A 55793-nucleotide genomic window follows, 5' to 3' on the forward strand; every position below is an offset into this window, starting at 1 on the left:
AATAACAAAAAGCAGGATTATTGCACCCAGATGGGCGATACTGCTGACAAAATCGGTGTATGTGACAAGACCGAGAACACTCGGACCTACGATTAGTCCGACAAGTATCTCTCCAATTACTGCAGACTGGTTTATTCGGGATGCCAGAAGATAACCTGCAAGTGCTACAAAAAGAAGCAGGCTCATCTGAAACTCAATTGAAGACATTACTCCTTCCGGAATCATAAATTACTCTCCTGGTTTTCTCTGACGGCGTTCAAGACAATTACGGATAATTTCAGTGCCATTTCTGATTTTATTCAAATGGTCTTCTGCCTTGTTCTCTTCATCATAGAGTTCATCAAGGGCAGTGGTTGAATCCTCGATCAGTTGCAATTGTTCGAAAATTCTCAAACGAGCTGATTCCAGGTATTTTTCGTTTCGTATTGCATCATCTTCAGCCTTGCTTCTCCTGACCAGATGTTGTACAGCATGTGCCAGCTCAGTAAACAGGGGTTTTGGATCGCCACCTTTCTGAAGATAAAAGTCCGCTCCGTTGTTTAAGGCTTCGATGACCACTTCTTCTCTCCCTTTTCCGGTAAAAATGATGAATGGAATAGAGGGTTTTTCAGCCCTGACCAGTTTTAAAAGTTCGATGCCGTCAATACCAGGCATGTCATAATCTGATATTATTGCATCAAAGGGTTCGTTTTTTAGTTTATTAAGGCCTTCTTCAGCAGAATCTGCAATATCTACATCCAGCCCTGCTTCTTCTCGTAAATATATCTGAGTAAGAGTAAGCAGAGCCATTTCATCATCAATATATAATATTCTGGTCATTTTTTTGCATATGGTCCGGAGGAAAATTATTCCCTCAAAATATGTCCTGTTCTGATGGGACAACTTTCTCTTTTCTTCTATAAAAGATTGTCAGAATAAAAAATTTCAGTATAAAGCATTTCCATAGGCCACTCCTGCAACTTCATCATATGCCTTCTCAAGAAGCCGTTTGTAATAGTGAGTGTCAAATCCCTGCATCTCCCATGAAGGGTCAACCAGAAGCTTTTTTTCGTCCCTGACCAGGTATGCTGCATCCATTCCTGGTTTAAGATCTACACCACAGGCACGATACCGGTCCAGGACTGCCTGGGCGATGCACCGTTTTTTGTATTGTTCCCTTCCAATCCGGCGGGTAATTATGAGTTCCTGCATATCCACATTTTTCAGGTTGCTGGTATAATCCGAATATATATCTTCGAAATTTTCTTTTACTTCGTGAAACTGTGAAAAATCGGTGCATGTTGCCAGTTCTTCAATGAGTTCTTTTTGCATCTGTGCAACATAAGGAGGAACATTTCGCCTATTTGAGGAAAGGCCCTTGATTTTAACATCTCCGGTTTTTAATCTTCCAAAGTAGGAAGTAAAAGATCCACTTCCGTCTGCCTGGTGGAGAAATGCCACCCAGTCGTATTGTTCACATTCGGTTAGGATACCGGTATGCTCCTCTATTTTTTGCTTTATGGTTTCTATCGGTCCACCCTGGATGAAAAGACAGTCAATAATGGCATGAAGGACTTCTCCCTGGTGAAGCTGAGTCAGCGTGATACATTCTTTAAGGAGCCTGGTTGCAGTACGCGTGATCTCTTCATGTACTTCTATTCTTCCGAACCGTGCATTTTTATACCCGGTATAGCCGAAACAGGTGACCAGCATCCATTTCAGCACTCCGTCCATGCCAGCATACGAGGGGTCTGTCTTTTTTCTGGCTTTTGTCTCATGACGTAAGGTGAGAATGGGTTTTAAAACCAAAGGGAGAAATCCGGGAGTTTCTTTGTTTCCGAGTGTTTCCGGAGAGAGGTTTTCTTTTACGATAATGGACGGATAAAAGGATGTGAAATCTATCTGGGTAACATCTGCATATACCCCCGGCCTTGGCTGAAGCATGTATCCGCCCCGGTAATCAAGTCGCATGGAAGTAATATCCCTGCAAGCTTCAGCATCACTTTTCCGGAACGGAACTGCATAACCCCGTTTTAATGCTTCATAGACTTCATAGGTTGATATCAGAGTTCCCGGAGTCAGTCGTGATGCAAGATTGGGGGAAAGCCCACTAAGCCGTGCAGCAAGGAATATCCCCTGAATACTTCCTTCCCGGTGCATGAAACTCTGCCGACTGTCAATAATTATCCTGCCCTCCGGGATCTTTGCACCAAGTCGGTGTTCCATCCTCCCATAACTGTAATAGGATCTGGCCGATACTGTGTGAAATCTGCCAGTTCTGCTAAGCGAGTTGAAAAGACCGAGTTCTTTTGCCTTTGTATCCAGGATACCCGACCATGTATCATAGTCCGAAAAGAGAATGAGATCAGGATCGCGATCCTGGATAACAGTAAAGAAGTCTTCGAGAAGTGTTCTTTCAGGTCCGTCAAGCCCCTGGGTCCGGGTACCTTCGGTAATGGTGATGCGTCCGGGATGAGATTCACGGTGAGGGTTTTCACTACAGGAGATCTCTACAATTGCAAGGTCAAGGTCATGGTCCGGAGAAAACCGGTCAACGTCTGTCCATCCCCCCGGAATCATCTCTGTCCTGGCACAGAGCATTTGTTCCGGGCGGATGTCGACATTAAAAAGCCGTGCCTGATACTGTGTCTGTTCTTCAATTTTGAGGGCAACATCCCGTCCTGCCTGGACACGAAAACCTTCCTCCGTCCCATAGATAGTCCTGATGGTTTCAGGCGTGACCTCATACGCTGATTCAAGACCATCAAGTAACTGGTAATACTGGTGCGGATCAGGGAGTGAAAAGAAAAACTCTGGTGAAAGCCGGTGATGAGTACAGATGATCTGGTTCTCCTGTATTTCCCAGGTGTCCACTCCATCCTTTGTCCGGCAGATATCCAGGATAAATCTTCGTTCTTTAAGAGTCATCATACCCCCAGCGTCAGTTGTTTTGATTGTCTGGTGTGGGCCGGCGATTCATCCGGAAATATCTGTCGAATCTGAAAGATCCGGTGGAAAAACGGCTCCAATGCATAGATGTACCTGTCCGGACAGGTTGAAATGAGCAAAACTCCTGAGTTTTTTATCGCGTATTCTCTGCACCGGTGTCCGATGACTGGCAGCAGGTCTGCCCGTTCTTCAAATAATGATCGGTCATGCTCAAAGATGATAAATGACTGAAATGCTTCGTCGAGAATTGTCAGTATCTGGAATGCGGTAAGAGCTCTTCTGACGACAAACCTCTCTGATAATTGAAATATTCCCGGAAGGATGAGCGGGTAATTTCCGCACATGTACAGGACAAGACTCTTGTCTTTTGAAAGACGTGCTTCGAGCGCCTGTGTCAGATCCTCTGGTGGAGCGATCAATAATGAGAATGTCCCTGGTGAGGGAGTTACTTGTGAGGGAAGAGGAGCTGACATGTCATAGCAGGATGTCAGCATCTCTCATATAATTCTACAGCTAACAGGGTGAAAGTGAAAAATCACATATAAATGTTCATAAATCTGAATTATTTTGGTGTTTCTGCTTTTCAAAGACGGTATTTCTGGCACGAATGAGTTCGGCAATACTCCATGTCTGGCAGATAGTTCCGGCAGATTTATATGGCTGGTCTCCGTCAAAAAGCTCCGGAAGCATACCTGCACCGTCGGTATACAGATAATGCCAGAGTGGGAGCAGTGTTCGTGATGCATGGTATGGTGTTTCACCGTACTGCATAAGTGCATCAACATAAAAGCCGCACATCCAGGGCCAGACCATTCCGTTATGGTATGATTTATCTCCTGCGTATGTTCCATGATACCCAGAAGATCCAGGTGTCAGGGTTCTAAGGCCATACGGGGTCAGCAATTCTGTTCTGATTCGTTCAAGTGCAAGTCGCCCTTCATCAAATGGAACCAGGCCAAGAGCAAGGGCGATTATCTGATTAGGTCTGATCCGGTCGTCCTGTGGATCAATGACATCATACAGACAGCCGGTTTTTTCATTCCAGAATGAATTGAAGGACTTTCTAACCTGTTTCGGAGAGACTGGAACCCCTATTTCAAGGTATTCACAAAGTTCCAGGGACAGAATCCACAGGGCATTTATTTCAACCGGTTTTCCTTCACGGGGAGTCGAAGGAGTATCCATCCATGTTGAACAGGATGTTGTGGAAATAAGGTCTCTGTCAAGGCTTGTTACCTCAGTCTCCGGGTAGGATGAGATCAGATCCTCAAGGTCAGGGATGATGTCATCAACAAATGGTGAGTCCTGATGGGTCTGCAGGTAGTGAAACAGTGCCCAGAATAACCAGAGTGTTGCATCAGCAGAATTGTATAAATCCGGAATCCTGTTTGGGATGAGTCCGCCCTTCCGGTGCCGAAGGTACATCTTGAAGATGTTTTCCGCTTCCCGGTACCGGTCAAAGGCCAGAAGAACTCCGGGAAGACTGATGAATGTGTCTCTTCCCCATGACTCTGTAAACCAGGGGTATCCGGCGATTATCTCCTCATTCCTGATACCAAGGCATGATGCACGGTAGAGAAGGTCGGTTTCAATCTTAGGAAATGGTATGGGAAGTGGCCGGGGCGTTTTTGCCGGATAAACATTCAGTTCAATGGCATCATCTTTGATGGTTCCGGAATAAAAACCCGGAGATAAAAGGTTTTCATATCCCTTGTATCCTCTTTCCTCATCTGTCGGATATCTCGCATTAAGATATGTCTGTGGATCCCGGATAAAAGAGAGAGTGCATGAAAACTGGTGTCCGTTTCCAATAAACCCTCCGGATGAGTCTTCAAAAAGAACCGGTGGGTTTAACGTGAGTTCATGAACGCTTCTGGATGTTAACAGGGGACGTATCTTAAAATCCGCGGTCCCATCCACGTCCCACCTGATAGTAAGACCCCGGTCAAGTGAGATGGTTTTTGTGATTGTGGCATCTTTTATGGCAAATTCCTGGACAACGGGGTATAGTCCTCCGGACTGGATATGTCGTGTTATGTTATCCGGAGAGCTGTTTCCCCACCAGCCGGGAAGAAGTGAAACACCATTGATAATCTCATGGAGTGATGAAAGAATAATTGAATCATTGTCGATTAAAAGGCCATGATATCTGCGAGAATTTCCGGCAAAGGAGGAAGTACAGATCCTTCTTCCTTCGGTCATGAGAAACTCCCTGCCTGATGCTATCCTGGTATTTTGCAGTTCTCTTCCGTACCGGATATGATGAGGAATTATGGTAAGTTCTTCAGGTAGTGCAGGACAGTCCATGATAGGTATTCACTAAAATTACGGTTGTTTTGGGTTATGAACCTGATGATAGATGGCAGCCGTTTTATCCGCTGCAACCTCCCAGGTGAAATCCTTCTCAATTCGTTTTCTTCCGGCAAGACCGAATTTTTTTCTCATGTCCGGATCTTTTAGGAGAATACACAGGTGTTTTGCGATGTCTTCCGGAGAATGTGGATTTACATGAAACCCGTTTTGTTCATCACCATGTATTGTAACCTGCTCATAAAAACCGCTTGTTCCAAGGACACCTGCTACTACCGGTTTTGCCATGGCCATGGCTTCAGTGCATACAATGCCAAAAGCTTCATATTTAGATGGAAAAACAGCACAGTCACAGGCTGCATAATGCATTTTTAGATCCTGTTCGGACACATGCTGACAGGTAAAAATAATAGAATCCGAAAGTCCAAGTTCTTCTGTCATGGACCTGAGCCGGTTTTCCAGTTCACCAACCCCCAGGACAACCAGTTTTACATCCGGAATTTCTCTCGCAATCTCCGGCATAGCCCGGATTAGATTCTCAATCCCCTTAACCGGTGTTAACCTGCCCACGTACAGGATCATCGGACTGTCATGGACTCCTGTCTGACTCCGAAACTCAGAAATGCTATCAACTGTAAAAAGGTCCGGGGAAAAAGAGTCCGGGTCCACCCCGTTGTGTACAACATGAATTTTTTCCTCCTGGAATCCGAGTTTTACCAGGGCATTTTTCATGGCATGTGATACGGTGATTATTGCATCCGCTTTTTCGGCTGCCATCCTTTCGATGTCTGTAATTATCTGTGAAGGGTTTTCCATCCTTCCCTGTTCATGGGAATGAAAGTGGAAAATGAATGGAATATCCAGATTTTCCCTGATGATCAGTCCGGCAGTTGCGCTGGCCCAGTCGTGAGATACTACCAGTTGAAATGAGTGTTTTTTGGCCTGATGAAAAGTCCGGATATAATGATATGCTCCGAGCTGGTTGTACTGAATTGTTTCCATGAAAAACTGCTGGTCTGGAAAATTCCAGGATTCCACACCAGAGGGAACCAGATATGGAATAATATCATTGGTTTTTAAGACGTCAGGGCGATAGACCGGTATTCCGTTCCAGAGGTCTGATAATGGAAGATTCCCCGTGTTCCGGGAAAGAACTGCCGGACGAACATGTCTTCTGCTGAGTCTTCCTGTCATTTCCCTTGCATATGTTCCAAGTCCTCCCCAGAAAACCGGTGGAAATTCATCAATACAGAATATTATGTTCAAATCATCGCCTCCCGGTACACATACATCATATGGTCTTTTATTGAATCCCAGAAGAACCGTTTATCAACCTGGATATACCCTCCCCTGGCCATTCTGATTCTGTCATTTTGATTATCCAGGTAATAATTCACTCCCCATGCAATACCCTCCGGGGTGGTGTCGACAACAAGGCCGGTTACTCCGTGCTCGACATTTTCTGCAAGTCCGCCAACCCTGCTCACAACAACCGGACGGTTTGCACTCCATGCTTCCAGGAGAATAATCCCAAACGGTTCATTCCTGCTTGGGATTACGATGATATCACTAGCATGAAGAAGACGAACATATTCAGAATCTGTTATAAATCCTGGAAACTGCACCGGCCATCCCCGGGTCCGATCCATCAGCCAGTCCCGCATTCCTCCGTCTCCGGCAAGAATGAAAGCTGCATTCCAGTGTTTTTCCCTGATAAGGGGTATTGCATCGACAAGAATGTCCGGCCCTTTCTGATAGGCCATTCTGCCGATATAGGAAATGAGAGGAGTTGAGTAATGCAGCCCGAATTTTTCTTTTATCGAGCCGGGATCAATACTGACATCGAACTGCTCTTTTACAACCCCATTTGGAATGACATGAACTTTTGCAGGATCTACTTTATAGAGATCAATGACTTCACTTCGGAGTGTCCAGGAAACCATGGTACATCTTCGTGCAATCAGGCCAGCATACCATTCTTTGCTACAAATTTCGTGATATTCCCACCAGTCACCGTGAACGTTTCCGTTTCTGCCAAATTCAGTGGAGTGATAGGAAAAAACCGTTGGCCTGTGTTGCAGGAGATGAAGTGCTTCGGTTACATGCCAGTCGTGAAAATGTATTACATCAAAAGGCGGGCTGTCAAACTGGTAAAAACGATCAACAAGTCCTCTTGAAAGGTTGGCACAATAATCAATGATATTGGTACCGGAGGGGCGAAACACGTGGTAATAGACCCCGTTCATCTCGAAGTCCTCGTCCCCCCGGGTAAAAAAATGTACTTCATGGTCTTTTGCAAGAGCCTGGGCGAGATAGGTTGATGCGTTTGAAAGACCTCCGACCCGGTCTCCATGGAGGTTTTCCCAGCAGAAAATGGCTATCTTGTATCGTTCTCCTGTCAAAATATGCACCTGTGGTTTCTTTTATTGAGTTTAGCGAATCCTGCAGAAAATCCGGCAGTATTACGAAGAATAACTAAATAATCTGCGGATTTTTTGAAAATATTTGTGGGACACCACCGGAAGGGAAACGAATAAAAAACCATATTGAAAAAATGGATGAACCATCATTAAAATACTTGTCTGAAAACCGGGATCATGTAAGATATTTGTTATTGTAAGTTGGTTCTATCAAACACTTATCACCGCATACACAGGTTACATCTTTCAGTTCCTTAAGAAAATTGGATGGAATTACATGATATTGTCATTCCCCGCGCGAAATTGCAGTTCATAAAGATACGGATCGATGTTCGAAGGGCGGTAACTAATGATCATTCGTAATATCAGGAAGAATTGAAACGGTCAATAATTTAAAAATTAAGGGAATACAGAATATATCTCTTCTCTACTCTTTATTCTATAAAATTTGATGATATTATCAGATATTTTAAGTCCAATGCGATATTTACCAACTCTGACACGATAACATTCAGGGTATCCTTTCATCGGAGTGATATCAAGGCCACATTCCCAAATACTATCTGATTCGGGTATATCCTCAAAAATTATTTTCGCTATTTTATCTTTATGTGTGGTGGGGACATTTACAAGATCTTTGATGCAGGCTTTCTTGTATTTGCATTCAACCATTATTTTGTCCGGTGATGGTTGATTTATAGAATTTTATTGCGCTTTCCCGATCCAATTCCTCATCGTCTTCTACTTCATTCATGAGATGAGATAATCCATAATTCTCTATTATGGTTTCAATTTTTTGAAAAGTGGCAATATCCAGAATAACCCCTACTGGCTTACCATCTTCTGTTGTTATCGATTGGTGATGAATATCAAGCATTTGTTATTGTATGGGATTGTGTTTCTCAAAAGCTTATTTGTTGAGAATTTGTTTTGAGCCCGGGACATAATGTAAGGTTGACGATGTAAAAAAGGATATAATAATTATGAGCGAATTTACAGCCCTCATTAACGGTGAGATCTCACTATCTTAACCCTGCCCATAACTCAAATCTCCGGGTATCGGCTGCAAGTATTAATTCCTGGCGGGTTTTTGCCTGTTCAATGGACCGGGCCAGTGGTTCATCTTTTATCTCATACCTGCACCATGAAGCAAAATCTCCTTTCTGGTGATGAAATGATATTGAATCTGCAGGAACAATCTGGAGCATCTCTGCAAACTGGTCAAGATCAAATGCAACATGTCCGGTATACCCGACCGGACTGGAGAAATAAAAAGCATCATCAACCGAAAGCGAGCGAAGAGGAAATAAAAACTTTTTCTTTTCCATGGTATTTACCTCACGCTCTTCAAAATCAGCCAGTGCATCCATGTATGTTATAAATGCCTCATGTTCCGGCTGGTGGCTGAAATAATTATGGACTTCTCCGCATGAGCCATATTTGCAGGACATATAATAGAAATGGTCACTTATCTGGAAGCATCTCCATAGGTGCTTGTTTTCACAGAATGATTCTGCCCGCTGAACTGCCCTGAAGGCATTTTTTTGTTTTCTGTTCTCTATCCAGGCACTCCCGTCTTTCTCTGCATCTGCCCAGGAAATCGGATAAGGAATAGAAAATTCGTGTTGGACGGGGAATGAAAGAATCTCAGATGGCTTTATCATCTTTACATCTGAATTTCTCATTTCAGGTCCCAGGTGTCTTAAAAATTCCAGGATACCTGATTCTACCCAGTAATGTTCTCCGAGGGTTTCATAATCAATAAAAACCGGGATAAAATCGCCGGGTGTTTTTGATATCCAGGAAGCATACCGGTCGGCTGTAAGGGGCCACTCAGCCCAGTCACGGCAGGTAAACCGGAATGCAATGTCATCAGAGAGTTTAAAATTTCTCATAATGACCGGAAGACCGGCACACTGATACAGATGGTTGGGACTTCTCCACTCCAGAATATGGTCCACTCCTTCGGTAAGACAGGCTTTATATCCCAGTTCCCGGACAGTTGCAGCAATCCGGTTGTCAAGAATGAATTCGGTATTTTCAAAAACCACCGGTTCAACGTGGAACACATCTTTTATGAGTTCCCGGTGAAGGTTGACCTGGTTGCAAAATTCATCCATTGTCCAGAAAAGGCTGGCCATACTGTGAAAATAAGTCTGCCCAATCATCTCGACGTTTTTATGACTGGCTGCCTGAACAAAAAGATCAAGAATGTCCGGTGCCCATCGCTCCATCTGTTCAATGAGTACTCCGGAAATTGAGAAAGCACATGCGAATCCTTCATCAAGCTTTTCAAGAATGATGGAGGTGGCTGGTCCGTAACACTTATTGGATACCCGAAGCAGGATTTCTTTATTTGCTCCATCAAAATAGCGCTCCATGAGGTCTTCCTGGTTATTCTTCGATCCGGGCACAAATGCCTTTTTCAGGCGATATGGTTGATGTATTTCAAACCCGAGACAAAAACGTTGGTTCATGTGATCACCAAAAAAAAGTAAAAGTCTTGTCTGATTGATAAACAAGGAATTTTAAGCTGAACCATATTGTTACTATTCCTGCTACCATTATAAATTATTAGTACCATTTTTTTTGGTTATTTCATGTTTAGGGCAGGGCCGTAATCTGATGGAAAAGAATAAACCTGATGCCAGAAGATGGTAAAACAATGAATGGAGCAATAATGCAGGTGCTCATGGATCCTGTAGTGATAATTTTTGTCCTCTGCACAATAGTTGCAGTGTTAGGCAAATTTTTCAGGTCATGGGTTATCTCATGTGTATTGCTCCTGTTATCTGGGCTACTCATAATTATTGTTGTTGTAACGATTGGCCAGCTAGCCGGACTCGAGGACCAAATTCGGTATCTAATTACTGCTCAGTACTCATTTTTCTCTTCAATCTCTCTCTCGCTTCGTGATATTGTTCTGACCGTTATCATTATCTTTGCATTCCAACTGGCCCTGGCCCTGCATGTCACGAAGGTTGACGTAGAATTCCAGAAAAGGTTCTACTGGCTTCCGAGAAAACACTGTTGTCACTATGAAATGGAATATACTCTTGATGACCTTGGGAAAAAAATAGGCAGAAAATAAAAATGAAAGTGAGGATCTGATCCTTTTTATTCCGGTTTTTTCCCTGCAGCAATCAGGTTATATGCAAGGTATGGAATATTGTCTTCAATGAAGGATTCCACTTTTTTTGCTATCATAAATAAGGGGCCTGCCAGGTTGAAATGAGCAAAAGAACACCTGAATATCTCAATGTCTTCAAATCCTGCCATCTGAAGAAGGTCATACATCTCTTTTGCACTATAATAATGTTCAGCAAATGAGCCGACCCCGACCCTCCTGATTTTCATTTTCGCACCAATGGTATAGAGTGCCGGAAGACCTGATGTAAAAATATTTCTTCCAAGTGTACAAACAGCAAGTCTTCCTCCAGGAACTAAAACCCTGAAACAGTCCTGCATGGTAAGGTCAGGATTCTGGAGATAGGAAAATGCAAGGAGACTGGATATGGAATCAAATGAAGATGATTCGAACGGTAAAAATTCTCCATTTCCTACGACATATGAGAGGTCCGGATACCGGTCCCGTGCCTTTCGAATCATTCCAAAGCTGATATCAATGCCGGTAGCGGTGCGGTTTTTCTCTTCTCTTAAGTACCGCTCAAGAAAAAGTCCGGTTCCGCATCCGATATCCAGGAGATGTCCGTTAGTATTTATTTTTCCAAGGACAGCTTCGGATATATGATCATAGTAGATCTTCCCCCGTTCCCGGTGGTCGTATCGCTGGTCATAAACATCGGCGATATCATCGTAGTGTGACTGGACACGGGTCTCTACCGATGCTTTCATTCCGGTTATGGAAACACCTCCGCTACAATGGTTGCAACAAGGGCATTAACCTGGACATATTCATTGCCTGCATGGGTGAGTCGTGCATCGGCATCGGCCAGAAGTGTAATTATCTCCGGATCATGATATTCCCGCTCCACTACCTGAAGCAGGGTACTGATAACTTCTTTTCCTGATAGGCCCTGTGATATCATGAGGGACTGGATTGTTTTTTGTGCTGCTCCGACATCCTTGGCTTTCATGGCATGAAATGCAGTGGAAGTCTCTTCCTGTAATTCTGTCATGCTGAGGGTATCCGGATTAAAAGGTGTTTTTGTCTCTACCCTGACCTGAAGATACATGATTGCTTTTCGTAAATCACCTGCAGAGGCAGCAACAATAAGACCGATTTCATCAGAAGATACCCTGTCCTGTTCTGGTATGTCTTCCTGTATCTGATTTAGAGTATCCCTTATTATCTCCCGGGAGACCGGGGAAAAAAAGAGAGGAAGGCACCTTGATTTTATTGGGGGGATAAGGGATGAAACCTGTGTTGTGGTGAAGATAAACCGGCATGTTGCACTATACCGCTCCATGGTTCTGCGGAGAGCATGCTGCACATCATGGGATAAGGCCTGGGCATCTTCAAATAACATAACTTTGAATTCTGCGTCTATCGGACGAATCGATGCGTATGATGAGATGATATGTTTGAAATTGGACAGAAATGATTCATCAGAACGGTAGAGCTGAAAAAACCGTTCGTCTGATTCCAGGGCTGATTTTCCACGTTCCATGAAATCAGCAGTTCGGAAGAGTGTAACGTTATCCTGCCACCGTTCCCCGTAAAGTTCTCGTAATGTTGTTTCAACAGCTACTGATTTACCGGTACCGGGAGGACCACAGACAACGAGATGGGGCAATGTCTTTGTTTCTGCACATCGTTTAAGAACTTCAGAGACCCTCTCCTGTCCATGAATCTGGTCAAAGCTGACCGGACGGTACTTCTCAATCCAGAACATCCTGTAACTTCCTCCGTATATATTCCAGTGCATCCCTGATAAATTCGGTTCCGGTATAATTGCTGAGTATGTCCGGGATCTCTTCTTCGGTTATTTCCTTACAAAACCGGGTGATATGAGGTATTGCCCGTGTTACTTCATCGATAACCGGAAGGGTACAGGTCCGGGTGGTCCGGGAGAGGGGATTGAGGTCAATGGCAATGACTGTTTTTCCCATTTTAATCAGTGCCTCAGCCCGGTCTCCATCTTCAAGGGGCACCAGGATTACATCTGCTGAATACATTCCGTCGTGATGACAAAGACCACGGTCATGATCAAGAGGAATGAACCTGGAGACTTCTCCGGAAAGGACTTTTACTCCGTGTTTTTCAAGGAGACGGGTAATTGAGTCAATTCGCTCTTCAGTCCGGTGAAAGAGGTTTACTTCAACTATTGATCCTGAGGCCTGTTGTAATGCTGCAATTGCTTCTGCTGCAAGAGCGGCAGTGTTGCCATTTACCGATATCACCGGATGCCTGGCAGAGAGGAGAAGGGCTGCAGCTATTTTTTCTGCCCGGAGCGCCGAGGGTGTTGAAGCCTCTCCAAGCAGGTAATCAAATGCTTCTCCTCTTCCATGGGCGGTGAGGCCTTCAAGTGAGACGATTCCTGTTTTTGCACAGGTTGCAAGGTGTTCCCTGGTAACAAGAGAACGATATCGGGGGTGAGTTTTTGGAATCATGACAGATATTCTCCGTGTAATATTCTGGGTCCTCCGGGGGAGAGGGAAAGGCGGTATACATTGCCAAATCCGGACAGGATCTTTTCAGCATCTCTTCCGGTGGCAAACACGCCGTTCCCGAGCATTGTCATACTTGCAGGAATGCCATGTGCATCACATTTGAGAAGGATGTTTCGTACATCTTCAGTAATAAGTCCGGTCCCTTCGGCAAATTTCCGTGCAACGGTCATAAATTCATCAAGAGTTTTGGGTATTGTGGTGGGGTATGCTCGTTTAAATTTTTCTATCTGTTCCGGTGAACTGAGAACAGATGAGGTTTTTATCGGGCTGATGGTTATTGCAAATATTGATCTTGTATCCATTGTCCGGTATATTTCACCATCAGGTCCGGGTGTGACCCGGACAACAAACCCCCCTCCCTGACACCCAGATACATCTCCAAGGCCTGATCGTTCCATGACCTCAAGCCGGTGTGCGAGTCGTGCACATTCATGCTCATTCATTCCGAACTGAAATAACCGGTTTAATGCATGAGTTGCTCCAAGAAGAGCCGCAGCAGACATCCCGTATCCACATCCGATGGGAAGATGGCAGCAGGTGGTTATCGATGCCGAAACATCAAGAGCATCCAGAAGATTCATGATGATATTGGATGATTCAGCAATTTTGTTGGGCATTCCGGTTCTGTCAGTCTGATAAACGTCCACAGATGAGACCGGGTTTCTTGATGCGGTAACTTTTACCCCTTCTGAAATAACAAGTCCGGCGCCACAACTACCTGACTCATCAGGATTTTCAGATATGACCGGAAGAAAATATCCGGAAATCTGGCCAGGACAAAATGCCACGACATGCGATGATCCCATGGTTATAGGTGTTTTGTAACAATTCTCTGGAATATTTGCCGGGCAATATCCTGTTTTAAACCGCTTATCCGGGTCTCTCCGGAATAATCAAGGAGTGTGTAATTACCCTCTTCAGTGCCCAGGTTCTCCGGAGTATTTGCAAGGACCATGGTGACACCTTTTTTTAGAAGTGCCTGTGCATCAGTAATAGAATCTTCTCCCAGTTTGAATCCGACAATGACCGGAATGGTCCCGAGAACACTGTCAAGAATCTTCGGAAGTGGTTTAAACCTGATTGTAACTTCCTGTCCGCTTAGAATTTTTCCTGGAACCTTTTCCGGAGCAAAATCTGAAATCGCTGCGGCACTGATATAAATGTCGGGCTTTTTTTCCTTGACGACTGATTGTACCGCCTGTTCCATGGATGCAGCGGTAGTGATCCGGATATTTTCACAGAATGGTACATAATCACGATGGATAATGGTAACATCTGCTCCTAATCTGAATGCTTCGAGGGCAAGTTCCTGGCCCATGATACCAGATGATCGTGAGGTGAGAACCCGGATATCATCAACCGGCTCTTCACATCTGCCACTGGTGATGAGGACCTTTTTTCCTGATAACGGACTTTGGGAAAGAATACGTTCACACCAGAGTACTATTTCATCCTGGGCTACAATTTTTGCTTTTCCTTCTTCAATCTTTGGTCCGATAACTATGATTCCGGCATCTATGAGTGCATTCAGATTTTTTACGACCATCTGGTGACGAAACATTGCATGGTGCATGGCAGGGACAAGTGCTACCGGCATGTTTCTTCCAAGAGCTGTCGTTGCAAAGGTGGTTACCGGTGTATCGTCGATACCACAGGCTATTTTTGATATGGTATTTGCCGTACAGGGGGCGATTAACAGGAGGTCGGAAAACCCTTCGTCCCCACAGTATTCTACATGTTCAACATGACCGGATATCCGGGTAATGGTATCTCTGCCGCTTGCGTAGGTCAGGGCATCAGGGTGGAGTATTGAGCAGGCAGCCTGGCTCATAACCGGCTGAACAATCGCCCCTTTTCTCCGGAGTGCATGGACCAGCTTAACGGTTTCAACCGCTGCAATACTACCGGTTACTCCGAGGACTATAGTTTTTCCAGATAGATAACTCATGAAATTACCACATCAGTGACGGTATGTGTCTTTTTTGGGCCTATTTTTTTTATAATCCGGTGGGTGCACGACCCTTGCCTGTCTGAATCAGATAATATTTGTTTTATTTCGCCGGTGATATCTCCGATTCCGTGAACATGCAGCACCGTTCCGGATACTACATGTTTTAAGGCTAAAGAAAGAAAATCAGTGGCATTGTAATGGCCCATGTGTATCCGGTCATAGATACCTTTCATGTTTTCTCTGCAGTCTCCTTCTGATATCCTAATGTGAGATTCCAGGTTGTTTTCAATACAATTTGTACGGAGGTACCTGACTGATTCAGGATTGAGTTCAATTGCATGGACCTCTGCACCGGCTTTTGCAAGAGGAAGGGTAAAGTATCCGATTCCGGCAAACATGTCACATACCTGTTCACCTTTTGAAACCATATGTGACACCCGGATTTTTTCTTCCCGGTTGCCCTGAGAGAACATTATTCGGGAAGGGTCCAGCCGGTAGATTATCCCAGCTTCCTTGAAGGTAACCTCTCCTGTTTCACCATAGAGAGGTTCGATGTCCGGGATCCGCATCTTACCGGTATGTCCTTTGTACCAGATGATTCCCCTAGGATTATATGTGATGATAACCTCGTCAATCAGGTCCGGACCTGGTTTTGGTCCATGAAAGGCGATGATATCTCCGATCCTTTGGTATCCCCTTTTTTTCCGTTTTCTATCCGGGAGGATGTGAGTAAAAGGATATCCGTCCTGGACTGGAATAAAGGCTGTATCATTCAGAACATAGGGTTTTCTGGTCGTATCTACCCAGTGTTCTGATAGAATGGATTTTATTTCTTTCGTGGGAACAGCCCGGACATTCATGATCGGCAGGAATTATGCTGATTATACGACAAGGACTTTGTCTTCATCACGGATGATATGAACACGTTCTCCGGAATTGATAGTACGCCATGAAAGAACCGGAACCTCTTCTGTTTTCCCTGATTCTTCCTCCATCAGGCCAAGCGTTTCCCCATCCTGGTATACAACCAGCATCGGAATGCCGTCCCTGACTGACCCGATATATCTTGATTCGGTGGAGACCGGAACAGTCCGGGGAATACCTGAAGCAAGATCAAGGTAACTGATAGTCTTACCTTCAGCCCCGAGAATCTCTCCATAGGTGCCTCTTATGAAAATGATGTCTCCTTTGGTATACCGGGGCAGCCGCACTGCATAAGTAATCCGGAAAAGTTTTTTACCTTCTTTCTCTCCGACAAGAGTTGGATGCAGGGAATATCGTCCTCCCATCTTTCTGGTAATATCACGTGATATCTGCTCACCAAGGGTCTGGGTGCCTACGATGATATCCAGTCCTTCTCTTCCCTCTTCCATCCGGGTGACAAATGAAAGGCGTTCTCCCTGAAGTTGTAACTCCTCTTCTGCAAGATAGGCGATCCGTTTTGCCCGTTCCTGCTCTTCAGGTGTGGCTTTTCTTCCTTCAGCCCTGAGCTGTACAACACCCTGCCAGTAATTACCATGGTACCTGCTGCATCGGTCACAGGAGTCAAACTGCCAGAGTATTTCAACCATACAAGCGGTTTCAACTTTTTCTTTATATAGTTCTCCGGTCACGGATATGTGCGCAAATGATCTGTTTTTACTATTTTCTTCGAGTCTGATATCCAACTGAGGTTTTCTGATATCCTCATGGAGATGAACTGCAGACAATGCTGCATCATATTCAAGGTCTTCGCGTGAGCGTTCGCAATCATTCCATCCGTTTTTATCACGCATGGAATTACAATTCGGACATCTTACAAGAATTACCCGCCCATCACACCGGAACCATTCCATCTTTCCTGCGCGGCATTTTCCACAAATATCTCCTTCAGGAGAAGGGCCGCCACATTTAGGGCAGATTGCTTGTTGTAAATCCATGAAAATTCATCTTCTTATAGTCTGATTATGGTTGCATAAGGGATTCCTTCTACAAATTTGCAGGATTCCCTGTCTATTGCACCATGTTCGATAGCAAGAGTGATACATCGCTCTCCAAACATGGTAATATTATCTGAAGTATCTAAGGCTCGTCTTATCTCTTCTTCACTCGCCGGAGTATCACCAAAAAAAGCACTGGTAATGGATATTGAAACCGGCCCTTCATTCAGCGTCTTTCCAACAAGTTCACGGTCACATATTCCGACAACTTCCCGGTTTTCAGCCGACCGGTGAATACGAAGTAACATTCAGTATTAATCGGGTTATAGTGGGAGAAATACTTTTCAGATACTTTATATGGTAATATCTATCCCATAGAATTTCTTCGGGCTTTCCACATGAATCCGGTACACATCTTCTTCGGTAATATGTCCCTGCTCAAGGTATCGGTTGGTAAACCGGGGGACTGATTTTGGACCGATTACAGCACCGGGTCTGGAATTTTCATCCATATAATCACTTTCAAGGGTGAATGTTCTCTTTTGCCTGCAAAGTTCTGGTATTTGTTCCTGTTTTGCGATAATAGATGCAGAAAGCGGAGTATCAGGGCTGGCAAAATGCTTGATGACACGGCAGGGGTTCAACCCGGCTTTTTGTGCCATGGTAATCATATCCTCACAGGGTCCGGTTTCAGCATGGACCTGGATGGCACAGGATTCATCCGCTGCAAGCGTAAATCCATGGGTAAGCACCTGGTTGGATAGTGCCAAAATTTTTTCAGATACTTCGTAATGGGGACGGCCACTTTTAAGTCCTATGGCCCTTCCTTCCTGGACATATTGTGCCGCCAGCGTGAGACCGCCAGCCATTATGTCAGCGGCCTCTTCCGGGGTCATCCTTTCTGAAAGAACGGTTATTTCTGCCGGATGAACTCCGAGGAGGACAAAGGTTACAACACCGGTATCTTCGGTGATTTCTCTTGCAATCTCAAGGGTTTCATCAAATACTCCCCTAAAATCATCACCGGTAGTCGGATGAACACCTAGCGACCATGAAGGTTTTGTAACCAGACAGATATGTGTCCCGCCTGCCCGTTTAAACTCCTTTATTGCCTCAATCCCTTTTCCATTCCGGGGATCGATATGGATATGATCATCAAGGATTGGAAATTTCTGCGTCTTCATCCATCCACTCGATTCTCATCATGGGATATTCTCCTTCACGGGCAATACAGGCATGACAACTTGCCTGGTTTACCCGGACGGTAAGTTCGACATCAAACATCAGTCCGGAAAGTTCACTATATCCGAAGGAATTAGGAATCATGAGTTCTCTGTCCAGTCTGACAGATACATCTGTCATATATGGCTGCTGAATGTGCGCATTCTCTATTGCCTTCTCAAGTGACGATGCAGATTCGCGGGAGATTGGAGCCCCGACCCATTGATGATATAATGCTCCCAGTTTTATTCCTGCCTCAAAGGCTGCCCGTTCCCGGTCAGTAATCATACATTCTCATGAGGGACATAGCTCTATATAAGGTTCCTCAGTTCTGCCTGGTAATGAAAATATAGAAATTCATATGGTTAACTATCATGGCATCCAATCTGTACGCATGGCGATACATCCAATAGAATTTCGTTATGGAACCGAAGAAATGAAAGAGGTTTTCAGCGAAAACCATCGGTTCAATTCCATAATAAACGCAGAGATAGCACTTGCAAAAGCCGAAAGCACGGTCGGGATGATACCACAGGAAGATGCAGACATGATAGAGGCACATGCAAAGGCTGCATCACTTGAGCGTTCAAAAGAGATTGAAAACGAGATTCACCATGATATGATGGCAGTTGTCCGTGCGGTATCTGAAGTATGTGGTCCGGCCGGAAGATGGATTCACTACGGGGCAACATCAAATGATATCCTTGATACTGCAACCGGACTTCAAATCCGGGATGCACTGGATATTCTTGATGCAAAACTGAAATGCATTCTTCAGGTGTTGTTAAACCGTGCGGATAAAACAAAATATCTGGTCTGTATTGGGAGAACTCACGGGCAGCATGGGGTCCCTACAACGTATGGTCTTCGTTTTGCCATCTGGGCAAGTGAAATTGGAAGACATATTGAAAGACTTTCCCAGATGAGACCCCGGGTTTGTGTGGGACAGCTGACTGGTGCTGTGGGGACACAGGCCGCACTTGGAGAAAAGGGGATTGAGATACAGGAACATATGATGAAATATCTTGATCTCTCATCCGTAGATGTATCAAACCAGATAATCCAGCGTGACCGGTATGCAGAATATTTTTGTTTCCTTGCAAATCTGGCAACAACCCTTGATAAGATAGGAGTTGAAATCCGGTCTTTGCAGCGGACAGAAATCGGAGAAGTGGAAGAGGCATTTGGTTCAAAGCAGGTAGGTTCCTCTACGATGCCACATAAGAGAAACCCGATCAAAAGTGAACAGGTCTGCGGTCTTGCACGGATTGTCAGGTCAGCAGTTGAACCGGCGTTTCAGAACAATACCCTGTGGGATGAGCGGGATCTAACGAACTCTTCTCCGGAGCGTATTCTGTTTCCCGAAGCAACGATTCTTACAGATCATATTTTAAAAGTCATGACATCAGTGCTTGATGGGTTAAACCTGAGAGAAGACAGGATAAAACAAAACCTTTCCATGCTCCATGGTATCAACATGGCAGAATCTGTCATGATAGAACTGACCCGGAAAGGAATGGCCAGGCAGGATGCCCATGAAATCATCAGGGAAAAAAGTATGGAAGCTCTCTCGGCCGGACAGTCCCTTGCATCACTTCTTGCAAAAACCCCTGAAATAACGAAATATATCAAACCCGCTGACATTGAAAAACTGCTCTCTCCGGAAGAATATATTGGAACATCAGTCCGGCAGGTCGAACGGGTAATAAAAAAATTATCCGTTTTTATCTAAAAATCAGTTAAATATTCCGGTATAAATGGAACCATACCGTTCAAATTTAAAGTCGGTCCGGGTGATTGGCTCAGTGGAAAAAATCCATTCTCCTTTTGGTTCAAGGTAATCAATTGATGCGTAAGCATTTCCAATCTGCTTCCCGTCAGCATTGAAGAGGTTAAATGTGATGATTATGACATCAATGGTCTTGTCATCAAGGTTTTTTATCTCACCTTTGATATATGCCTTATCCCGGGAAACCCGGTCTATATAGGTCTTCCTGATTGAGAGATTTACCTGGGTGTCTTCAGATGTTTCCACATAGCCGTAGGGCCGTGAGATATAACAGGTTCTGCCTCCGGAGTCTTCTTTTTCGATGGTATTCTGTATCCGGTAGTTTACTGAATCATATATCGGAAAACTTTTTCCTGCATCTTCAATCGAAAAAACCTGGTCTGATACCACCGTACTTGTGCCAATATACATAAGGATGAGAAAAAGGGCTATTATAAAACAAAAAATAACTCCTTTCTCGGAGATGAATTTCATATCTGTCCACCAATTCTCAATTTTTTATATTCATGCACCATACTACATCAACCATTTATGAAATAAATGTCTCATAGGTTTACTATGCCAATAAGACTACCGATATATATTGTAGTTCTCCAATGAGTATAGGTATCTAATTCAGGCAGAATTTCAACACCAGAAAATTGAGAATTAATAGGATAGTAATGTACCCTAATCGCATTGAACAGAATATCATTTAATCAGGGAAAATTTTCGGTTTATTCATGAAACTTATCACTATACCAATAGTAATCATTATACTTTTCTGCATTTTCGCAGTTTTCACTCCAGTGCTTCTCCTCCAGGCAAGTGAGCCGGTTCTCTCCCCTGAAATCCGGGTTTCCGGAGCAGAGGTATTAGCAGAGATTTCGTCCTTTTTGGGTAGATATGACTCCGCGATAGAACTCTATGACTATCTAATTGGTTTGAATCCGGATTCTGCGCAATATTATGGAAAAAAGGGACATCTCCTTCAGATTACCGGAAGACCTGAAGAGGCATTATCTGCTCTTGACGGGGCAATTGCCCGTGACAAGGAAAATCCTGATTACCTTCTCAAAAAAGCAAGACTGACCCGCTCATTAAAACAGACAGACGTGTCTGGAGAAACATATGCCCGTATAGATCAGATCTCTCCAAAAAATGCACAGGAGTTTGTGCTGAGTGGAGATGCTGCTCTTGACCGGGGTATGTATCTGCGGGCATATGAAAATTATTCGCGTGCTGTGAGTGCAAATCCAACTGATGGTGCAACCTGGGAAAAATTTGGTGATGTAATTTTTACCCTTCTGACCATCTATACCGGCGGATTAGATGCAGATGAGAAATTTAAAGAAAAAGATCTCTATACAGAAGGTGTTCAGAGTTATGAAAATGCCATCCGTCTGAATCCTTCAAAAGAAAATGAAATCCGATTAAAATTGGAGAAGAGATCAGATTCTTATATGCCCCACTCCATTGCAGAACTTGAATCACGCTATACCAGGTATCGGTATCTGGGATAATTTTTTTACTCTATATGAATAGCAATAAATTTTTTCGGTGTTTAATTCCAGGCATTATTATTCTGCTTTTTTATATGGGATGTCCGGCATCCGCCGAATCCGGGAAATCATTTGATGAATGGAAAGAGATCCTTGCAATCGGAGATGACATCGATCCTCTTGTCGGGGCAGAACTAAAACTTACCGTGAATCCTTCCCGGTATTATCAGATTACTGGAGATGAAATCGTTCTGAATGGATCTCTTACCGGAGTATTTGGTCCTTTTCAGGACACGCCTATTATCATTGAGGAATGGAATAAAACCGGATCACGAACTGAACACGAGGTTATCACAGATAATTACGGTTATTTTTATCTCAATACCATATTAGAAGAAGATGGATTGCACCAGTTTCAGGCAAATCTTACTTCCTCCTCTGAAATCTTAAAAGAACCCCTCAAAAGTGAAAAACTTGAGATTGTGTCTAATCCCTGTCCTGATGGATTTTGTCTATTTACCGATGATGTCAGCAAAAACACATCTGATTTTGAACAGGTAATTTCCGGTGAACCTGATAACACGACTGGATCTGTATCGCTGTCTGTTTTTCCTTCCTTTTTTTATCCAGGGGAACCGGTTTTGTTATCCGGAAAGGTACTTGATGGTACAGACATACCTGTTCCATATTCTCGGGTTCTTCTTCACTTGAATAGTGCCGGAGATGATATCTCTACAGAAGGTGTTATTGAAGGGTTTACAAGCAGGTCAGGTTTGGTCACATTTAACCTATCAGTTCCTGGACCGTATCCCATATCCTGTGTTCTGGAATATTCTGGGAATAATAAGGGTTCATCACTATGGTCAAATTACGTGACTCTAACCCCGACAATATCAGGGATTAACCCTCCGGTAAAAACAATCTCTGATGAAGAAGGACTTGAACTTTCAATTAAGGACACCACTATTCCTTCTCTTCAGAATATGACTTTGTATGGATGGTATAAAAATAATGATGAATCTGACCGGAAACTTCAGGTTCTTGAACTGGTCTGGTATAATTTTGGTGGAAAATTCTGGGATAATTATCAGAATAGTAGTGATATCCTGACAAATCAAAACGGCAAATTTGAATGTCAGATCCCTGCACCTGAGACAACCGGAATGTATCTCCTTAGTGTAAGAAAACCCGGTAATACGACCCGGAGTCCTTTGTATTCAGATGTTCAGGTGATTACTGTTATATCTTCCGAGTCTGCTGAAGAGGCGGTTTATTCTGAAGAATTTCCTGTTCTCCACATTACAAGTGACCAGTCTTATATTTATGAGAACGAAACTCTGAATCTCTCTCTTCGTTTTTATTATCCGGATAATACTCCTGTGCCAGGCACTCCTCTTAATCTGCTATTTTCAAACAATGGTATTGACTGGACACCGCTACCCGTTGATAATGTCATGACCGGTCCGGATGGTACAGCACCGATTCTTCTGAATCCTGACCGGGCGGGATACTGGTATTTCCGCGCCATTGCAGAAGATGACTCTCTAAATCTTATCAGTTCGGAGACTTTGGTAATTCCGGTTCTTCCCTTTTCCGGAACCTGAAAACAATTTTTTGAAAAAAAAGGGAGATTAAACCAGTCCGAAAACATGGAGAATCATAAGAAGAATTGCTCCTGGTATTCCGGCAATTGCGCATACAAGAACTGATAGCCACCCTATTTCTATCTGTTCAAATCCGAGTGCCGGAAAGATATTCAAAACCTTCACAACTCCGAGTAATAATAACCCTACAATTGAATTTACAATCAGTTTCACGATATTATTCAGTAAATGCCAGAGGACTATAAGCACAATAAGGCATACAATGATAAGAAAAATTGTAACTATCATCCCATACTTTCTCCAGATATTAGCATATTAACCTTTCAGAACCAAATAGGATAAGTAAATATTTCCAGGATGACTCTGACAATTGATGAATTACTGATCCTAATTCATGAATTGAGTCAGGATATGCTGGTAGGAGTCTGATAGGTGTGAATGCAATCCGGTTTTTCCGGATATATGATATCGGAAAAGAAATTGATATAACCCGTTTAGAGACTGCTCTCGCCAGAAGTTATTATACTGCCAGGGCTAATTTTCAGCGGATTAAACCGAAATCCATCATGATTGAGGATCCTCCGCTTTTTTTGCGTATGCATCCGGCAGAAGTGACGATTGGAGGTATACGATATGATCTCCAGGCTTCAGCCCGTATTTTTGACATCGGTGCAATAAGTCTTTGTTTTGTTCATGAATTTGATGAGAATGCCTATAATAAAAGTCTTGAAGAAATTGGGTTAATATTTGCCAATGATGAGGCAATTACGGACGTATTCACTTCATATCTTGCCAATCTGAAAGAAATACTCAGTCCATATATCTCTGATATCTCAATTGATGCCTCGTTTTTTGAAGATTATTTTATTTATTTTACCGATAACCTCCAGAGTACTCCTGACCCCGCAGTACTGCTTATGGGAGAAGACACGAAGTTTTCCTCCCAGATGCGGGAAGAGGTGCTAAAAAACAGTATGAGTTATTCCGTGGATGACATCATTTATCTCTCATGGGGGGCAGCATTTATAAAAAATTCAGAAATTCCAACTGATTTATTTGATTTAATAGAATATGCAAATGTTCAGGTGCTCGAGTTACGGTATTACGACCAGGTGTTATCACGCAAAATGGAGAAAATGTATGATGATATAGAACTTGCTGATAAATCTACCTGGTTTTCCCGAATACGCCTGTATCATCAGATCATGGCAGATCTTATGGAAATTCATGCAGACGTATCTGAAATTACTGAAAAAGTAAATAATCTCATAAAAGTTACCGAAGATGTATATTATGCCCGTGTTTATGCAACTGCATTAAAGGTTCTCAGAAGTCCGCTCTGGAGTGATAGTGTTAATCGGAAGATACTGGTTATTCATGAAAATTACTCGATGCTTTCGGATGAAGTCCGCATACAACATTCGAATTTCCTGGAATGGATAATAATTATATTAATTACACTTGAGTTTGTTCTTGCAATCTGGCAAAGTATCAGGTAAGACAGAGATGATTCAAAAGGAGGCGATCCGATCTGAACTCCGGGAAAGAAGATGGAGTATTCCTGAAGAAGAACGAGAAAAAATGAGCAGGAAGATCTGTTCTTCTTTATCTGGTGTCATAACTCCGTGTGAGTCCGTTCTTGTATATTGTGCAAAAATTCCGGAAGTTGAAACATGCTGGTTTATTGATAATCTTCTTTCTCAAAATCGGGATGTTATTGTTCCAATTATAGAAAAAGAGACGATCAGTCTTCGTCTTTCATATATAAAATCACGAGACGTTCTGCTTCCTGGAACTTTTAACGTTCCAGAACCGATTGGGAATGAAATTCCTGCATCTGCAAAGGATATCACCTGCGCAATTATTCCCATGCTTGGATATGACCGGACAGGGGGGAGAATCGGGTATGGAGCCGGGTATTATGATCGGTTTTTATCAGACAATCCATATATAAAAAAGATAGGAATTGCATATTCTGCACAGGAAGTTCCCTCAATACCGGTACAGCCACATGATATCAGAATGGATGTTATTGTCACTGAAACGTCTGTAATCCGGTGTAATGGTGGACAATTATGACAGTAAAATCTGGAATCCGGCTTGAGGTCCGGCGTGCAGCTGAAGAAGATGCTGGGAAAGGTCTTGCACGGATTCATCCTGCAGTAATGCGTGCCCTTGGTATTGTAAATGGAGAATTTATTGAGATACTTGGGGCAAAAAGGGCAGTTGCTACTGCCTGGAGTTCACAGAGTACCACTCATGGCAGAAATGACATTGCAATCGATGGAGAGATTCGCAGTAATGCCGGTAGTGGAATCGATGAACGTGTTATTGTCCGGCGTGTTACGGTGCATGATGTCCGGAAAGTTGTTCTGCAACCGGTAACAAGCATCTCTCTTAATAATCCCGAGATTCTCCTGGCAAAAAAACTCCGGGGCAGACCGGTTATTGAAGGTCAGACCGTACGAATTGATCTTATTGGTAACACTGTTACTTTCGTTGTTGCTATGATTGAACCCAGGGGAACCGGGGTTGTAACATTTACTACTGAAGTGGTCCTACACGATACTCCTTATAAAACTGAAGAAAAAAAGAAAGAAGAGTTATTAATTCAGTATGAAGATATCGGAGGTTTATCCCGGGAGATAAGCCTGATTAGAGAGATGGTTGAGATACCTCTTCGATATCCCCGTATTTTTGAGCATCTTGGTATTGATTCACCAAAAGGTGTGCTGCTTTACGGGCCTCCGGGAACCGGGAAAACTTTGCTCGCCCGTGCGGTTGCCAGTGAAGTGGAGGCACATTTCATTCCTCTTTCAGGCCCCGAGGTAATGAGCAGGTATTATGGAGATTCGGAGAAGAAGATCCGGGAAATTTTTGAAGAGGCCCGTCAGAAAGCTCCCTCGATAATTTTTATCGATGAAATAGATTCAATTGCAACCAAACGCCAGGATACTACCGGGGAAGTAGAGCGGCGTGTCACTGCCCAGATTCTGACCATGATGGACGGTCTTGCAAGCAGAGGCCAGGTTGTAGTTATTGCCGCAACCAATATGCCTGATTCCATCGATCCTGCTCTTCGCCGGGGCGGCCGCTTTGACCGCGAGATAGAGATTGGCATACCTGACCGGGCCGGAAGACTGGAAATTTATCATGTGCATACCAGGACTATGCCTCTTGCCGATGATGTGGATCTGGAAAATTATGCCGAGACAAGTTATGGGTTTGTCGGAGCCGACATAGCGCTTCATTGTAAGGAAGCTGCCATGCATGCACTTCGGGGTATCATGGGTTGGATGAAAGAGGATCAGGAGGTTCCTGCTGAACTGATTGATTCGCTCATGATAACCAATTCCGATTTCATGGAATCCAGGAAAGGGATTGAACCTTCTGCAATGCGTGAGCTTTATGTTGAAATCCCTGAGGTTCCCTGGGAAATGGTGGAAGGTCTTGATAAAGAAAAGCATGAGATCGAAAAGATTATCGAGTGGCCTGTTCACCGGCGGGATGCATTTGAAAAATTAAAGATCAAACCTCCCAAAGGAATTTTACTATTTGGTCCTCCGGGGACGGGAAAAACATTAATTGCGCGTGCGGTAGCGGCAAAGTCAAGGATGAATTTCATCTCAGTGAAAGGTCCGGAACTGCTCTCCAAGTGGGTTGGAGAATCTGAAAAGCAGGTAAGAGAGGCATTTCGAAAGGCGCGACAATCAGCTCCATCAATAATATTTTTTGATGAAATTGATGCTCTTGTTCAGAAAAGAGGTCAGGAGCATGCCAGTTCACGTGTCGGAGAGAGTGTACTATCCCAGATACTCACGGAAATGGATGGAGTTGAAGATCTTTCCGGTGTTGTCATCATTGCTGCGACAAATCGTCCTGACCTTCTTGATCCTGCCCTGCTCAGACCCGGACGACTTGAAAAGCATATTTATATCAGACCTCCTTGTGTAGAAGGGCGAAGTGCCATACTCCGGTTATATCTTAAGGATCTCTCTTCTCTTCTGGACCCGGAAATTGATTATGATGCTCTTGCCAGGGAAATGAAATATTTTGTAGGTGCAGATATCAATGCGTTTGTCCGGGAGGTAAAGATGAACCTCCTTGATGACCTGTTTACAAAAACCAAAAAGACAAGTGATGTTCCGGTTATTACTACCGATTCGCTGCGTGAGGTACTGAGTAATATGCAAGGAACACTGGATAACCGAAATCTTGAACAATTTGAGGCTGGAGCCTGGGCACTTTTGTATCCAAGGACGAGGCAGCAGATCCTTTATCGTTCAGCATATATTCTGCATCAGGTGGAACGTGCCGGATTAACTCAGGAATTATCACCTGAACTTCTGGAAAAAGCCGCAGAACTCAGAGATTTAACATTCTGGCAGGAAAAGGATTTTGAGAGGATTGAAGAACTGATAAGAAAAGTCGAAGAAAACCTTCATCCATAACTGATTTTAACCGAATAAAAAAATAGCTGAGGAACTTGATAAGTGATAAACCCCAAGGAATAAAGGAGAATAACATATATGAATGATACCCCCCCCGAAGATTTTCACAATATGGAAGATTTACTTCGAAAAATCCTCTCACAGGCCTTTGGACAGGGACAGATTAAACCTGGTGTAATCGGCGTGAATATTATCATGGCCGGAAACATTCCGCCCGGGTTTCCCTTTCCGGGAAGTTCAAACTCAGGTAATGATGTCCGGCACCCCCCCATTGAAGTTGTGGAGTGGGACGAGCGGGTTTTTGTTACCTGTGAATTAAAAGGACTGGTGGATGAACACGTAAATGTAGCGATCGCAGAAAATACTCTCCATATTATCGGATTTAATGGACAAATCAGATACCGGAGTTCTGCTCCATTGCCTCCGGTTGTTGAATCATCATGCACAAGAAGTTTTCAAAATGGAGTTCTTGAACTCGTGTACATGGTCAGAAATCCTGATTCTCCCGATGCAGTTCTTCAGGTGCAGGCAGGAGAACCGGTTCAGGAAAGTGAACAAACATCAAATGAAGATACGAGTTAATCTTATCCGTATCCGGTTATTTCATATTTCCAATCAGAAGAGGAGAGGCGGCATTCCTTTCCATGCGTTACCATTTCTTCAACCATTTTTTTAAGCATAGCTGGAAAAACCGCTCCGACCCGGGTCTGAACCGGTTTTCCTCCACAAAAGAACATAAACGTCGGTGTTGCCATAACACCATATCGTTCTCCGATGTACTGATATCTGACCAGGTTTAGTGTGATGAAATCAACTTCAGTACCGAAATCTTTTGCAAGTTCTTCAACATGAGGTTGTATTCTGATACAATGACTACATGAAGGACTGTAAAACATTACAAAAACCGGTTTATTACTATGTTCTACTCTATTTTCCCATTCTTTATCTTCAATATCCAAAAGATAATCCGACGTCATAGAGATTCATAACTTGATAATGGTATATATATCTTCATTCGTTCAGAGTTCCCATGATATGATATGAAATCACGTGATCTTTATCATGCTCTTATATCATCAGATTCTGAACATAATCCCCATCGTCTTGAAGCATTTTTTGATGCGGTCTATGCTATTGCACTCACTATCCTGGTACTGGGTATTTCTCTTCCCGAACACAGCCAGTCGCTAACAATATTTCAGATATTTAATCTGATGATTCCACAATTATATCATTTCGCTCTTGCCTTCTTTATATTGGCAGCCTTCTGGATTGCTCATCACCGGTTTTTTATTTTCATAAAAAAGGTAAATCCGATGTTTATCCGTATCACCTTTGTCACCTTATTTATCACCTGTCTTCTTCCCTTTACCTCAACCCTTGCAGGTGACTATCATACCGATCCTACCTCTGTAGTGTTTTTCTATTCCAATCTTTTGATTCTGGGGTTATTATTCCTAGTGCAATGGTTATATGCTAAAAAAGCCGGTTTAACTATACACGTTCCGGATGATATGTCACGGTACATTATTGTAAAATTGTTATTTGTACCAATTATTGCAGGTATAGCAATTATCGTTGCTTTTTACAGCACTGTGTTAAGTTCACTCTGTTTTCTTTTGATAGTGCTTAAAAATATTTTCATGTTGCCTTTTTTGCCTAAAGAGACTGAAATAACAGGAAATTCACCGGAAGATATCTCTGAAGATGAGATTTCTATCCGGCTTGAAAAAGATCCGGGTTTATCTCAACTTCTTACTGAGGTATCTCATGAGATGGATCTTACCCGGGAAGATCTGCTCCTGAAGATTTTACAGAGATGGAAAGACGAAACAGAAGTAAATGTTGGAGAAAAGGGAAAATTGTGCCAACTTTGATTTCATGATTCTAAACTTTTTTCATCATCAATCATGCCGTTATTAAATAGAACGAAGTATAACGTGTATTCCATGGCTGATGAATCGTATCGAGAAACTGAAATAGACGGACAGATGGTCAAATGGGATCCGGACCAGATACGAAAAATCCAGGAACATCCCTGTTATAGTGAAAAAGCCAGTCACACATTTGGAAGAGCCCATCTCCCCGTTGCTCCAAAATGCAATATTCAATGCAATTACTGTATAAGAAAATTTGACTGTGTCAATGAGAGCCGTCCTGGTGTTACAAGTGTAATATTAAATCCGCAGGAAGCTCTAGAGAAGGTCAGAGATATAATCAGTCAGTATCATTTTATAAAAGTTATCGGTATTGCAGGCCCCGGAGATCCTCTTGATAATGAAGAAACATTTGAGACGTTCCGGCTGGTTCATGAAGAATATCCTCATCTTATTCTTTGTGTCAGTACAAATGGTCTCCTTCTGCCTGACAAAATCGATCTCCTGGAAAAATACGGAGTCACCAATATCACCGTGACTATGAATGCAATTGATCCGGATATTGCTGCTAAAATATATCAGTACATTGACTTTAACGGCCGCAGATATTATTCAGGCCATGAAATGGGTGAGATACTGGTGTCACGACAACTTGATGGCATAAAAAAAGCAGTCGAGAAAAAGATGCTTATCAAGGTCAATACCGTATATATTCCTGGAATTAATGATTCACATATTCCTGAAATTGCAAAAAAAATCAGTGAAATGGGAGTTTTCATTCATAATATCATACCACTCATTGCCCAGGCAAAATTTGCACATATTACTCCTCCGACAATGGAAGAGAAACTGGCTATGCAGGAAAGATGTAAGCCGTATGTCCGGCAGATGTCACACTGTCAGCGGTGCAGATCTGATGCAATTGGGTGTTTAGGAAAAGATATTAATTCCTGTATGGGTAGAAAACCCTGATCTGATTTGCCGGAAACAGATCATTTTTTAACCAGGCCTTCCAATATTGCGTACCCCCGACAACCTGTGGCGGGAGGAAACGGCATGAAAAAACTCCTCCCTGTACTCTTTATCCTACTTTTGGTTATTGCATGTAGTGGTGAAGAGAATGAGTCCGTAGATACTATTACGATAGATGACCTGCTCAAGGAAAATGATTTCATCCTTGCAGAGGACTCGGGCAATATTACTGCACTCCAATTCAGGTCATTAATTTTCTTTAATGACAAGCAATACCCTGAAGCAATCAATGCCTCTGAACAATGCCTGAAAGTTGATCCGACATGCAGTCTTTGTTGGCATATCATTGGAAGTTCGTGGGGATTTTTGAACCAGCCTGAAAAAGCTGCTGAAGCATTTCAAAAAGTCGTTGCATTAGATCCGGATGATCCTATCCAGTATAATATTCAGGGTGTTGCGTTATCAAGGACTGGTGATACAACCGGTGCAGTTCATGCATTAGAGAAAGCCATCCAGATTGATCCCCGGTATGCTGCTGCCTGGAACAATCTGGGTGTCACCTATTTTGGTATGGATGATATCGGAAAAGCACTTGAAGCGTTTGATCGTGCCATTGCTTTGAAACCGGATGAACCGGAGTTTTATTCTAACAAGGGATACGCCCTTCTTAAAAAACATGATTACAGTGGGGCCCTCTCCTCAGCAAAAACTGCCAGGAATATTGATATGACCTGTGTTCCTGCCTGGTTTGTTTCAGGTGAAGCCCAGTTTAATCAAGGAAATTTTAAAGATGCTTTTTACTCTTTTGATGGTGGTTTTAATGCCCAATCAAATAGTGAATTATGGTATTATCAAGGCTCTAAAAACACCCAGATAACAAGTGATCTGCAGGCAATGGATGCATATTATAGTGCTGTTGCGAGTAATGTCAGATTTACCGGTTTATGGGACCGGACAACTGTCATTCAATACAAAATTAAACGGTATCAGGATACTCTTGATCTCTATGATCAGATATTAGCCATTACTCCTGATTATCCAGCAGGATGGAAGAACAAGGGTTTTTGCGCGATAAAATTAAGCAGGTTTGAAAGTGCAAAGGATGCATATGAGCGTGCAATGGAATCATTTCCAAATGATCCAGATGTACTCTCCGGATATGGATATGCCTGTGGTATTCTTGGTGATTACCTGAAAGCAATGAATAATATTAATAAGGCAATTGAACTGGAACCTGCTTCAGCTTCCGCCTACCTTTATAAAGGATTGACATATTCGTATTATGGTCAGCGGGAAGATGCAATATCTGCCTATAAGAAAGGATTGGAATACAATCCACACGATGCCGAACTCTTTGAAGCATTATCTGATGTTCAGTTTAAAAATGGTGATACTCTGGGTGGAATAATAAACTCAGTACGTGCAATTATCGGATTTTAAGACTGTTATGCATGATACTGACCGATATCTGCATCTGCAATTCCAAGTTCCTTATCAACAGATACAATTATCCTGTTTAGAAGTCTTTTCACATCTGTATACATCTCTTTGTCAACCGGTCCTCCGGCCTGATGCCACATGACTTTTTGCCTGAGAAGATCTGTTAAAGTTTCAACCTCTGTTCCCTTGAATTGGTCCGGAAGAATGAATTCGGTAAAATAGTCCTGAACTCCGGGCCATGCCTGTTCAGGTGGAAGAGAAAATTTCACCACCAGATGGCTGATATTTACCAGAAAACCTCTTCCAAATTTACTTCCCGGTTTGTTTGGAACCATGGATAATAATCAGAAATAATGAATTAAGGATTTATCTATTCAGTATTGAATGGATACCTGCTTTCATGAGGATTGAATACGCAGGTAACATCCGTGGATTTACCATGAGGGCTGCAGCAAGCCTGGATGGTCTGTCCATATCTCCTTTAGAGACAATGAGATTCCTAATTTTTTCATGAGACAGAGTGCTGATTAGTTGTTCCATCTCTACAGGAGATATTTGTCTACGGATATTGAATAATGAAAATCCTTTCCGAATTTCATGACCAAAATCTTTTTTCCAGGCCTTCTCATATCGTGCCATCATTGGTATAGTGTAATTATCCTGCTCAATGGTTTTAATAGCAACATCAGCAGCATGTCTTGCTGATCTGCAACCAGTGTAAACTCCACCCCCTGAAGTAGGTTTAGCCATTGCTGCTGCATCTCCGCAGATCAAAATGCGTTCATCATATGTTCTGGATTTTAGTCCAAGTGGTATTGTCCCGCTTACAAAGTGAGTACATCTGTCCTGGTACGGATGGATGAAAGAAAAAAACCTGCTTCTGACATCTTTAATTCCACAAAGGCCCACTCGTGCATGATCTGAATCAAGTGGAATTATCCAAGCGAAAAAATCCGGAGATGCATTGGGAAAAATATGTACCTGTTCCCTGATGACTTCCATATTGACATCACATTGAAGGCCGGAGAGATAAACCGGGGCACCGGGGATTCCAAGGGCTCTTGATATTACACTTCGGGGACCATCTGCGGCAATGAGCATAGAATATGAGATATCTTCCTTTCCATTGAGTCCGGAAACGGTTATGGTATGTTGTGTGCGCGAGATGTTTTTTGCGATGGTTTTTAATTGTATTTCTGCTCCGGCATCTGCACTATTCATTGCCATTTCACGGTCCAGGATACCACGGTCTACGACATAGGCCATGGTTTTGCCGGCATCAAAAGAACAATGTGCATTTCCTGCTCTGATATCTGCTCCGGAGACGGTGTTCATGACTGAAGTGGAAGAGACTTCACATTCCTCAAATGCGTGATTTGACAAAAGACCTGCACACTGGACCGGATACCCGATATGTGCCTGCTCTTCCAGAAGAAGCGTTGAGAGCCCGGATTTTGCACAGATCCTGGCTGCTGTGGAGCCGGTAGGCCCTGCTCCGACTACAACTACGTCATACTTCCGCTCCATCATCCGGTATGTACTCTTCCGGCCGGCCTATCAACCCACCGGAGTCATACATTTGTGTTCATGATTCCAATGGTGTAGGCAGATGGAATCAGAACCTGAATTCAAATATAAACAATGTATCATAATTCGCAATGATGTGAAGATGAGTTGTGGGAAACGTTGTGCCCAGGCAGGACATGCTGCAATCGGGGCGTATGAGAAAAGTTCTCCGACCTTAAAAAAGGCATGGCTTTCTGAAGGTCAGAAAAAAGTGGTACTGAAGGTCAATGATCAGCGGGCATTATTTGAGATAAAAACCCTGGCTGAAACTGCTGGAATTGCCGCTGTTCTCATTCAGGATGCAGGAATGACCGAGATTCCTCCCGGAACAATAACGGCATTAGGACTTGGGCCTGCGAAGAGTGAAGACCTTGATAAAATCACCGGTTCGCTTTCATTATTATGATAAAAAGTCCCTGGGATATTGACAAGGAGCTTGGATTATGGTGGTATTCTACCGAAACACCGGGGACTGGCGGTAAACTGCGGACAGTACCTGAAGATTTCTTAGTAGAAGAGATTGGCGATCACCCTGATAGTTCCGGGCCGTACCTTCTGTGTAAACTTACCAAAACAAACTGGGATCAACACCGGGCAATAAAAGCAATCGCATCAGGCCTTGGTATGAGCCACCAGCGAATAGGGTTTGCCGGAACAAAAGACAAACGGGCCATAACAACCCAGTATATCTCCCTCTTTAAGGTAACTGCTGATGATATTGAAAAGCTTACAATCCCTGATATCGCGTTGACTCCTCTTGGATTTACTCAGCATCCCATTGATCTCGGAGACCTGAAAGAAAACAGGTTTTCAATTCGGATTAGAAGCATTGTTGACAAAACTCTCTATTCCGGATTTAATGAATTTCAGAATTCATTAGATGAGGGTATACCTAATTATGTGGGATATCAGCGTTTTGGTGTTACGCGCCCGGTTACTCATCTCATCGGTCTTGAAGTACTCCGGGGTGATTTCCAGGAAGCAGTACGAGTAATGGTTGGAAAACCAGGGACACATATGGGTGAGCATGAGAGAGAAGGAAGGGCCTGTTATCTTGAATCGGGTGATCCTGCTGCTGCACTTCACCTGCTGCCACCCCGCCTCTCTCTTGAACGATCTGTCTTACATCACCTTGTTGAAAAACCAGGTGATTATCTGGGAGCAATCCAGTCACTCCCACGAACTCTTCGTTCGATGTACGTGAGTGCGGTTCAGTCATGGTTTTTTAACCTTACACTCAGTATACGACTGGAAGAAGGTCGGTCTTTGACTGAACCGGATACTGGTGATCGGCTTATCTGGCCGGATGGTCGGACAGATCAGATAACATCTTCAACACTCCGGGCCGCAAAGGTTCAGATCAAACGGGGCACTTGTTCGATAAGTCTTCTTCTTCCGGGCGGAAAATTAATTCCGGAAACCGGGGCGGATGACCGGATTATTGAACATATACTTGAAGAAAATGGAATAAAAACGGAGATGTTTGATAAGATGTCTTCAGTTTTAAATACTACCTTTGCCGGATCATTTCGCTCGACAGTAATGAAACCGCAAATAGATCATCATATTGAGGACGAAGATCTTTGTGTCCGGTTTTCGTTACCTCCCGGACATTATGCAACAAGTGTTCTTCGTGAATATATGAAGGCTGATCCACTCAATATGACTTAAATTAAGATTTGAGCACGTGCCATCTGGTGATGAGATTCTCACCAGCAAGGAACTGCTCATCAAGTTTTACTTTTAAGAGGTCGGTTACATCTCGTGGGTTAAGACCGGTAACAAGAGAGGGCGTATTCTCTCCTCCGGCAATAAATGGCAGATGTATCAATAATAATTCGTCGATAAGACCCTCCTGAAACATCATACCATTAAGCGTTGAACCTCCTTCTATCATCAGGCGCCTGATTTCATATTTTTCATAAAGAATTTTCATCAAATAAGGAAGGTCTACTTTTCTGGAACCACAAATTTCAACCTTTGCTCCCTTTTCTGTGATTTGTGTGATATTTTCTTGTGTTGCAAGTTCAGAAACAGCAATTATCGTTTCTGCATCCTGAGAAAAGACATTTGAATCCGGAGATATCTCTCCTTTGGATGAAGGAACAACACGAACCGGGTTTTTACCCGGAACATGCCGGACGGTAAGAAAGGAGTTATCGATTCGTATTGTATTGGCACCGACCATGATTGCATCAGAATCGGCTCGTACCTGATGGAGAAGAACCTCAGCCTCATGAGACATGAACTGCATCAGAAGTTTGGATGAGGCGCCCTTTGTTACGGTTAATTTTCCGTCAACGGTAACTTCAGATACGAGTGTTACATGAGGACGATTAAGATGGCCGGACATACGTAGCAATACTATTGGATTGATACAGACTAATAAATGATGTTTTATAAAATTTCGATAATTCGTTTATCAATAACCTATTGAATAAAACTTCAGTTTCTCCTGAATCGGCAGACATATCACTAATGGATTATCAACGATTACGTGAAGAATGAATATTACTGCATTTCGGTATAAATTTGTCCGGTATCTAGAACCGATCGCAGAAGTATGTAAAAGAGCAGGTCTTTCCCCAAATATTATAACCATTTTATCCATCATTGCCGGGCTTGGTTGCGCTATTTGTTATATCCTGCATAATTTTATTGCAGGAAGTATCCTTTTATTCTGTTCAGCCATTCTGGATTTGGTTGATGGTTCTGTGGCAAGGATGAGCGGTAGGGAAACACCCTTCGGGGCGGTTTTTGATTGGATTGCAGATAAATATGTGGATACCATTGTTCTCCTTGGTGTTGGGCTATCCGGCATTTCGATTATCTCTGATATTTTTGGAGTTTCACATCTCTGGGATTTTGCTATCGTTGCAATTGCCATCATCGGTTCAATGATGAATACCTTTATAAAACCGGTAACATATGCTGAGATAGGATTTACAAAAAGAGTTGATGGAAAAATAGATGATCCGCTTGAAGGAATTGGGTTTTTTGGAAGGCCGGAAACAGTCCTGGTACTTATTCTTGGAGGAATATCTGGATTTATCTGGATTTCAGTCCTGATAATTGCGGTTTGTACCAATCTGTCCGCTCTCCAGAGAATTATTTATCTTTACAGAAAATTTTCCTAATCTCTTTTTCATAAGTTCCGACAAGTGAAGTAGCAAATTCTCCTAATTCCGGAATGAGCCTGAAAAGACTATATGCCAGAATTATCAGGAATATAAGGGCAATTCCTTCAGCAAATATATTGTGTGCCCAGAAAAAACTGGAAAAACCATACTCAGAACTGCCTGAAATATCCGGAAGCCATGAGAACATCTGGCTGGTGTATGTCATGATAACTCCAGCATTCCTGAAAAGATTCAGGATGTAAATAACCGGAGCGATAAGTAAAAATGCCTGGATTTTTTGTTTTATGGTGGTCGGGACTGCAGCAGCAACACCCAACATAATTGCAATTGCCTGGATGCCCGTACAGGCAAGAATTATTTCCACTCTGAAAAAACCATGCTGGAATGTATTCCATAATACTATATCCACGGGATATTGAAATAATTCAAGAACTATTGTAGTTTGCAAAACAACAAGAGAGATCAGGAAATTTCCAATTTCATTAATAAACGCAAATGGCGCATAAATTATAAAAGCAACTCCTGCTGCCCGTGTCAGATTTAATACTGCTTCATTTTCTCTGAAAAGTAGATGAATGGTGATAAAGAGGAATGGTATGGATAACACAGCCATAACTGGGTACATGATGTTACTCTCTTCCATCCAGGCAGGAAGGCCAGATATAAACGCACCTATTATTGAAATCCATGCAGCAATCGCACAATATTTTCTGCTTTTTCCCGGGATAAAAAACAAAATAAAAAAAGTGCACGAAACTGGAATAAGAAATTCAAACATTTGCCTAATAATCTGAAGGGCGAACAGATATTTTTTCTGACCCATCTATCCGTCAATTTTGATGGGAGGATCTAATCTTTCTACATGTTATAAATGTATCTTTATCAGACCTTAGTATATGTTTTGTGAGAAGTGCGGTAAATTACTCAAAAATAAAGGTGGTTCGTTCGTCTGCACCTCCTGTGGTTGGGAAAAAACTGGTGCGGGCGATGCAAAAATGAAGATTACAGATAAAAGAAAAGAGAAGGAAATTGTAATCGTTGAAGATGTCGAAGCAATCCGCACTCTTCCGACAATTGCAGTCAAGTGCCCGCATTGTGGGAATGGAGAAGCCTTCTGGTGGCTTAGGCAGCTGAGATCTGCTGATGAAAGTGAAGTCAGGTTCTTTAGATGTACAAATAGTAAATGTAACCACACCTGGCGTGAATATGATTAAGCATTAATATCTATATCAAAAAAATAATTTTCTTTTTATTTTTCTCATTAATTTTTAAAACGAGCCGTCTGAAGATTGATGTCCTGACATCAAAGAAAAAAACCTGATAAGAGTTTAGAATTTTCTCCCTTTTGTTCTTCTATTTGATGTCATTGACCTTCTGGACTGTACAGAAGTTCTGAACCGGAGGGATTCATTTACCAGACTCTTTACCCACGAATCCACGGATACCTCAATCTCTTCCGGGGTAAGGTTGAACATACACGGCCATCGGATTAAATCTGATAATTCAGATAATTCCCATCTTCTGGATTCATAATCTTCCCGTTCATCTTTAGCCAGGTTGCATCTTCCCTCACCACAATTGGTGGTATATACAAAAAAGGCACAAACCGAGCATGGCCGTATCTGACGTTCTTCTGCCGGAGTAATTGACATGGTAAAATGTTGAGGTTGATTAAAGGCTGTTAGTCTCCAGGAATAAGAGAAAACCAGCTATCATCAGAGCCATTAGTATAACAACTATCCATCTTGGTAAATGAATAAGTTCCGGAATTGTTTCAGCAGAGAAAATTTTTATTGAAAGTATTTTTGAGTTGATTGCCGGATAAAAATGAGCGAAAATCCCGGTTCCAATTAATATTCCGACTGCACCACCAACCAGTGCGTCAAGCTGGCCCTGACCGATTGCTCCTGCGACTGTTCCCGGACAATATCCAAGTAGTGCAAATCCGACCCCAAATATTAAACTTCCAATGATACTGGAACCGACTGAACCGGTTGTGGTGTGAAAATGTATCCAGCCAAGACTTTTCATCAGATGAATGCCAATCATGCCGACAATCACTGCAGTTCCCATGACTTTTATTACCGTAAAATCTGTCAGGAGTAATTGATGAATGATGGTATCATAGGATGTTACTCCACCTTTTTGAAGGCAGAATCCAAATCCTATCCCTATCAGAAGACCCAGCATTTTTTGTATCGTTAATTGGGAATGTAATCTTTCAAACATGATTTTTTACTCACAAAGAAAAAATAATCGTTGCCGTAAAAATTCCTGCGATAAAAAACCCCATTACTGCAACCAGGCTGGCTAATGACAATTGGGATAACCCGGAGATTCCATGACCACTTGTACATCCCCGTGACCAGCGTGCTCCAAGCCCCATGAGAATGCCTCCGGTAAGAGCAAAAATGAACCTGATTAGAATGTTGTCACTAATATTTAATTCGAAGGTATCGGGAATGAAAGAAAAATGAAATGTTCCAGATATAAAAGAAGAAATGAAACTTCCACAAACAATACCCACAATCAGCATAACCTGCCAATCCACCTCTGGTGGAAAAAGTTTAAAATATTCTTTATTCCTGACCTTTTCTCCTGATAATATGCTCTCAATCATACCGGATATACGAGAAAAAGCAGTACTACACCCAAGTGGTTTGTTTGAGAACAAAAATGAAAACCAAAGTAATATTCCAATGCCTGCACCAGCAATGTATGGTGACCACCGGGGTTCCATTAACAGTTCAATCATACCTCTCACTTATCTTCCTAATACAGATTTGATTAGTTAGATGTTTTCAGTTAAAAAATTACGTTTCGATAATAAATAACGGATTTAGTTGTTAAGAAAACAAATTTAAGTATCCTTTTTTCTCCTCATTAATGAACCGGTTGAATTACCCTGTGGAATAGGTATTGTTTTATTGATTTTCAAATGAAAGATGTACTATGAAATTTTCTCTACCTACGGGTCTGTTAATATTTATTTTTCTTTTAAGTACCATTAGCTGTGGTACGGCTGATTTTTCTTTTTCTCCGATACATACGATAGGAGATGATATCGTCATTGAGGGTTTTACTAATTTTAATGCCGATAATACTGTCCTCGTGGAAGTCTGGCCTGCTTCATTTGGTCCAAAAGGGAAATATGAATCGTCCATGACCGGAGGAGGTTCTGTAATGGTACCTGTTACCCAGGGGAATGATTCAGCGTACAGATGGAGTGCAGTCTTTGAATCGGCTGAATGGGAACCTGGTATGTATATGATACGTGCGGAGGTAATCGGAAAAGATTATGCCGAAACCGGAACCTTTTCCCTATCAGAAGGTATCCCTGTGGATTCAATAGGAGATAGCGAACTGGCAATCTCAAATGAAAGCGAAAAACATGACATTATCACTCCGGTCATTACTCCTCTATCTGAAACCAATCGGTCCGAAAATATGGCTCCTGAAAAACCTGCAGAGCCTGTAGAGACACAAAAAAGTGGATTGGGTTTTCTCACCATTGGAATATCTGTAATGGTCTTTATACTAGGATATGTTGTTGTCAGTCGCCAATAAATTCCTGAATCTGTGCTTTAAAGTATTTTTCAACCTCAAGCATTACATCTTTTTTTCCCCTTGCTGCGATAAGATTACGGGTATCACTATCCATATTTGCAAATGATAACTGCTCTTCGCGGTCTACAAGTTCAATATCGAATTTATTCATAATATCCCGGATAATCGTCCTGGGTGTTCCGGGGGGAAAAACGAGGTCATAGAGTTGCTCATCTTCCATGCTTCATTCGTTTACAATTAAACATGGATGAGCATTTCCTTTTGAATCCTGATAATCATCTTCCAATAGCAATACGTCTGGACATGATACATTTCCCTCCCCGCATTCCTCCAATAGGTTTCCCTGGTTTTCCAAGAGAGTTCATGCAGCGTCCCATAAGAGCAGCTCCCCGGGCCAAACCGTCATCTACAAATACCACATGGTTTACCGGGTCAGTGAAGAATTTACGGTTGATAATCCCCTGGAGAATGTATTCTGGTTTTTTCCCGGATATTGCAGCCCTACCTGTAAAACCTATAGATGTTTCCGGATAGATCATGCCCTGTTCATTTACAACATCTATCATTCGAAGGGCCATATTTGCGCAGACATTATCTATTACTTCATTGAGGACCGGGATGGAATGATCTTTTATGATCTCCTTTCCGATTTCTCCAAGAGCATGAAAATTCGAACCATTGACTCCGGCATCAACACCAATAAGTGCCACACCGGATTTAATTGCCACTTCTGCGTAAACCGGGACTTTCCCATATCTGGTCCGGTCTTCAGGGACAATCTCCACTGAAATCAGATCATCGCATCGTTTTACATAGGAAAGAATAGTATCTGATGCTTTTCGTGATCCGATTACACCTGAAAGTCTGCTTTTTTCACCGAAAATGTCAAGTGCAGTCCCGTTATTTTCATTGACAAGTCCAGTTCCTTTCACTATTGCATCCGGTATCGCACCCGCAAGTCCACAGAAATTTCCGACTGTTTTTGCAAAAGGATTTGTTGCTTCCGGATCGACAGGAGATGTGATTCTTCCATCAAGAGTAGTTCCAAAATCTATGGAAATGCAAGGATTTCTAAAATCGACAGGAGTCCATTTGGCACCTTCTTTAATCCCTGCCATCGCAAGTTCACCTTCCATTTCATTTGCAACCATCTCAACCCCGGTAGTTCCTTGTGGCGGTACAACACCTGCAACCGCTCCTGAAAAGTTCACCCGGTCTGCAAAGGAAAAGGGCTGAAGTTTTTCGGGCTGGTTTGCCTTGGACATGGGGGGAGTCATTTTTTTCGGAGGAACGCCCGCTTCAAGGCACCCATTTGCCAGAGCTATAACAAAATCACCGACCTGGTCAGGAGAATCCATCGCTGCCACTACACCTGTGCTTCTCACTACGAAATCCAGATCTTTTTTAATGTCAAGTTTTGCGTCTTTGTGGGATTTTATAAGGGTATCTCGTACAAGTTCAGTTACTGATTCCCTGGTCAAATCGGTTCCGTCAAGTGTCCGGCCAAATATTTCTTCACCCTCTTTAGGGGGCCGGACGTCACGACTCATGCTGACGGTTTTATTGATGACATAACACATCCCTGTTTCAAGATTGACTCCGGTTAAAATGCATTTTGTTGTAGTATTTCCCATCTCAACCGATGCTACAATAAAATATGGTTTTTCATCAAATTCCCGGTACTCCATCCCGGGCCCTCTTATGATCAGGGGTGGCGGGGGGCTTTCGACAATATGTGGCTTTGGAAGAGGTTTAAAAAATTTGTCGAAGATTCCCGGATTCATGGAAATCTGTGACTCCGGGAGCAGGATATATGTTTCGATTTGATTGTGCCAGAGGAAGAAAGGTATATCTTTATGACCGGATGAAAACAGAACTACATTGTCATGTCTGATCCACATTTTTGTCAGAACTGTCAGTTTTGTGTACCAATTTTAGGAAAAAATAAAGAAATATTAAGATTCGAATGCTGGCGCTATCCTCCGAGTCCAGTATATGCTGGCACCGATAATGAAGGCAGGTATAAAATAATTCCCGTTCGACCGAAGATAGAACCAGGTTGGAAATGTGCTGAATGGAAGGAGAAAAAAATGGGATTCTGGTGATCTCACTCCTTTTTTAAAGATATTTTTTAATGCTTCTTTCTTGTAAGACGGGCTCTTTATCTGCTTGTCATGAGAATAATTCACATAATAATCCAGAGGTAAATTATGGTAGTCAGAACCATCACTGAAGACGTTTATTCTATTGGTGTTATCGATTGGGATAGAAGATTATTTGATAATTTGATCCCTCTTCCTGAGGGAACATCTTACAATTCATATCTTGTTAAAGGGAGTTTAAAAACAGCATTAATTGACACGGTTGATCCTTCATTTGAAGAAGAATTTATTGGAAACCTTGTAAAAGCACGCTGTGACCGGATTGATGCGATAATTGTTAACCATGCAGAACAGGACCATTCCGGTGCCCTTCCCCTAATTTTGGAATTATTTCCATCAGCGTCGATATATTGTACAGAAAAATGTAGCGATCTGTTATCAGCATTGCTGGATATACCGTCAGATCGTATTAAAATTATAAAATCAGGCGAAAAACTGGATCTTGGGGGTGTATCTCTTGAATTTATTGAGATGCCATGGGTTCACTGGCCTGAAACCATGGTGACCTACTGCCCTGAGAAAAAAATTCTCTTTCCATGTGATCTTTTTGGTGCACACCATGCAACCTCTTCACTTTTCATGGATGATCCATGTCGGACTGAAATCCTGGCAAAACGTTATTATGCTGAAATAATGATGCCTTTTAGGAACAGTATCCGTGAATATCTTGAAAAAATATCCAAAATGGATATTTCAATTATCGCGCCAAGTCACGGGCCCCTTTATGATTCTCCACCCTGGATCCTGGACAAATATTCTGATTGGACAAGTGATAAAGTCCAAAATATCGTTCTGATTCCCTATGTCTCAATGCATGGAAGTACCGAAAAGATGGTCAGGATGCTTACTGGCCTTCTCATGGAACGCGGGATTAATGTAAGGCCCTTTAATCTGACCGGATCTGATTCAGGATTACTTGCTATGGAACTTGTAGATGCTGCAACAGTCGTGTTTGGAACTCCGACTGTGCTTTTCGGTCCTCATCCGGATATGGTTTCAACGGCATATCTTGCAAATCTGGTTAAACCAAAAACCAGGTATGCTACGGTTATTGGATCATTTGGATGGGGAGGAAAAACTGTTGATACAATAAAAAGTCTTATTCCTCATATAAAAGCAGAACTTCTGCCTCCTGTGTATCTGAAAGGAGCGCCTGGGGAAAAGACACTTGAGGAATTGACCACTCTTGCTGATATAATTGCAGAAAAACATGCACAGGATCCAAACATCACAAAATAAAATTTCAAAAATTTCCCGGAGAAAAATTCAATGAATTCTTCACATAATTTTAGTGATACCATACGTGAATCTCCGTATGTTTTTGTTATAGGGGTTGCCGGAGATTCAGGATCAGGAAAAACCACGTTTTCACGTGCAATAACTGAAATTTTTGGTGAAGAACTTGTTTTAACAATTACAGTTGATGATTATCATCTGTATGACCGGAAAACACGTAATGAAATGGGCATAACCCCGCTTCTTTTGTCCGCAAATAACCTGACATTATTAGCTCAGCACATTACCGACTTAAAAGCAGGTAAATCGATAATAAAACCTGTTTATGATCATGCTACCGGAACCTTTTCAGATCCGGAAACAATCAAATCAAAAAAATTCGTTATTTTTGAGGGGCTTCATCCTTATGCTACTGAAGACCTTCGAAACCTTTATGATTATACCATTTTCGTGGATCCGGATTATGAAGTGAAATATGACTGGAAGATTCGTCGGGATATCGGAAACAGGAATTATAATCATGAAGCATTGCTTGCTGAGATGGAGATGCGAAAATCTGATTATAATCTCTATGTAAAACCTCAACGAAAAACTGCGGATGCCTTAATAGAAATTTTTTATTCATCCTATGGAAAGCAGGAAGGAACCCTTCGGAATATGTACCAGGTAATTCTTTCCATGCCTGCGCAGGAATATTGCTTTGAAGATATTGAGTTGAACATCGATCTCTGCGATCTCTTTAAAAAATCAACACATAATTTTTCCTTATCATGCATTTCCCATAAAATTGATGAACGGGTGGTGCGTGGTCTCATTGTTGATGGTGAACTGATTCCTGATACGATACATAAAATTGAAAAACAGATTGAATACCAGACTCAGGTCGGGCCTATAAATATTTTTAACAATCAGAGTCATATTACCGGAACAGATCTCATCAGGCTTATTCTTTCCTGGCAGATCATCAATCGGAGAATATCCATCTCAAGAAATCCTGCTGATAAACCGCATGCCTGATATCATCTGCATTATCACTTAGTAAGGATGAAACAGATCGCGATTTATGGGAAAGGTGGAATTGGAAAATCTACTACTTCTGCCAATCTTTCTGCTGCCTTAGCAACCCGTGGCCTTACTGTAATGCAGATTGGATGCGACCCAAAACGCGATAGTACCCGGATGCTTATGAAAGGGACTCTTATCCCCACTGTTCTGGATCTCATCAGAGAAAAAGGTGAAGAAAACCTGACCCTTGATGATGTTGTTTTTACCGGATATTCGGGTGTCCGGTGTGTTGAAGCAGGAGGTCCTGAACCTGGAGTAGGATGTGCAGGAAGAGGAATTATTGCAACATTTCAGGTTCTTGAACGACTATCTGCTTTTACTGAAGATATTATCCTGTATGATGTGCTCGGAGATGTTGTCTGTGGCGGTTTTGCGATGCCCATGCGGAAAGGATATGCTCAGGAGATCTATCTTGTGACCTCCGGTGAACTCATGTCCTTGTATGCGGCCAATAATATCTGTAAAGCGATTGCAAGGATTGCCCAGAATGTAAGGCAGGTATGCAGACTTGGGGGAGTTATCTGTAACAGCAGAAATCTTCCGGAGGAAGAAGAATTAGTGTCATCTTTTGCTAAATCCGTAGGTTCCAAAATAGTTGCGTATATTCCAAGAAGCTCTCTGGTTCAACATGCAGAGTTACATAACCAGACCGTTATTGAGTTTGCTTCTGATTCACCACTGGCTGAAGAGTATCGCTTACTGGCTGAAGCCATTATTTCAAACACGGAATTTATCATCCCCGTCCCCATGGAAATAGCTGACCTTGAACAACTTGCCCGATCATATCTTCCGCCCATGACCGGGATGGTTTAAGAGAAAAAAGGTAATTTTCCGAAAGTGAAAGTTGAAAAAAATGCCTTCACATTCCGAATATTTTTTAAAAATGGTCAATATTTAAATTTTATTTTATTTTTTAAATTTAATTTTTTTCACTTTCACCCTGTTTTTTAAAGATTTAAATAGGGATCTGCAGACCCTTTAGTATAATAACAGGGTGAATAAAATGCTCGAAAAAGCAGGATATATGCAGAAGGCAAAAACGGTAACTATTGATGAAGAAGGTCTTCCAACAGAAATAATAGAACTGATTCTTGATGGAAAGAGATTTGGAATTGTTTTAGAAGAATTAAAAAAAGCAATCCGGGGAAAAAATTCTGCACGGACATTCCGGCTCCGAATTAATTGGAAACAATATATCAGTACCACCACCGGTCTTGCGTATTTATCTGGATCAGGAAAAGCATTGAATATTGAACTTATGGATGGAAATCGGTATACTGTATCACTGGATTCATTAAAGTCATTATTAATCCGGAGATCTTTGTATGCACCGGTTGCCAGGCTGCCAATGAGCAGTTCCTTAAAGTATCCGGCCATGATGGGTAATGCTCAGCGTAATCTGGCTACCTGTTAATACTTCCATTGAATGATTTATGCGTTATTATCCCTGTTTCTTTTTTTTCAGTTTAGTATACGTGAAGTCTATTCTTAATTATCATAACCTTTAACTAATTAAACCGGTAATATTTCAACGGTTTTCTTACGTAGAGATGACACACAGGTTTTGTTTATCAACATCCTATAGCGATACCTTCAATTACCTCATTATTCTCTGTGCCGGATTACCATCGGATATTCAATCTTTTCGAATATGGAGCACGAATCATATATGGAACGAAATCTTGGATTTAAAGAACGAAGATACATTGAAGAACTCAGAATCCTGACAAAATCTACAGCACTTGATTGTTTAATCGACGAAAAATTCGACCGCATTATTTTTGTTATCAAAGGCGGTGACATGGGTTATGCCATTGGAAAGAAAGGGGATAACATCCGTCGTCTTCAGGGAGTTACCGGTCGTAAGGTTGAGATGGTAGAATTTGCTGAAAAAATGGAAGAGTTCCTGGCAAATATTTTCAAACCCGCTGCTATTCTTCGTTATGCCTGTGATGAACAGACAAAAAAGATGAACATCTATGTTTCAGGGAAAAATGATGTGGGTATTGCCATCGGGAAAGGGGGATGTACTATTGAAAAGGCACGTCTGCTTATCCGCCGGTTTTATGGATACGAAATAGGGGAAGTTTTTCCTGAAGAGGGAACTGAATGAATGGTCCGGATATCCTCAATGAAATTTGGGATATCATTGAAGAAAGGGCATGTAACCCATCAGAATCTTCATATACTTCAAAAATACTGACTCACCGGAAGGGAATAGACAAAGCTCTTGAAAAAGTGGGTGAGGAGTGTACTGAATTTATTATTGCCATAAAAAATGGGGATAAAACCCGCATATCTGAAGAAGCAGCAGATGTCATTTATCACATGATGCTTGCATTAAAAGGTGCAGATGTACCTGTCTCCTCAGTATGGGATGAACTTGTTTCCCGCCGCAATTAACGCTCTGTAGTGAATAATTCCGGATGGGATGTTATTTTTACAAGTCCTGACCTTATTGCAGTATCCAGCCAGCCATATCCATAGCAAAGATATCCCAGGGCTGGAAAAAGATCATTTTTTTTCTGTAAATTTTCTGCTTCTCGCACAGCTTCCTGGGCGATTTTGACACAGTGCTTTCCTGCAGTATGTAGTGGTGAACCAGTCGCTGGAAAATTTGATATTGAGGTAAGTGCTGTGGTTAACATAGAGAAATATCGGGTTTCTTTCTCTATTAACTGGGATGAATTGTATGTAACCGGAGATATTACAGATAAGAAATCTGTCTTATTATCCTGAGCAGAAATTATACCCAGGAAAATTGCTGCATCCAGCCATCCATGGGCATAGACAAGGGATGCATACTGGTTGACGATATCATTTTGAGATGAAAAGTAACATGAATCGTCTAAATAAGAGGATATCATCTCAGTAATTTCTTTTCCCAGAATGTGATAGGGGGATCCTTTAGGGCAGGAACAGGTGAGAGACTCACATTGCTCTTGAAGTCTTAGAAAATATTCAGGCAGGTGCATAACCGGCAAATAATGTCAGATATTCCTGTTCAATATCATGAAGCGTTGCAGGCACGATAAGAATATGTAAGGGTGGTCCAAAGTTTACGTCTTTTAGTTTCTCACTTGTACCTGCTGCGACCACCGGGTTTTCTGACCCTGCTCGGGCGATACCCACATATAAGGATATTTTTTCTGAATCGCCGGTTATTAACTGTTCCAGAATCCCTATTCCTTCCTGAACTGACATGAATGCCGTTTCCTGAATATCCAGATAAACAAGGGTATGAAGGTTCTGTATCAGATTTGAGAGTATGGTATCGAGGGGAGTTCTTGGGAACCAGTTTTTCGCAGGATATGGAATCGAACAGGATTTACCAAATCGGTAATTCTGTAATCCGGATAGTCCGCATACTGCGCTTACTATTGATGATCCGTGAATAATTCTCGTTTCAATCCCCAGGTTTTTTGCTCTGATACGAAGGTCTGCATGGGTTGTTGAAACCATTGGATCACCTCCTGTCAGAAATGCAACTTTTCCGGTTTTTGCTGCATCGAGAATTGGTTCTGGATGTTGTTCAACATCCTGTCTTTTTAAGATCTTGATCGGTTTCCCATATCTTTTTTCAAGTTCTGCCGGACTGGTTCCGGTAAGGATTGATGTGTATGATTCAAGAAAAACAGCATCTGCTTCAATTATGGCATTTTGCCCTTTGAGAGATATATCATCAAGGTCATACAGACCTAATCCGATAAATGTTAACATGGATGTCAGGGATTTAAACTGAGTTTTCCGTTATCAATAGAGAAATGCTGCCAGTTCATGGATAATCCCATGGAACCCTGCAGACGAATTCTCTTACCTTCTTCATTATTCTGAATTTCAACAACAATGTTCATCAGTTGTTTTATGATAGCCAATGTTTTCTGGTCAAATGATTCACTATTAAGCAAAAAAACGCCTATAGATCCCATTTTCCTGAGTTTAGATGTAACGACATGGAGAAACTGATAGATAACATCAATTTTCCGGAACATGAGCATTGAGGTTAATGAAAGAATACAATATCTGACAGGAGTCGGGAATAACTGGTTAGGATCATCGGTAAACTCTCCTTTCATGATCTCCTCAGTTAACTGAGAAAATTTTATGTCCATCCCGGTCAAGTCACTTGGACTTCCGACATATTTTATCTTATGAGTATCTTCTATTGTCGTCAGAGATGTCCGGGTTATCGCATCAATTACACCAATATAATTAGTATCAAACCCACAACCCGCAAAAAAGTCCAGTAAGTCTTCTGACTGGGTCTCTGTAGATAAGACAATCATGTATTCGTTTGGCAGAGGTTTAGCCAGTATTGATGCTACCTGTTCTCCGTCACTGAACGCAGGAGCTAAAACAAGGATATTTGTCCCGGGATTAACCCCTCCCTTTTGATCTATAATATTGATGCCGGTCAGGTATTTGTACATCAGTGTTTAAAAAATGGATTTGCTATCTTATTAACCCAATGATATCATACTGCTTCTCTTAGTTCTTACTATACTGAATCGAATTATTTTATACCTTTCACAAAGAAGTTATAAGGCCAGTAATTCCTGAATTTTTCTGCCTGTCAGGATCATGTTGGATATAAATAATAAAGCAACTATGATCTGATTCGGATTTCAAAATATTTGTGGAATTTTCCTGGTTTAACCCTGAGGATATAATGATTTATCAGATCTATGAATGGAGACTCCTGCGTTATCTGGACAATATTCCTCAGGTAATTTGCTTTATGATCTCGGATGAAGAGATGGAGAATGACCCGGAACAGATTGAACGAATTATCCGTTGGTGCAGTGAAATATCTGATAAAGTCCGGAAAAATAATTCCTCCTGTCCGGGAATAAAAGAAATAATTGTTCATATCAGTACGTCAAATCCGGATGAAGTTCCGGGTTACCTTTCTTATATCCGTTCATTATCATCGTTTGTTTCTCTAGATCTCCATTATGGAGATAATACCGAGAGAAGTGGCGCTGGTATTCCTGTTACTGTTGCTATTGGAAAATCAGGGCGCGAGGAGATTGCTGATGCAATTCAGTCCATGGCTCTTGATAATGTATCTTCAAAAGATGTAACCCCAGAGTTACTTGAGAAGTACCTGACATTTTCTCACAGTCCGGATTTTATGATTAAAACCGGCGGGGCACATCTTGTTGATTTTTTAATCTGGCAATCTGTTTATTCTGAATTGTTTTTTCTTGATTTAAACTGGGAGAGGATAAGAAAAATTGATCTTGTCCGCGCGTTCAGGGATTATTTATCAAGAAGCCGCAGATTTGGTTCGTAAAAAAAGGGTAGTCAGGAATGAGATTTCTTTCTCATTTCCTGTCTTTCGGAATAAACTCTTATTGCACGGAGCATATCGAGTTTCCTGAACATCGGCCAGTATGGAGCACAGAAATAAACCGCTGATTCATGTCCGTTTGCAAGCCAGGGTAGAAAATTAGATGTTCTGCATTCATTCCCTGTTCTGATTATCAAATCAACCGGGGGAATCGTAACATTGTTTCCATAGAGGTTTTCTTCAAAGAGATCCGGTGTTATTTGCTCTTTAGTTATCCGGTTATTTTGAACATCATCTAGTAATTTGGCGGTTGTTCTGAGCATTTCATTTCTTCCGCCATATGCAAGTGCCATATTCAGATAGAAGTTATCATAATGAGCAGTCGCTGCTTCTGCCTGTTCTAATGCTCCTTTCAAATCATCCGGAAGCATATCCCTGTCACCAATCATCTGGATATGAATTCCATATTTATGGACGCGCTCATCAATGCTGATTCGGGTTAATTTTTCCTTGAAGAGTTGAAACAGATTCTTTATCTCTTCATCAGTCCTGCTGAAATTTTCAGTGGAAAATGTGTAGAGCGTGATGTGCCGGATTCCAAGTTCCTGTGCCCATTCCAATACCTCTTCAGTTCTGTCTGCACCTGCCCGGTGACCGGAGGATGTTGCGATTCCCTTCTTTTTGGCAAATCTCCGGTTCCCATCCTGAATGATGGCTATATGAACCGGAATATGAGTACATTGTTTTGTAATGGTGTATTCATAGAGGTGCTCAATCAACCTTCGAATCATGCTGGTGTCACCTCGATAATGATACCGCCATCCGGGTATCGTTCAACATAATATGCCGGACCTTCGATGAAATCCGCGATATCTTCCAATATCCACCAGCCCATTTCTATCCGGTCATCAAAGCGGTTAAAAAGTGAATCATCCGGCTCTCCTGGCATGCTGATATGTCTGCCATCGCATTCCCATACCCCATAGATGACTGTACCGTCCTCAGTTATTTCTTCAAATTCTCTGGCTGTGTTTGATGCGACCCGTTTCAGTCTCATTCTGAGTTGGACTCTGTCCTTGAAATCAGAGGAACACCAGTGCACTTTTTGGTGTTTTACTATGTTCTGGGCGGATTCCCATCCCCCTTGAGTGGCATTAGAAACATCTCCCCTGAGCAGAAAACCTCTTCTCCTCATCTCATGGGCATTAGAATCTCCCCATTCAAGCTCATTAATATTGAGAAAATCTACATATGGGAGATAATGTTCAAGATCATCCAGATTTGACAGGGAAGGAACTTCAATTCCTGTATCAAATCCAAGTTCTTTTGCCAGTTGAATACTGGTATGGTAGGGGGTATGTTCAAGTTCCTTCCATAGAGAGTTTGGAGGGTGGAAACGGATTTCGTCCACCAGTCCCTGGATAGAAATGAGTGTTTCTCTGTCCGGGGTGGATGCAGTATAGAGATGTATCTGATGCTCTGGGCCAAATTCGTCTTTTAATGCCTGTGAATATTGTACCAGACGATCCGGTTTAACAAAGGGTTCACCACCTGTTATGCCGGTACCAAGGGCGGACATCCGCTTTGCTACCGAAATCATTTCTTCTGGAGAAGAAATCAGGTGCTCATTTGCATAGATACGATCCTGGTTTTTTCTGTCTTTTGAAAGCGGACAATACCAGCAATCACGATGGCAGATGCCAGTCAGGAAAAGTACGAGTTTGGCTCCTTCATAACAGAGTTTGCATCCAGCAGAAAGTCTACTATGAGGAGGAATATCTTCAGTATTGTTATCTTCCATTGCGAATCAGATATTTTCCATCTATATTGAATAACGAGAGATATATACTATCCGGAGAGTGGGGTTATACTTAAAACAGGTTTTGCATGGATCATTTTTTTCTGTTCTGATAGTGTCAGAAATATATTGTTCCAGGATGAATGAAATAAAAAAACCAATTGTGATACTACATTAAATACAATAGGGTAGAATTTTGTTGCAATGTCTGATCCTAACGTTAATAAAATGCTTGAACGCATAAAGGCAGATAATGTAAAATTTATCCGGCTTCAATTCAATGATATCCTTGGCATCCCAAAAAACGTAGCAATACCGGTTAAACAGGTTGAGAAGGCTCTGACCGAAGGAATCTGGATTGATGGTTCCTCAATTGAAGGTTTTGCCCGGATTGATGAATCTGATATGATTCTCAAACCTGATTTGGATACATATCAGATTCTCCCCTGGAGACCTGTTGACAAAAAAGCCGCCCGGTTTATCTGTGATGTATATACCTACGGTAATAAACCGTTTGAAGGTGACCCGAGATCCGTTCTCAAGAAAAATCTTGCTGAAGCAGCAAAACTCGGGTATACCTATAACTGTGGTCCGGAACTTGAATTTTTTGTTTTTAAGAGAGATGAAAATGGTCAGCCAACAACAGAATTTGTTGATCATGGAGGATATTTTGATCTTGCACCAAGTGATGCAGCAGAAGATCTTCGTCGGGAAATTGTACTTGCTCTCACTGACATGGGCTTTGAAATTGAAGCATCCCATCATGAAGTCGCCGATTCCCAGCATGAAATCGACTTCAAGTATGGTGATGCATTATCTGTTGCTGACAAGGTTATCACTTTTAAGTTTGCAGCAAAGACCCTTGCGCTGATGAATGGGCTTCATGCAACCTTTATGGCAAAACCTATTAGTCGCATTGCCGGGACCGGTATGCATACTCATGGTTCCTTGAGCAAAGATGGCAAAAACGTGTTCTTTGATCCGAGTGCAGAGAATCAGATCTCTGATGTCATGTTATATTATATCGGAGGATTGATGAAGCATGCAAAGGCAATTGCCCGTCTCGGAAATCCGACCATTAACTCATACAAGCGTCTTGTTCCTGGATATGAAGCACCGGTTTACATCACCTGGAGTGCAGCAAATCGTTCTGCCATGATTCGTGTTCCTGCAGCCCGTGGAAACAGTACCCGTGCCGAGCTTCGAAGTCCCGATCCGACCTGTAACCCCTATCTTCTCTTCTCAGCAATGATTGCTGCAGGTTTAGATGGTATCAATAATAAAATTCTCCCACCCCCGGCTACTGATGTGAATATCTATCACCTCAGTCCTGAAGAAATAAAGAGTCGTGGAATAGAAATGCTTCCGGGCTCACTAATTGAAGCAAACAATGAATTATTAAAGGATAAGGTTATCTGCGATGCACTGGGGCCGCATATTATTGAAAACCTGACAAAAATTGCAATCGCTGAAGAAGAATCATTCCGCCTCACCGTTCATCCATGGGAAGTTGAGCGATACATAAATAATTACTAAATTTTTTTCTCTTTTTTTGAAAACTCATAGTTCTTATAGTTCCTTATTAAATCTGTATATGATGGAAATTCCAAGGGAACAGGTATGTATTCTCATTCCTACCCTGAATGAAGAACCTACGATCGGATCACTGATAAAAAATTTTTTGAAAACTGGCTATTCTGATATTTTAGTCATTGACGGAAATAGTACCGACAATACCCGGAAGATTGCAACAGAATCCGGAGCCAGAGTCATTATTCAGGATGGAAAAGGAAAAGGTGCTGCATTTATCCAGGCAATAAAATATCTCTCAAAACCATACGTAATTCTTATTGACGGAGATAATACCTATGATCCAGAAGATGCAGATTTCCTGGTTGAACCACTATTGAGTGGTCATGACCAGGTTATTGGAAACCGCCTCATAAGATCAAATAATGCTGCATTTAATCGTCTGAACCTTTTTGGTAACCGGGTTTTAAACTGGCTTTTTCAGGTTGGTCATGGTAGTTACCTGTATGATCTCCTGACCGGATATCGTTCATTTACGCTTGAATCCCTGCAGAGGATGCGGTTATATGAAGAGGGATTTGGTATTGAGACGGAAATATCTTCAGAAGCTGTTCGTAATGATGACAGGATTGCAATTATTCCGGTAAAGTACGGTGTCAGGGTTGGGACAGAGACAAAACTTGATCCGGTCCATGATGGAATAAAAATTGCGAGGACCATCTACCGTCTCGCAAAAATGAATAACCCGATGTTTTATTTTGGGATAATCGGCCTAACATTTCTTGTATCTGGTGGTCTGATTGGTATCTATATTGTTCTTGACTGGTTCAAAAATATCGACCATCTTCCTTTGACAATCCTGACGATGATGCTGGTTATTGTGGGTATTCAGGTTATTATGTTCGGGATTCAATCTGACATCCAGCTTGCAAATCAACGCGAGTTTATTAAAGAAATCAGAAGGTTAAGACGGGAGAAATAAATTTCTTCTCTAATTGTAACCTTTATCTGTAATTATCAATAATATGAATGGTGCAATTGCGGTAATAGTCTAGCGGCAGGACAGGGGCTTCCCAAGCCCTTAGCCCGGGTTCGATCCCCGGTTACCGCATCTAAAGTTATATAATACTATTCTAACTTTTTTATCAATAATTAGTCTCAATATGAATGACCATTCTATTGTTTAGAAACTTGTATCACTCTAAAACTCTTACGATTAATAGAGAAGATTTTATCTGAATCATCATGGGGTGGAGAGACTGGTGTCAGAAGATAACCTGAAGGCCGTCTGCATATATGCACGTAATCAGAAAGGTGTCCTCAAAGAGATTGCCGGAACCTTTGCAGAACATAATGCTAATATTGTAATGATCCACCTTGAAACAATTCAGGGTCGGACCGAAGATGTATTTGATGAGCTTTATATTGAATATGAAGGTGTGGTAAACCAGGATGCTCTGCTTTTGTCTCTTCAATCGTTATCCGGAGTAAAAGATGTTATAGAGCATATCTCCTTTGGTGATATTTATGGAAAAAGAGTCATCATTATCGGGGGTGGAGCCCAGGTTGCCCAGGTAGCGATGGGCGCAGTCAATGAAGCTGACCGTCATAATATCAGGGGAGAAAGAATTTCTGTCGATACCATTCCATTAGTTGGTGAAAAAACCCTGACACAGGCTGTTGATGCAGTAACACGCCTCCCCAGGGTGGAAATTCTGGTCCTGGCCGGATCGATAATGGGTGGAGATGTATCACGAGCGGTTGACAGAGTTAAGGAAGCAGGTATTCCGGTTATAGCGCTAAACATGGCCGGAAGTGTTGTTGATCATGCTGACCTGATTGTTACCGATCCAATTCAGGCCGGAATTTTTGCAGTTATGCATGTTTCAAAAATTGCAGTATTTGATGTGAACCGTGTGAGGGGGAGAAAATTCTGAATTCACAAATTGAAAGGGCTATTAATGTCCTGATGCACGACGGTCTGATTGTGTATCCAACTGATACGCTCTATGGTCTTGGGGCCGACGCTCTCTCTGATGAAGCAATTTTAAAAGTTTTTGAAGCCAAGGGGAGAGAATATCATCGTCCGATCTCAATTGCAGTATCTGATGTTGAGATGATGGAGGCGGTTGCCTATATTGATGAGATATCACAGGCATGTATTGATGAGTTTTTGCCCGGCCCTGTCACCATTGTGTTAAAAGCCAGAAATATTTTGTCCCCATATCTGACCGCAGGGACCAAAAAAATCGGAATCCGATATCCTGATCATGAAACGGCTCTGGAAATCATAAAAAAATATGACAGTCCGATTACTGCAACCAGTGCGAATATCTCCGGAGGGCCTGAACCTCTCAGCATCGAGTTATGTAATGTTCCATATGATTTTGCGGTGAATGCAGGACAGCTTCCTGGAACTCCATCAACGGTAGTAGATCT

General features: G+C 42.2%; 63 protein-coding genes and 1 tRNA gene (2 of these 64 cut by a window edge). 28 read left to right on the forward strand and 36 right to left on the reverse strand.

Going from position 1 to position 55793, the window contains the following annotated elements; genetic code table 11:
* From DLD82_RS06860 to DLD82_RS06905, 9 genes are all read right to left on the reverse strand, one after another.
* Nucleotides 1–225 carry the beginning of a cation:proton antiporter gene (locus DLD82_RS06860; protein WP_109940373.1) on the reverse strand. The gene continues 969 nt to the left of window position 1, outside the view, so the window shows 225 of its 1194 coding nt (coding positions 1–225); its start codon is at nucleotides 223–225; its stop codon lies beyond the left edge, outside the window.
* Nucleotides 226–228: 3 nt separating this feature from the next.
* The gene (locus tag DLD82_RS06865) at nucleotides 229–819 is read right to left on the reverse strand and encodes a response regulator (RefSeq protein WP_146199718.1); all 591 of its coding nucleotides are present in this window, start codon (nucleotides 817–819) and stop codon (nucleotides 229–231) included.
* Between the two features lie 105 nt (nucleotides 820–924).
* Complete coding sequence (locus DLD82_RS06870; protein ID WP_109940375.1) at nucleotides 925–2910, reverse strand: type B DNA-directed DNA polymerase; 1986 nt, start codon at nucleotides 2908–2910, stop codon at nucleotides 925–927.
* The gene (locus DLD82_RS06875) at nucleotides 2907–3401 is read right to left on the reverse strand and encodes a hypothetical protein (RefSeq protein ID WP_219968309.1); all 495 of its coding nucleotides are present in this window, start codon (nucleotides 3399–3401) and stop codon (nucleotides 2907–2909) included. The genes DLD82_RS06870 and DLD82_RS06875 overlap by 4 nt, the downstream gene beginning before the upstream one ends.
* A gap of 76 nt (nucleotides 3402–3477) precedes the next feature.
* Nucleotides 3478–5235, reverse strand: a complete 1758-nt coding sequence (locus DLD82_RS06880) for an amylo-alpha-1,6-glucosidase (RefSeq protein ID WP_109940377.1) — start codon at nucleotides 5233–5235, stop codon at nucleotides 3478–3480.
* Between the two features lie 18 nt (nucleotides 5236–5253).
* Nucleotides 5254–6504, reverse strand: a complete 1251-nt coding sequence (locus tag DLD82_RS06885; protein WP_109940378.1) for a glycosyltransferase family 4 protein — start codon at nucleotides 6502–6504, stop codon at nucleotides 5254–5256.
* Complete coding sequence (locus DLD82_RS06890) at nucleotides 6501–7640, reverse strand: glycosyltransferase family 4 protein (protein ID WP_109940379.1); 1140 nt, start codon at nucleotides 7638–7640, stop codon at nucleotides 6501–6503. The genes DLD82_RS06885 and DLD82_RS06890 overlap by 4 nt, the downstream gene beginning before the upstream one ends.
* A 682-nt stretch (nucleotides 7641–8322) precedes the next feature.
* On the reverse strand, nucleotides 8323–8535 hold the full coding sequence (locus DLD82_RS06900; RefSeq protein WP_109940381.1) for a hypothetical protein: 213 nt from the start codon (nucleotides 8533–8535) through the stop codon (nucleotides 8323–8325).
* A 145-nt stretch (nucleotides 8536–8680) separates the two neighbouring features.
* Entirely contained in the window at nucleotides 8681–10135 is a 1455-nt protein-coding gene (locus DLD82_RS06905; protein WP_109940500.1) for a glycoside hydrolase family 57 protein, read from the reverse strand.
* Nucleotides 10136–10302: 167 nt separating this feature from the next.
* On the opposite strand from DLD82_RS06905, the gene DLD82_RS06910 reads away from it, so the two are divergent.
* The gene (locus DLD82_RS06910; RefSeq protein ID WP_109940382.1) at nucleotides 10303–10749 is read left to right on the forward strand and encodes a hypothetical protein; all 447 of its coding nucleotides are present in this window, start codon (nucleotides 10303–10305) and stop codon (nucleotides 10747–10749) included.
* 26 nt (nucleotides 10750–10775) lie between these two features.
* Here DLD82_RS06910 and DLD82_RS06915 read toward each other — a convergent pair whose 3' ends face one another.
* Genes DLD82_RS06915 through DLD82_RS06960 form a run of 10 tightly spaced genes read right to left on the reverse strand, consistent with a single transcriptional unit; the run spans nucleotide 10776 to nucleotide 18671 of the window.
* The gene (locus DLD82_RS06915) at nucleotides 10776–11513 is read right to left on the reverse strand and encodes a class I SAM-dependent methyltransferase (RefSeq protein WP_109940383.1); all 738 of its coding nucleotides are present in this window, start codon (nucleotides 11511–11513) and stop codon (nucleotides 10776–10778) included.
* A gap of 5 nt (nucleotides 11514–11518) precedes the next feature.
* Nucleotides 11519–12514 (reverse strand): AAA family ATPase, encoded by a 996-nt coding sequence (locus DLD82_RS06920; RefSeq protein WP_181391304.1) that lies wholly within the window; start codon nucleotides 12512–12514, stop codon nucleotides 11519–11521.
* Nucleotides 12501–13232 (reverse strand): 4-phosphopantoate--beta-alanine ligase, encoded by a 732-nt coding sequence (locus DLD82_RS06925; RefSeq protein ID WP_109940385.1) that lies wholly within the window; start codon nucleotides 13230–13232, stop codon nucleotides 12501–12503. Before DLD82_RS06925 ends, DLD82_RS06920 begins: the two co-directional genes overlap by 14 nt.
* A complete protein-coding gene (locus DLD82_RS06930) occupies nucleotides 13229–14098 on the reverse strand; it encodes a pantoate kinase (RefSeq protein WP_109940386.1) in 870 nt (289 codons plus the stop codon). Before DLD82_RS06930 ends, DLD82_RS06925 begins: the two co-directional genes overlap by 4 nt.
* A 2-nt stretch (nucleotides 14099–14100) precedes the next feature.
* Nucleotides 14101–15240: a bifunctional phosphopantothenoylcysteine decarboxylase/phosphopantothenate--cysteine ligase CoaBC gene (coaBC, locus tag DLD82_RS06935; protein ID WP_109940387.1), complete on the reverse strand. Its 1140-nt coding sequence runs from the start codon at nucleotides 15238–15240 to the stop codon at nucleotides 14101–14103.
* Entirely contained in the window at nucleotides 15237–16103 is an 867-nt protein-coding gene (locus DLD82_RS06940; protein ID WP_109940388.1) for a class I SAM-dependent methyltransferase, read from the reverse strand. The genes coaBC and DLD82_RS06940 overlap by 4 nt, the downstream gene beginning before the upstream one ends.
* Before the next feature lie 21 nt (nucleotides 16104–16124).
* Complete coding sequence (locus tag DLD82_RS06945) at nucleotides 16125–17162, reverse strand: 60S ribosomal export protein NMD3 (RefSeq protein WP_109940389.1); 1038 nt, start codon at nucleotides 17160–17162, stop codon at nucleotides 16125–16127.
* Between the two features lie 14 nt (nucleotides 17163–17176).
* Complete coding sequence (locus tag DLD82_RS06950) at nucleotides 17177–17470, reverse strand: DUF424 domain-containing protein (protein WP_109940390.1); 294 nt, start codon at nucleotides 17468–17470, stop codon at nucleotides 17177–17179.
* Between the two features lie 45 nt (nucleotides 17471–17515).
* Nucleotides 17516–18346, reverse strand: a complete 831-nt coding sequence (locus DLD82_RS06955) for a TatD family hydrolase (RefSeq protein WP_109940391.1) — start codon at nucleotides 18344–18346, stop codon at nucleotides 17516–17518.
* Nucleotides 18318–18671: a dihydroneopterin aldolase family protein gene (locus tag DLD82_RS06960; RefSeq protein ID WP_109940392.1), complete on the reverse strand. Its 354-nt coding sequence runs from the start codon at nucleotides 18669–18671 to the stop codon at nucleotides 18318–18320. Before DLD82_RS06960 ends, DLD82_RS06955 begins: the two co-directional genes overlap by 29 nt.
* Nucleotides 18672–18777: 106 nt before the next feature.
* Here DLD82_RS06960 and purB point away from each other — a divergent pair, with 106 nt between their 5' ends.
* Nucleotides 18778–20115, forward strand: a complete 1338-nt coding sequence (gene purB, locus DLD82_RS06965; RefSeq protein ID WP_109940393.1) for an adenylosuccinate lyase — start codon at nucleotides 18778–18780, stop codon at nucleotides 20113–20115.
* A gap of 3 nt (nucleotides 20116–20118) precedes the next feature.
* Here the strand turns inward: purB and DLD82_RS06970 are convergent, their stop codons facing one another.
* On the reverse strand, nucleotides 20119–20646 hold the full coding sequence (locus DLD82_RS06970; RefSeq protein WP_109940394.1) for an FxLYD domain-containing protein: 528 nt from the start codon (nucleotides 20644–20646) through the stop codon (nucleotides 20119–20121).
* Nucleotides 20647–20894: 248 nt separating this feature from the next.
* On the opposite strand from DLD82_RS06970, the gene DLD82_RS06975 reads away from it, so the two are divergent.
* Both DLD82_RS06975 and DLD82_RS06980 read left to right on the forward strand, forming a co-directional pair.
* On the forward strand, nucleotides 20895–21674 hold the full coding sequence (locus DLD82_RS06975; protein WP_109940395.1) for a tetratricopeptide repeat protein: 780 nt from the start codon (nucleotides 20895–20897) through the stop codon (nucleotides 21672–21674).
* A gap of 14 nt (nucleotides 21675–21688) precedes the next feature.
* Complete coding sequence (locus DLD82_RS06980) at nucleotides 21689–23257, forward strand: peptidase associated/transthyretin-like domain-containing protein (protein WP_109940396.1); 1569 nt, start codon at nucleotides 21689–21691, stop codon at nucleotides 23255–23257.
* Nucleotides 23258–23284: 27 nt separating this feature from the next.
* On the opposite strand, the gene DLD82_RS06985 is transcribed toward DLD82_RS06980, so the two are convergent.
* Nucleotides 23285–23545 carry a pro-sigmaK processing inhibitor BofA family protein gene (locus DLD82_RS06985; RefSeq protein WP_109940397.1) on the reverse strand — a complete coding sequence of 87 codons (261 nt, stop codon included), beginning with the start codon at nucleotides 23543–23545 and terminating at the stop codon, nucleotides 23285–23287.
* 146 nt (nucleotides 23546–23691) lie between these two features.
* Between DLD82_RS06985 and DLD82_RS06990 the strand changes: the two genes are divergently transcribed.
* The 4 genes from DLD82_RS06990 to DLD82_RS07005 all read left to right on the forward strand — a co-directional run bounded on the left by DLD82_RS06990 (nucleotide 23692) and on the right by DLD82_RS07005 (nucleotide 28290).
* Nucleotides 23692–24756 carry a hypothetical protein gene (locus DLD82_RS06990; RefSeq protein WP_109940398.1) on the forward strand — a complete coding sequence of 355 codons (1065 nt, stop codon included), beginning with the start codon at nucleotides 23692–23694 and terminating at the stop codon, nucleotides 24754–24756.
* Nucleotides 24757–24763: 7 nt separating this feature from the next.
* Nucleotides 24764–25336: a 5-formyltetrahydrofolate cyclo-ligase gene (locus tag DLD82_RS06995; RefSeq protein ID WP_109940399.1), complete on the forward strand. Its 573-nt coding sequence runs from the start codon at nucleotides 24764–24766 to the stop codon at nucleotides 25334–25336.
* Nucleotides 25333–27708: a CDC48 family AAA ATPase gene (locus DLD82_RS07000; protein WP_109940400.1), complete on the forward strand. Its 2376-nt coding sequence runs from the start codon at nucleotides 25333–25335 to the stop codon at nucleotides 27706–27708. Before DLD82_RS06995 ends, DLD82_RS07000 begins: the two co-directional genes overlap by 4 nt.
* Nucleotides 27709–27786: 78 nt before the next feature.
* Nucleotides 27787–28290, forward strand: coding sequence for an Hsp20/alpha crystallin family protein (locus DLD82_RS07005; protein ID WP_109940401.1), 504 nt, complete (start codon nucleotides 27787–27789; stop codon nucleotides 28288–28290).
* A gap of 2 nt (nucleotides 28291–28292) precedes the next feature.
* On the opposite strand, the gene DLD82_RS07010 is transcribed toward DLD82_RS07005, so the two are convergent.
* Nucleotides 28293–28685, reverse strand: coding sequence for a thioredoxin family protein (locus DLD82_RS07010; protein WP_109940402.1), 393 nt, complete (start codon nucleotides 28683–28685; stop codon nucleotides 28293–28295).
* A gap of 63 nt (nucleotides 28686–28748) precedes the next feature.
* On the opposite strand from DLD82_RS07010, the gene DLD82_RS07015 reads away from it, so the two are divergent.
* The 3 genes from DLD82_RS07015 (at nucleotide 28749) to DLD82_RS07025 (ending at nucleotide 31997) form a co-directional block, all read left to right on the forward strand.
* Nucleotides 28749–29585: a TMEM175 family protein gene (locus DLD82_RS07015; RefSeq protein ID WP_109940403.1), complete on the forward strand. Its 837-nt coding sequence runs from the start codon at nucleotides 28749–28751 to the stop codon at nucleotides 29583–29585.
* 72 nt (nucleotides 29586–29657) lie between these two features.
* Entirely contained in the window at nucleotides 29658–30557 is a 900-nt protein-coding gene (gene nifB, locus DLD82_RS07020) for a nitrogenase cofactor biosynthesis protein NifB (protein ID WP_109940404.1), read from the forward strand.
* 84 nt (nucleotides 30558–30641) lie between these two features.
* Nucleotides 30642–31997, forward strand: a complete 1356-nt coding sequence (locus tag DLD82_RS07025; RefSeq protein ID WP_146199720.1) for a tetratricopeptide repeat protein — start codon at nucleotides 30642–30644, stop codon at nucleotides 31995–31997.
* 5 nt (nucleotides 31998–32002) lie between these two features.
* Here DLD82_RS07025 and DLD82_RS07030 read toward each other — a convergent pair whose 3' ends face one another.
* Together DLD82_RS07030 and DLD82_RS07035 are read right to left on the reverse strand one after the other, a co-directional pair.
* Nucleotides 32003–32332, reverse strand: a complete 330-nt coding sequence (locus DLD82_RS07030) for a hypothetical protein (RefSeq protein WP_109940406.1) — start codon at nucleotides 32330–32332, stop codon at nucleotides 32003–32005.
* 31 nt (nucleotides 32333–32363) lie between these two features.
* Nucleotides 32364–33527: an NAD(P)/FAD-dependent oxidoreductase gene (locus DLD82_RS07035; RefSeq protein WP_245920390.1), complete on the reverse strand. Its 1164-nt coding sequence runs from the start codon at nucleotides 33525–33527 to the stop codon at nucleotides 32364–32366.
* A 79-nt stretch (nucleotides 33528–33606) separates the two neighbouring features.
* Between DLD82_RS07035 and pth2 the strand changes: the two genes are divergently transcribed.
* Both pth2 and truD read left to right on the forward strand, forming a co-directional pair.
* Entirely contained in the window at nucleotides 33607–33969 is a 363-nt protein-coding gene (pth2, locus tag DLD82_RS07040) for a peptidyl-tRNA hydrolase Pth2 (protein ID WP_109940407.1), read from the forward strand.
* The gene (gene truD, locus DLD82_RS07045) at nucleotides 33966–35234 is read left to right on the forward strand and encodes a tRNA pseudouridine(13) synthase TruD (RefSeq protein WP_109940408.1); all 1269 of its coding nucleotides are present in this window, start codon (nucleotides 33966–33968) and stop codon (nucleotides 35232–35234) included. The genes pth2 and truD overlap by 4 nt, the downstream gene beginning before the upstream one ends.
* Before the next feature lies 1 nt (nucleotide 35235).
* Here the strand turns inward: truD and DLD82_RS07050 are convergent, their stop codons facing one another.
* A complete protein-coding gene (locus DLD82_RS07050) occupies nucleotides 35236–35916 on the reverse strand; it encodes a RibD family protein (protein ID WP_109940409.1) in 681 nt (226 codons plus the stop codon).
* A gap of 151 nt (nucleotides 35917–36067) precedes the next feature.
* Between DLD82_RS07050 and DLD82_RS07055 the strand changes: the two genes are divergently transcribed.
* Nucleotides 36068–36700 carry a CDP-alcohol phosphatidyltransferase family protein gene (locus DLD82_RS07055; protein ID WP_109940410.1) on the forward strand — a complete coding sequence of 211 codons (633 nt, stop codon included), beginning with the start codon at nucleotides 36068–36070 and terminating at the stop codon, nucleotides 36698–36700.
* Here DLD82_RS07055 and artA read toward each other — a convergent pair.
* Complete coding sequence (artA, locus tag DLD82_RS07060) at nucleotides 36672–37526, reverse strand: archaeosortase A (RefSeq protein WP_394339581.1); 855 nt, start codon at nucleotides 37524–37526, stop codon at nucleotides 36672–36674. The genes DLD82_RS07055 and artA overlap by 29 nt on opposite strands.
* A gap of 73 nt (nucleotides 37527–37599) precedes the next feature.
* On the opposite strand from artA, the gene DLD82_RS07065 reads away from it, so the two are divergent.
* A complete protein-coding gene (locus tag DLD82_RS07065; RefSeq protein ID WP_109940411.1) occupies nucleotides 37600–37917 on the forward strand; it encodes a transcription factor S in 318 nt (105 codons plus the stop codon).
* Nucleotides 37918–38031: 114 nt separating this feature from the next.
* On the opposite strand, the gene DLD82_RS07070 is transcribed toward DLD82_RS07065, so the two are convergent.
* Genes DLD82_RS07070 through DLD82_RS07080 form a run of 3 tightly spaced genes read right to left on the reverse strand, consistent with a single transcriptional unit; the run spans nucleotide 38032 to nucleotide 39458 of the window.
* The gene (locus tag DLD82_RS07070; RefSeq protein WP_109940412.1) at nucleotides 38032–38355 is read right to left on the reverse strand and encodes a hypothetical protein; all 324 of its coding nucleotides are present in this window, start codon (nucleotides 38353–38355) and stop codon (nucleotides 38032–38034) included.
* A 19-nt stretch (nucleotides 38356–38374) separates the two neighbouring features.
* Nucleotides 38375–38932, reverse strand: a complete 558-nt coding sequence (locus DLD82_RS07075; RefSeq protein ID WP_109940413.1) for a YeeE/YedE thiosulfate transporter family protein — start codon at nucleotides 38930–38932, stop codon at nucleotides 38375–38377.
* 10 nt (nucleotides 38933–38942) lie between these two features.
* A complete protein-coding gene (locus tag DLD82_RS07080; RefSeq protein WP_109940414.1) occupies nucleotides 38943–39458 on the reverse strand; it encodes a YeeE/YedE thiosulfate transporter family protein in 516 nt (171 codons plus the stop codon).
* Between the two features lie 197 nt (nucleotides 39459–39655).
* Here DLD82_RS07080 and DLD82_RS07085 point away from each other — a divergent pair, with 197 nt between their 5' ends.
* Complete coding sequence (locus DLD82_RS07085) at nucleotides 39656–40270, forward strand: hypothetical protein (protein ID WP_109940415.1); 615 nt, start codon at nucleotides 39656–39658, stop codon at nucleotides 40268–40270.
* Here the strand turns inward: DLD82_RS07085 and DLD82_RS07090 are convergent.
* Both DLD82_RS07090 and DLD82_RS07095 read right to left on the reverse strand, forming a co-directional pair.
* Entirely contained in the window at nucleotides 40257–40490 is a 234-nt protein-coding gene (locus tag DLD82_RS07090) for a hypothetical protein (protein WP_109940416.1), read from the reverse strand. The two genes, DLD82_RS07085 and DLD82_RS07090, sit on opposite strands and share 14 nt — an antisense overlap.
* A gap of 55 nt (nucleotides 40491–40545) precedes the next feature.
* The gene (locus DLD82_RS07095) at nucleotides 40546–42054 is read right to left on the reverse strand and encodes a methanogenesis marker 14 protein (protein ID WP_109940503.1); all 1509 of its coding nucleotides are present in this window, start codon (nucleotides 42052–42054) and stop codon (nucleotides 40546–40548) included.
* Nucleotides 42055–42480: 426 nt separating this feature from the next.
* On the opposite strand from DLD82_RS07095, the gene DLD82_RS07100 reads away from it, so the two are divergent.
* The 6 genes from DLD82_RS07100 to hisE all read left to right on the forward strand — a co-directional run bounded on the left by DLD82_RS07100 (nucleotide 42481) and on the right by hisE (nucleotide 47136).
* Nucleotides 42481–43671 (forward strand): FprA family A-type flavoprotein, encoded by a 1191-nt coding sequence (locus tag DLD82_RS07100; RefSeq protein ID WP_109940417.1) that lies wholly within the window; start codon nucleotides 42481–42483, stop codon nucleotides 43669–43671.
* Nucleotides 43672–43701: 30 nt separating this feature from the next.
* Nucleotides 43702–44685: a phosphoribulokinase gene (locus tag DLD82_RS07105; protein WP_109940418.1), complete on the forward strand. Its 984-nt coding sequence runs from the start codon at nucleotides 43702–43704 to the stop codon at nucleotides 44683–44685.
* Nucleotides 44686–44712: 27 nt separating this feature from the next.
* The gene (gene cfbC, locus DLD82_RS07110) at nucleotides 44713–45546 is read left to right on the forward strand and encodes a Ni-sirohydrochlorin a,c-diamide reductive cyclase ATP-dependent reductase subunit (protein ID WP_109940419.1); all 834 of its coding nucleotides are present in this window, start codon (nucleotides 44713–44715) and stop codon (nucleotides 45544–45546) included.
* Nucleotides 45547–45736: 190 nt separating this feature from the next.
* Nucleotides 45737–46147 carry a hypothetical protein gene (locus tag DLD82_RS07115; RefSeq protein ID WP_109940420.1) on the forward strand — a complete coding sequence of 137 codons (411 nt, stop codon included), beginning with the start codon at nucleotides 45737–45739 and terminating at the stop codon, nucleotides 46145–46147.
* Nucleotides 46148–46402: 255 nt separating this feature from the next.
* The gene (locus DLD82_RS07120) at nucleotides 46403–46846 is read left to right on the forward strand and encodes a NusA-like transcription termination signal-binding factor (RefSeq protein WP_109940504.1); all 444 of its coding nucleotides are present in this window, start codon (nucleotides 46403–46405) and stop codon (nucleotides 46844–46846) included.
* Nucleotides 46843–47136 (forward strand): phosphoribosyl-ATP diphosphatase, encoded by a 294-nt coding sequence (gene hisE, locus DLD82_RS07125; RefSeq protein ID WP_109940421.1) that lies wholly within the window; start codon nucleotides 46843–46845, stop codon nucleotides 47134–47136. Before DLD82_RS07120 ends, hisE begins: the two co-directional genes overlap by 4 nt.
* Here the strand turns inward: hisE and DLD82_RS07130 are convergent.
* Genes DLD82_RS07130 through DLD82_RS07140 form a run of 3 tightly spaced genes read right to left on the reverse strand, consistent with a single transcriptional unit; the run spans nucleotide 47133 to nucleotide 49163 of the window.
* On the reverse strand, nucleotides 47133–47708 hold the full coding sequence (locus DLD82_RS07130) for a DUF357 domain-containing protein (protein ID WP_109940422.1): 576 nt from the start codon (nucleotides 47706–47708) through the stop codon (nucleotides 47133–47135). The genes hisE and DLD82_RS07130 overlap by 4 nt on opposite strands.
* Nucleotides 47695–48453 carry a diphthine synthase gene (dph5, locus tag DLD82_RS07135; RefSeq protein WP_109940423.1) on the reverse strand — a complete coding sequence of 253 codons (759 nt, stop codon included), beginning with the start codon at nucleotides 48451–48453 and terminating at the stop codon, nucleotides 47695–47697. Before dph5 ends, DLD82_RS07130 begins: the two co-directional genes overlap by 14 nt.
* A gap of 5 nt (nucleotides 48454–48458) precedes the next feature.
* On the reverse strand, nucleotides 48459–49163 hold the full coding sequence (locus tag DLD82_RS07140; RefSeq protein ID WP_109940424.1) for an RAD55 family ATPase: 705 nt from the start codon (nucleotides 49161–49163) through the stop codon (nucleotides 48459–48461).
* Between the two features lie 308 nt (nucleotides 49164–49471).
* On the opposite strand from DLD82_RS07140, the gene DLD82_RS07145 reads away from it, so the two are divergent.
* On the forward strand, nucleotides 49472–50029 hold the full coding sequence (locus DLD82_RS07145; RefSeq protein ID WP_245920392.1) for an undecaprenyl diphosphate synthase family protein: 558 nt from the start codon (nucleotides 49472–49474) through the stop codon (nucleotides 50027–50029).
* Between the two features lie 11 nt (nucleotides 50030–50040).
* On the opposite strand, the gene uppS is transcribed toward DLD82_RS07145, so the two are convergent.
* The gene (uppS, locus tag DLD82_RS07150) at nucleotides 50041–50817 is read right to left on the reverse strand and encodes a polyprenyl diphosphate synthase (RefSeq protein WP_109940425.1); all 777 of its coding nucleotides are present in this window, start codon (nucleotides 50815–50817) and stop codon (nucleotides 50041–50043) included.
* On the reverse strand, nucleotides 50814–51827 hold the full coding sequence (locus tag DLD82_RS07155) for a radical SAM protein (protein WP_109940426.1): 1014 nt from the start codon (nucleotides 51825–51827) through the stop codon (nucleotides 50814–50816). Before DLD82_RS07155 ends, uppS begins: the two co-directional genes overlap by 4 nt.
* 201 nt (nucleotides 51828–52028) lie before the next feature.
* On the opposite strand from DLD82_RS07155, the gene glnA reads away from it, so the two are divergent.
* The 5 genes from glnA to DLD82_RS07185 all read left to right on the forward strand — a co-directional run.
* Nucleotides 52029–53360, forward strand: a complete 1332-nt coding sequence (gene glnA, locus DLD82_RS07165; protein ID WP_109940428.1) for a type I glutamate--ammonia ligase — start codon at nucleotides 52029–52031, stop codon at nucleotides 53358–53360.
* A gap of 58 nt (nucleotides 53361–53418) precedes the next feature.
* Nucleotides 53419–54336: an S-layer glycoprotein N-glycosyltransferase AglJ gene (aglJ, locus tag DLD82_RS07170; RefSeq protein ID WP_109940429.1), complete on the forward strand. Its 918-nt coding sequence runs from the start codon at nucleotides 53419–53421 to the stop codon at nucleotides 54334–54336.
* Between the two features lie 58 nt (nucleotides 54337–54394).
* Nucleotides 54395–54465 (forward strand) — tRNA-Gly (locus DLD82_RS07175).
* A gap of 151 nt (nucleotides 54466–54616) precedes the next feature.
* Nucleotides 54617–55291, forward strand: coding sequence for a DUF5612 domain-containing protein (locus DLD82_RS07180; RefSeq protein ID WP_109940430.1), 675 nt, complete (start codon nucleotides 54617–54619; stop codon nucleotides 55289–55291).
* A 32-nt stretch (nucleotides 55292–55323) separates the two neighbouring features.
* A protein-coding gene (locus DLD82_RS07185; protein ID WP_245920393.1) for an L-threonylcarbamoyladenylate synthase crosses the window boundary here: on the forward strand, nucleotides 55324–55793 show its 5' portion. 73 nt of this gene lie beyond the right edge of the window; the window shows 470 of its 543 coding nt (coding positions 1–470); the start codon lies at nucleotides 55324–55326; the stop codon falls past the right edge of the window.

Origin of the sequence: Methanospirillum stamsii (assembly GCF_003173335.1) — an archaeon.
In the GTDB taxonomy this organism is placed as follows: domain Archaea; phylum Halobacteriota; class Methanomicrobia; order Methanomicrobiales; family Methanospirillaceae; genus Methanospirillum; species Methanospirillum stamsii.

Bases quoted from the DNA above. Each gene is read 5' to 3' on its own strand.
- DLD82_RS06865 (WP_146199718.1), bottom strand. From the start codon at position 819: ATGACCAGAATATTATATATTGATGATGAAATGGCTCTGCTTACTCTT.
- DLD82_RS06870 (WP_109940375.1), bottom strand. From the start codon at position 2,910: ATGATGACTCTTAAAGAACGAAGATTTATCCTGGATATCTGCCGGACA.
- DLD82_RS06875 (WP_219968309.1), bottom strand. From the start codon at position 3,401: ATGTCAGCTCCTCTTCCCTCACAAGTAACTCCCTCACCAGGGACATTC.
- DLD82_RS06880 (WP_109940377.1), bottom strand. From the start codon at position 5,235: ATGGACTGTCCTGCACTACCTGAAGAACTTACCATAATTCCTCATCAT.
- DLD82_RS06900 (WP_109940381.1), bottom strand. From the start codon at position 8,535: ATGCTTGATATTCATCACCAATCGATAACAACAGAAGATGGTAAGCCA.
- DLD82_RS06905 (WP_109940500.1), bottom strand. From the start codon at position 10,135: ATGAACCAACGTTTTTGTCTCGGGTTTGAAATACATCAACCATATCGC.
- DLD82_RS06910 (WP_109940382.1), top strand. From the start codon at position 10,303: ATGCCAGAAGATGGTAAAACAATGAATGGAGCAATAATGCAGGTGCTC.
- DLD82_RS06915 (WP_109940383.1), bottom strand. From the start codon at position 11,513: ATGAAAGCATCGGTAGAGACCCGTGTCCAGTCACACTACGATGATATC.
- DLD82_RS06920 (WP_181391304.1), bottom strand. From the start codon at position 12,514: ATGTTCTGGATTGAGAAGTACCGTCCGGTCAGCTTTGACCAGATTCAT.
- DLD82_RS06925 (WP_109940385.1), bottom strand. From the start codon at position 13,232: ATGATTCCAAAAACTCACCCCCGATATCGTTCTCTTGTTACCAGGGAA.
- DLD82_RS06930 (WP_109940386.1), bottom strand. From the start codon at position 14,098: ATGGGATCATCGCATGTCGTGGCATTTTGTCCTGGCCAGATTTCCGGA.
- coaBC (WP_109940387.1), bottom strand. From the start codon at position 15,240: ATGAGTTATCTATCTGGAAAAACTATAGTCCTCGGAGTAACCGGTAGT.
- DLD82_RS06940 (WP_109940388.1), bottom strand. From the start codon at position 16,103: ATGAATGTCCGGGCTGTTCCCACGAAAGAAATAAAATCCATTCTATCA.
- DLD82_RS06945 (WP_109940389.1), bottom strand. From the start codon at position 17,162: ATGGATTTACAACAAGCAATCTGCCCTAAATGTGGCGGCCCTTCTCCT.
- DLD82_RS06950 (WP_109940390.1), bottom strand. From the start codon at position 17,470: ATGTTACTTCGTATTCACCGGTCGGCTGAAAACCGGGAAGTTGTCGGA.
- DLD82_RS06955 (WP_109940391.1), bottom strand. From the start codon at position 18,346: ATGAAGACGCAGAAATTTCCAATCCTTGATGATCATATCCATATCGAT.
- DLD82_RS06960 (WP_109940392.1), bottom strand. From the start codon at position 18,671: ATGATTACTGACCGGGAACGGGCAGCCTTTGAGGCAGGAATAAAACTG.
- purB (WP_109940393.1), top strand. From the start codon at position 18,778: ATGGCGATACATCCAATAGAATTTCGTTATGGAACCGAAGAAATGAAA.
- DLD82_RS06970 (WP_109940394.1), bottom strand. From the start codon at position 20,646: ATGAAATTCATCTCCGAGAAAGGAGTTATTTTTTGTTTTATAATAGCC.
- DLD82_RS06975 (WP_109940395.1), top strand. From the start codon at position 20,895: ATGAAACTTATCACTATACCAATAGTAATCATTATACTTTTCTGCATT.
- DLD82_RS06980 (WP_109940396.1), top strand. From the start codon at position 21,689: ATGAATAGCAATAAATTTTTTCGGTGTTTAATTCCAGGCATTATTATT.
- DLD82_RS06985 (WP_109940397.1), bottom strand. From the start codon at position 23,545: ATGATAGTTACAATTTTTCTTATCATTGTATGCCTTATTGTGCTTATA.
- DLD82_RS06995 (WP_109940399.1), top strand. From the start codon at position 24,764: ATGATTCAAAAGGAGGCGATCCGATCTGAACTCCGGGAAAGAAGATGG.
- DLD82_RS07000 (WP_109940400.1), top strand. From the start codon at position 25,333: ATGACAGTAAAATCTGGAATCCGGCTTGAGGTCCGGCGTGCAGCTGAA.
- DLD82_RS07005 (WP_109940401.1), top strand. From the start codon at position 27,787: ATGAATGATACCCCCCCCGAAGATTTTCACAATATGGAAGATTTACTT.
- DLD82_RS07010 (WP_109940402.1), bottom strand. From the start codon at position 28,685: ATGACGTCGGATTATCTTTTGGATATTGAAGATAAAGAATGGGAAAAT.
- DLD82_RS07015 (WP_109940403.1), top strand. From the start codon at position 28,749: ATGAAATCACGTGATCTTTATCATGCTCTTATATCATCAGATTCTGAA.
- nifB (WP_109940404.1), top strand. From the start codon at position 29,658: ATGGCTGATGAATCGTATCGAGAAACTGAAATAGACGGACAGATGGTC.
- DLD82_RS07025 (WP_146199720.1), top strand. From the start codon at position 30,642: ATGAAAAAACTCCTCCCTGTACTCTTTATCCTACTTTTGGTTATTGCA.
- DLD82_RS07030 (WP_109940406.1), bottom strand. From the start codon at position 32,332: ATGGTTCCAAACAAACCGGGAAGTAAATTTGGAAGAGGTTTTCTGGTA.
- DLD82_RS07035 (WP_245920390.1), bottom strand. From the start codon at position 33,527: ATGATGGAGCGGAAGTATGACGTAGTTGTAGTCGGAGCAGGGCCTACC.
- pth2 (WP_109940407.1), top strand. From the start codon at position 33,607: ATGGAATCAGAACCTGAATTCAAATATAAACAATGTATCATAATTCGC.
- truD (WP_109940408.1), top strand. From the start codon at position 33,966: ATGATAAAAAGTCCCTGGGATATTGACAAGGAGCTTGGATTATGGTGG.
- DLD82_RS07050 (WP_109940409.1), bottom strand. From the start codon at position 35,916: ATGTCCGGCCATCTTAATCGTCCTCATGTAACACTCGTATCTGAAGTT.
- DLD82_RS07055 (WP_109940410.1), top strand. From the start codon at position 36,068: ATGAATATTACTGCATTTCGGTATAAATTTGTCCGGTATCTAGAACCG.
- artA (WP_394339581.1), bottom strand. From the start codon at position 37,526: ATGGGTCAGAAAAAATATCTGTTCGCCCTTCAGATTATTAGGCAAATG.
- DLD82_RS07065 (WP_109940411.1), top strand. From the start codon at position 37,600: ATGTTTTGTGAGAAGTGCGGTAAATTACTCAAAAATAAAGGTGGTTCG.
- DLD82_RS07070 (WP_109940412.1), bottom strand. From the start codon at position 38,355: ATGTCAATTACTCCGGCAGAAGAACGTCAGATACGGCCATGCTCGGTT.
- DLD82_RS07075 (WP_109940413.1), bottom strand. From the start codon at position 38,932: ATGTTTGAAAGATTACATTCCCAATTAACGATACAAAAAATGCTGGGT.
- DLD82_RS07080 (WP_109940414.1), bottom strand. From the start codon at position 39,458: ATGATTGAACTGTTAATGGAACCCCGGTGGTCACCATACATTGCTGGT.
- DLD82_RS07085 (WP_109940415.1), top strand. From the start codon at position 39,656: ATGAAATTTTCTCTACCTACGGGTCTGTTAATATTTATTTTTCTTTTA.
- DLD82_RS07090 (WP_109940416.1), bottom strand. From the start codon at position 40,490: ATGGAAGATGAGCAACTCTATGACCTCGTTTTTCCCCCCGGAACACCC.
- DLD82_RS07095 (WP_109940503.1), bottom strand. From the start codon at position 42,054: ATGAATCCGGGAATCTTCGACAAATTTTTTAAACCTCTTCCAAAGCCA.
- DLD82_RS07100 (WP_109940417.1), top strand. From the start codon at position 42,481: ATGGTAGTCAGAACCATCACTGAAGACGTTTATTCTATTGGTGTTATC.
- DLD82_RS07105 (WP_109940418.1), top strand. From the start codon at position 43,702: ATGAATTCTTCACATAATTTTAGTGATACCATACGTGAATCTCCGTAT.
- cfbC (WP_109940419.1), top strand. From the start codon at position 44,713: ATGAAACAGATCGCGATTTATGGGAAAGGTGGAATTGGAAAATCTACT.
- DLD82_RS07115 (WP_109940420.1), top strand. From the start codon at position 45,737: ATGCTCGAAAAAGCAGGATATATGCAGAAGGCAAAAACGGTAACTATT.
- DLD82_RS07120 (WP_109940504.1), top strand. From the start codon at position 46,403: ATGGAACGAAATCTTGGATTTAAAGAACGAAGATACATTGAAGAACTC.
- hisE (WP_109940421.1), top strand. From the start codon at position 46,843: ATGAATGGTCCGGATATCCTCAATGAAATTTGGGATATCATTGAAGAA.
- DLD82_RS07130 (WP_109940422.1), bottom strand. From the start codon at position 47,708: ATGCACCTGCCTGAATATTTTCTAAGACTTCAAGAGCAATGTGAGTCT.
- dph5 (WP_109940423.1), bottom strand. From the start codon at position 48,453: ATGTTAACATTTATCGGATTAGGTCTGTATGACCTTGATGATATATCT.
- DLD82_RS07140 (WP_109940424.1), bottom strand. From the start codon at position 49,163: ATGTACAAATACCTGACCGGCATCAATATTATAGATCAAAAGGGAGGG.
- DLD82_RS07145 (WP_245920392.1), top strand. From the start codon at position 49,472: ATGATCTCGGATGAAGAGATGGAGAATGACCCGGAACAGATTGAACGA.
- uppS (WP_109940425.1), bottom strand. From the start codon at position 50,817: ATGATTCGAAGGTTGATTGAGCACCTCTATGAATACACCATTACAAAA.
- DLD82_RS07155 (WP_109940426.1), bottom strand. From the start codon at position 51,827: ATGGAAGATAACAATACTGAAGATATTCCTCCTCATAGTAGACTTTCT.
- glnA (WP_109940428.1), top strand. From the start codon at position 52,029: ATGTCTGATCCTAACGTTAATAAAATGCTTGAACGCATAAAGGCAGAT.
- aglJ (WP_109940429.1), top strand. From the start codon at position 53,419: ATGATGGAAATTCCAAGGGAACAGGTATGTATTCTCATTCCTACCCTG.